54 protein-coding genes, 2 tRNA genes, 1 other RNA gene and 2 other annotated features (2 of these 59 running past the window's edge) are annotated in these 57,671 nt (G+C 31.7%); of the genes, 15 read left to right on the top strand and 42 right to left on the bottom strand.

What is annotated here, in order from left to right; all coding sequences use genetic code 11:
• Both B5D15_RS04840 and B5D15_RS04835 read right to left on the bottom strand, forming a co-directional pair.
• Nucleotides 1-892, bottom strand: partial view of an amidase domain-containing protein gene (locus tag B5D15_RS04840; protein ID WP_179122197.1) — the 5' portion only. Its footprint begins 284 nt before the window's first position; only the first 892 of its 1,176 coding nucleotides appear in the window; it begins with the start codon at nt 890-892; its stop codon lies beyond the left edge, outside the window.
• Between the two features lie 287 nt (nt 893-1,179).
• Nucleotides 1,180-1,611 (bottom strand): hypothetical protein, encoded by a 432-nt coding sequence (locus tag B5D15_RS04835; RefSeq protein ID WP_078695985.1) that lies wholly within the window; start codon nt 1,609-1,611, stop codon nt 1,180-1,182.
• A gap of 266 nt (nt 1,612-1,877) precedes the next feature.
• Here B5D15_RS04835 and B5D15_RS04830 point away from each other — a divergent pair, with 266 nt between their 5' ends.
• The 5 genes from B5D15_RS04830 to B5D15_RS04815 all read left to right on the top strand — a co-directional run bounded on the left by B5D15_RS04830 (nt 1,878) and on the right by B5D15_RS04815 (nt 5,337).
• Entirely contained in the window at nt 1,878-2,174 is a 297-nt protein-coding gene (locus B5D15_RS04830) for a transposase (protein WP_078695984.1), read from the top strand.
• An 8-nt stretch (nt 2,175-2,182) separates the two neighbouring features.
• On the top strand, nt 2,183-2,950 hold the full coding sequence (locus tag B5D15_RS04825; protein ID WP_078695983.1) for a DDE-type integrase/transposase/recombinase: 768 nt from the start codon (nt 2,183-2,185) through the stop codon (nt 2,948-2,950).
• A gap of 6 nt (nt 2,951-2,956) precedes the next feature.
• A complete protein-coding gene (locus tag B5D15_RS15855; protein WP_143287200.1) occupies nt 2,957-3,121 on the top strand; it encodes an integrase core domain-containing protein in 165 nt (54 codons plus the stop codon).
• Nucleotides 3,122-3,316: 195 nt separating this feature from the next.
• Complete coding sequence (locus B5D15_RS04820) at nt 3,317-3,781, top strand: site-specific integrase (protein ID WP_179122196.1); 465 nt, start codon at nt 3,317-3,319, stop codon at nt 3,779-3,781.
• A gap of 605 nt (nt 3,782-4,386) precedes the next feature.
• Complete coding sequence (locus B5D15_RS04815; protein ID WP_078695981.1) at nt 4,387-5,337, top strand: L-threonine 3-dehydrogenase; 951 nt, start codon at nt 4,387-4,389, stop codon at nt 5,335-5,337.
• A gap of 10 nt (nt 5,338-5,347) precedes the next feature.
• Here B5D15_RS04815 and B5D15_RS04810 read toward each other — a convergent pair whose 3' ends face one another.
• From B5D15_RS04810 to rnhA, 14 genes are all read right to left on the bottom strand, one after another.
• Nucleotides 5,348-6,757: an aminopeptidase gene (locus B5D15_RS04810; RefSeq protein WP_078695996.1), complete on the bottom strand. Its 1,410-nt coding sequence runs from the start codon at nt 6,755-6,757 to the stop codon at nt 5,348-5,350.
• A 19-nt stretch (nt 6,758-6,776) separates the two neighbouring features.
• Nucleotides 6,777-7,721 (bottom strand): magnesium transporter CorA family protein, encoded by a 945-nt coding sequence (locus B5D15_RS04805; protein WP_078695980.1) that lies wholly within the window; start codon nt 7,719-7,721, stop codon nt 6,777-6,779.
• Complete coding sequence (locus B5D15_RS04800) at nt 7,721-8,281, bottom strand: 5-formyltetrahydrofolate cyclo-ligase (RefSeq protein ID WP_078695979.1); 561 nt, start codon at nt 8,279-8,281, stop codon at nt 7,721-7,723. The genes B5D15_RS04805 and B5D15_RS04800 overlap by 1 nt, the downstream gene beginning before the upstream one ends.
• Before the next feature lie 15 nt (nt 8,282-8,296).
• The gene (locus B5D15_RS04795) at nt 8,297-8,527 is read right to left on the bottom strand and encodes a DUF896 domain-containing protein (RefSeq protein ID WP_078695978.1); all 231 of its coding nucleotides are present in this window, start codon (nt 8,525-8,527) and stop codon (nt 8,297-8,299) included.
• A gap of 6 nt (nt 8,528-8,533) precedes the next feature.
• Complete coding sequence (locus B5D15_RS04790; RefSeq protein ID WP_078695977.1) at nt 8,534-9,175, bottom strand: TVP38/TMEM64 family protein; 642 nt, start codon at nt 9,173-9,175, stop codon at nt 8,534-8,536.
• 47 nt (nt 9,176-9,222) lie between these two features.
• Nucleotides 9,223-9,774 (bottom strand): RNA 2',3'-cyclic phosphodiesterase, encoded by a 552-nt coding sequence (gene thpR, locus B5D15_RS04785; protein WP_078695976.1) that lies wholly within the window; start codon nt 9,772-9,774, stop codon nt 9,223-9,225.
• Between the two features lie 153 nt (nt 9,775-9,927).
• Nucleotides 9,928-10,926 carry a class II fructose-bisphosphatase gene (gene glpX / locus B5D15_RS04780; RefSeq protein ID WP_078695975.1) on the bottom strand — a complete coding sequence of 333 codons (999 nt, stop codon included), beginning with the start codon at nt 10,924-10,926 and terminating at the stop codon, nt 9,928-9,930.
• A 121-nt stretch (nt 10,927-11,047) separates the two neighbouring features.
• Entirely contained in the window at nt 11,048-11,407 is a 360-nt protein-coding gene (locus tag B5D15_RS04775) for a phage holin family protein (protein WP_078695974.1), read from the bottom strand.
• A 99-nt stretch (nt 11,408-11,506) separates the two neighbouring features.
• Nucleotides 11,507-11,581 (bottom strand) — tRNA-Glu (locus tag B5D15_RS04770).
• A 9-nt stretch (nt 11,582-11,590) separates the two neighbouring features.
• Nucleotides 11,591-11,665 (bottom strand) — tRNA-Glu (locus B5D15_RS04765).
• A gap of 55 nt (nt 11,666-11,720) precedes the next feature.
• Nucleotides 11,721-11,896, bottom strand: a non-coding RNA gene (gene ssrS, locus B5D15_RS04760) — 6S RNA.
• An 88-nt stretch (nt 11,897-11,984) separates the two neighbouring features.
• A complete protein-coding gene (locus B5D15_RS04755) occupies nt 11,985-12,416 on the bottom strand; it encodes a YaaR family protein (RefSeq protein WP_078695973.1) in 432 nt (143 codons plus the stop codon).
• Nucleotides 12,417-12,498: 82 nt separating this feature from the next.
• The gene (pckA, locus tag B5D15_RS04750; RefSeq protein WP_078695972.1) at nt 12,499-14,073 is read right to left on the bottom strand and encodes a phosphoenolpyruvate carboxykinase (ATP); all 1,575 of its coding nucleotides are present in this window, start codon (nt 14,071-14,073) and stop codon (nt 12,499-12,501) included.
• A gap of 95 nt (nt 14,074-14,168) precedes the next feature.
• The gene (rnhA, locus tag B5D15_RS04745; RefSeq protein WP_078695971.1) at nt 14,169-14,630 is read right to left on the bottom strand and encodes a ribonuclease HI; all 462 of its coding nucleotides are present in this window, start codon (nt 14,628-14,630) and stop codon (nt 14,169-14,171) included.
• Between the two features lie 174 nt (nt 14,631-14,804).
• On the opposite strand from rnhA, the gene B5D15_RS04740 reads away from it, so the two are divergent.
• Nucleotides 14,805-16,550, top strand: a complete 1,746-nt coding sequence (locus tag B5D15_RS04740; RefSeq protein ID WP_078695970.1) for an ATP-dependent metallopeptidase FtsH/Yme1/Tma family protein — start codon at nt 14,805-14,807, stop codon at nt 16,548-16,550.
• Between the two features lie 18 nt (nt 16,551-16,568).
• Here B5D15_RS04740 and B5D15_RS04735 read toward each other — a convergent pair whose 3' ends face one another.
• Entirely contained in the window at nt 16,569-17,489 is a 921-nt protein-coding gene (locus B5D15_RS04735; RefSeq protein WP_179122195.1) for an RsmB/NOP family class I SAM-dependent RNA methyltransferase, read from the bottom strand.
• A gap of 157 nt (nt 17,490-17,646) precedes the next feature.
• Between B5D15_RS04735 and B5D15_RS04730 the strand changes: the two genes are divergently transcribed.
• A complete protein-coding gene (locus tag B5D15_RS04730; RefSeq protein ID WP_078695968.1) occupies nt 17,647-19,116 on the top strand; it encodes a nicotinate phosphoribosyltransferase in 1,470 nt (489 codons plus the stop codon).
• A 130-nt stretch (nt 19,117-19,246) separates the two neighbouring features.
• On the opposite strand, the gene B5D15_RS04725 is transcribed toward B5D15_RS04730, so the two are convergent.
• The 9 genes from B5D15_RS04725 to B5D15_RS04685 form a co-directional block, all read right to left on the bottom strand.
• A complete protein-coding gene (locus B5D15_RS04725; RefSeq protein WP_078695967.1) occupies nt 19,247-20,590 on the bottom strand; it encodes a hypothetical protein in 1,344 nt (447 codons plus the stop codon).
• A gap of 92 nt (nt 20,591-20,682) precedes the next feature.
• Nucleotides 20,683-21,387 (bottom strand): PHP domain-containing protein, encoded by a 705-nt coding sequence (locus tag B5D15_RS04720; RefSeq protein WP_078695966.1) that lies wholly within the window; start codon nt 21,385-21,387, stop codon nt 20,683-20,685.
• 1 nt (nt 21,388) lies between these two features.
• Nucleotides 21,389-21,721, bottom strand: a complete 333-nt coding sequence (locus tag B5D15_RS04715) for an AraC family transcriptional regulator (RefSeq protein ID WP_078695965.1) — start codon at nt 21,719-21,721, stop codon at nt 21,389-21,391.
• Nucleotide 21,722: 1 nt separating this feature from the next.
• On the bottom strand, nt 21,723-22,967 hold the full coding sequence (locus B5D15_RS15685) for a [Fe-Fe] hydrogenase large subunit C-terminal domain-containing protein (protein ID WP_078695964.1): 1,245 nt from the start codon (nt 22,965-22,967) through the stop codon (nt 21,723-21,725).
• A gap of 9 nt (nt 22,968-22,976) precedes the next feature.
• Nucleotides 22,977-23,405 carry an ATP-binding protein gene (locus tag B5D15_RS04705; RefSeq protein ID WP_078695963.1) on the bottom strand — a complete coding sequence of 143 codons (429 nt, stop codon included), beginning with the start codon at nt 23,403-23,405 and terminating at the stop codon, nt 22,977-22,979.
• Nucleotides 23,387-23,755, bottom strand: a complete 369-nt coding sequence (locus B5D15_RS04700) for a DRTGG domain-containing protein (RefSeq protein ID WP_078695962.1) — start codon at nt 23,753-23,755, stop codon at nt 23,387-23,389. Before B5D15_RS04700 ends, B5D15_RS04705 begins: the two co-directional genes overlap by 19 nt.
• Before the next feature lie 198 nt (nt 23,756-23,953).
• Nucleotides 23,954-24,976 carry an aspartate--ammonia ligase gene (gene asnA, locus B5D15_RS04695; RefSeq protein WP_078695961.1) on the bottom strand — a complete coding sequence of 341 codons (1,023 nt, stop codon included), beginning with the start codon at nt 24,974-24,976 and terminating at the stop codon, nt 23,954-23,956.
• Nucleotides 24,977-25,051: 75 nt separating this feature from the next.
• Nucleotides 25,052-25,299 (bottom strand) — a binding site (T-box leader).
• A 74-nt stretch (nt 25,300-25,373) separates the two neighbouring features.
• A complete protein-coding gene (locus B5D15_RS04690) occupies nt 25,374-26,321 on the bottom strand; it encodes a 2-hydroxyacid dehydrogenase (protein WP_078695960.1) in 948 nt (315 codons plus the stop codon).
• Between the two features lie 37 nt (nt 26,322-26,358).
• Nucleotides 26,359-27,081, bottom strand: a complete 723-nt coding sequence (locus tag B5D15_RS04685; protein WP_078695959.1) for a gamma-glutamyl-gamma-aminobutyrate hydrolase family protein — start codon at nt 27,079-27,081, stop codon at nt 26,359-26,361.
• Between the two features lie 151 nt (nt 27,082-27,232).
• Here B5D15_RS04685 and B5D15_RS04680 point away from each other — a divergent pair, with 151 nt between their 5' ends.
• Nucleotides 27,233-28,387, top strand: a complete 1,155-nt coding sequence (locus B5D15_RS04680; protein ID WP_078695958.1) for an aminotransferase class V-fold PLP-dependent enzyme — start codon at nt 27,233-27,235, stop codon at nt 28,385-28,387.
• Between the two features lie 17 nt (nt 28,388-28,404).
• Here B5D15_RS04680 and iadA read toward each other — a convergent pair whose 3' ends face one another.
• The 3 genes from iadA to B5D15_RS04665 all read right to left on the bottom strand — a co-directional run bounded on the left by iadA (nt 28,405) and on the right by B5D15_RS04665 (nt 33,372).
• Nucleotides 28,405-29,589, bottom strand: coding sequence for a beta-aspartyl-peptidase (iadA, locus tag B5D15_RS04675; RefSeq protein ID WP_078695957.1), 1,185 nt, complete (start codon nt 29,587-29,589; stop codon nt 28,405-28,407).
• Nucleotides 29,590-29,650: 61 nt separating this feature from the next.
• On the bottom strand, nt 29,651-31,198 hold the full coding sequence (yfcC, locus tag B5D15_RS04670) for a putative basic amino acid antiporter YfcC (protein WP_078695956.1): 1,548 nt from the start codon (nt 31,196-31,198) through the stop codon (nt 29,651-29,653).
• Between the two features lie 152 nt (nt 31,199-31,350).
• On the bottom strand, nt 31,351-33,372 hold the full coding sequence (locus B5D15_RS04665; RefSeq protein ID WP_078695955.1) for a sigma-54 interaction domain-containing protein: 2,022 nt from the start codon (nt 33,370-33,372) through the stop codon (nt 31,351-31,353).
• Between the two features lie 130 nt (nt 33,373-33,502).
• Nucleotides 33,503-33,709: a binding site (T-box leader), on the top strand.
• A 70-nt stretch (nt 33,710-33,779) separates the two neighbouring features.
• Here B5D15_RS04665 and argS point away from each other — a divergent pair.
• Entirely contained in the window at nt 33,780-35,471 is a 1,692-nt protein-coding gene (gene argS, locus B5D15_RS04660; protein WP_078695954.1) for an arginine--tRNA ligase, read from the top strand.
• Nucleotides 35,472-35,494: 23 nt separating this feature from the next.
• Here the strand turns inward: argS and B5D15_RS04655 are convergent, their stop codons facing one another.
• The 5 genes from B5D15_RS04655 to B5D15_RS04635 all read right to left on the bottom strand — a co-directional run bounded on the left by B5D15_RS04655 (nt 35,495) and on the right by B5D15_RS04635 (nt 40,168).
• Entirely contained in the window at nt 35,495-36,208 is a 714-nt protein-coding gene (locus tag B5D15_RS04655; protein ID WP_078695953.1) for an ABC transporter ATP-binding protein, read from the bottom strand.
• A complete protein-coding gene (locus B5D15_RS04650; protein ID WP_078695952.1) occupies nt 36,201-36,971 on the bottom strand; it encodes an ABC transporter ATP-binding protein in 771 nt (256 codons plus the stop codon). Before B5D15_RS04650 ends, B5D15_RS04655 begins: the two co-directional genes overlap by 8 nt.
• Nucleotides 36,968-38,029 carry a branched-chain amino acid ABC transporter permease gene (locus B5D15_RS04645; RefSeq protein WP_078695951.1) on the bottom strand — a complete coding sequence of 354 codons (1,062 nt, stop codon included), beginning with the start codon at nt 38,027-38,029 and terminating at the stop codon, nt 36,968-36,970. The genes B5D15_RS04650 and B5D15_RS04645 overlap by 4 nt, the downstream gene beginning before the upstream one ends.
• 2 nt (nt 38,030-38,031) lie before the next feature.
• On the bottom strand, nt 38,032-38,925 hold the full coding sequence (locus B5D15_RS04640; protein WP_078695950.1) for a branched-chain amino acid ABC transporter permease: 894 nt from the start codon (nt 38,923-38,925) through the stop codon (nt 38,032-38,034).
• Between the two features lie 73 nt (nt 38,926-38,998).
• Nucleotides 38,999-40,168 carry an ABC transporter substrate-binding protein gene (locus tag B5D15_RS04635; protein WP_078695949.1) on the bottom strand — a complete coding sequence of 390 codons (1,170 nt, stop codon included), beginning with the start codon at nt 40,166-40,168 and terminating at the stop codon, nt 38,999-39,001.
• A gap of 453 nt (nt 40,169-40,621) precedes the next feature.
• On the opposite strand from B5D15_RS04635, the gene yjbM reads away from it, so the two are divergent.
• Nucleotides 40,622-41,437 carry a GTP diphosphokinase gene (gene yjbM, locus B5D15_RS04630; protein ID WP_078695948.1) on the top strand — a complete coding sequence of 272 codons (816 nt, stop codon included), beginning with the start codon at nt 40,622-40,624 and terminating at the stop codon, nt 41,435-41,437.
• An 87-nt stretch (nt 41,438-41,524) separates the two neighbouring features.
• Nucleotides 41,525-41,941: a transcriptional regulator PerR gene (perR, locus tag B5D15_RS04625; RefSeq protein ID WP_078695947.1), complete on the top strand. Its 417-nt coding sequence runs from the start codon at nt 41,525-41,527 to the stop codon at nt 41,939-41,941.
• Nucleotides 41,942-41,953: 12 nt separating this feature from the next.
• Here the strand turns inward: perR and B5D15_RS04620 are convergent, their stop codons facing one another.
• Complete coding sequence (locus B5D15_RS04620) at nt 41,954-43,216, bottom strand: ABC transporter substrate-binding protein (RefSeq protein WP_078695946.1); 1,263 nt, start codon at nt 43,214-43,216, stop codon at nt 41,954-41,956.
• A 175-nt stretch (nt 43,217-43,391) separates the two neighbouring features.
• Here B5D15_RS04620 and B5D15_RS04615 point away from each other — a divergent pair, with 175 nt between their 5' ends.
• Nucleotides 43,392-44,291, top strand: coding sequence for a hypothetical protein (locus B5D15_RS04615; RefSeq protein ID WP_078695945.1), 900 nt, complete (start codon nt 43,392-43,394; stop codon nt 44,289-44,291).
• A gap of 259 nt (nt 44,292-44,550) precedes the next feature.
• Here the strand turns inward: B5D15_RS04615 and pepF are convergent, their stop codons facing one another.
• Complete coding sequence (gene pepF / locus B5D15_RS04610) at nt 44,551-46,332, bottom strand: oligoendopeptidase F (RefSeq protein ID WP_078695944.1); 1,782 nt, start codon at nt 46,330-46,332, stop codon at nt 44,551-44,553.
• A 154-nt stretch (nt 46,333-46,486) separates the two neighbouring features.
• Here pepF and B5D15_RS04605 point away from each other — a divergent pair, with 154 nt between their 5' ends.
• The 3 genes from B5D15_RS04605 to B5D15_RS04595 are packed head-to-tail and all read left to right on the top strand — an operon-like array spanning nt 46,487 to nt 53,678.
• Nucleotides 46,487-51,388 (top strand): nucleotidyl transferase family protein, encoded by a 4,902-nt coding sequence (locus B5D15_RS04605; RefSeq protein ID WP_078695943.1) that lies wholly within the window; start codon nt 46,487-46,489, stop codon nt 51,386-51,388.
• A gap of 9 nt (nt 51,389-51,397) precedes the next feature.
• A complete protein-coding gene (locus B5D15_RS04600) occupies nt 51,398-52,636 on the top strand; it encodes a lactate/malate family dehydrogenase (RefSeq protein ID WP_078695942.1) in 1,239 nt (412 codons plus the stop codon).
• On the top strand, nt 52,629-53,678 hold the full coding sequence (locus B5D15_RS04595; RefSeq protein ID WP_078695941.1) for a flavodoxin family protein: 1,050 nt from the start codon (nt 52,629-52,631) through the stop codon (nt 53,676-53,678). The genes B5D15_RS04600 and B5D15_RS04595 overlap by 8 nt, the downstream gene beginning before the upstream one ends.
• A 70-nt stretch (nt 53,679-53,748) precedes the next feature.
• Here B5D15_RS04595 and pyrR read toward each other — a convergent pair whose 3' ends face one another.
• From pyrR to aroA, 6 genes are all read right to left on the bottom strand, one after another.
• The gene (pyrR, locus tag B5D15_RS04590) at nt 53,749-54,288 is read right to left on the bottom strand and encodes a bifunctional pyr operon transcriptional regulator/uracil phosphoribosyltransferase PyrR (RefSeq protein WP_078695940.1); all 540 of its coding nucleotides are present in this window, start codon (nt 54,286-54,288) and stop codon (nt 53,749-53,751) included.
• Between the two features lie 154 nt (nt 54,289-54,442).
• Nucleotides 54,443-55,360: an RluA family pseudouridine synthase gene (locus B5D15_RS04585; protein ID WP_078695939.1), complete on the bottom strand. Its 918-nt coding sequence runs from the start codon at nt 55,358-55,360 to the stop codon at nt 54,443-54,445.
• 13 nt (nt 55,361-55,373) lie between these two features.
• Entirely contained in the window at nt 55,374-55,820 is a 447-nt protein-coding gene (lspA, locus tag B5D15_RS04580; RefSeq protein WP_078695938.1) for a signal peptidase II, read from the bottom strand.
• Nucleotides 55,821-55,896: 76 nt separating this feature from the next.
• A complete protein-coding gene (locus B5D15_RS04575) occupies nt 55,897-56,544 on the bottom strand; it encodes a TraR/DksA C4-type zinc finger protein (protein WP_078695937.1) in 648 nt (215 codons plus the stop codon).
• A gap of 12 nt (nt 56,545-56,556) precedes the next feature.
• Nucleotides 56,557-56,850, bottom strand: a complete 294-nt coding sequence (locus B5D15_RS04570) for a DUF5665 domain-containing protein (RefSeq protein ID WP_143287196.1) — start codon at nt 56,848-56,850, stop codon at nt 56,557-56,559.
• 88 nt (nt 56,851-56,938) lie between these two features.
• On the bottom strand, nt 56,939-57,671 hold the 3' portion of the coding sequence (aroA, locus tag B5D15_RS04565) for a 3-phosphoshikimate 1-carboxyvinyltransferase (RefSeq protein ID WP_078695935.1). The gene runs 572 nt beyond the window's last position; only the last 733 of its 1,305 coding nucleotides appear in the window; its start codon lies off the right edge, out of view — the gene reads right to left on this strand; it ends in the stop codon at nt 56,939-56,941.

Here is a 57,671-nt window from a genome sequence, read left to right as displayed (position 1 = left end):
TAGGACCGTTACCAGTATTTGAAGTGGCATAATTCCAAAGATTTGCTACGCTACAAAAGTTTGTTATAGGGTCACCATATGGTGAATCATAATTCCTACCATACCATTGACTTGTTTGCCTATAATTATTAGCCACCCTTGCTCTTAACGCTTGTGCAGTTGAATTATTATAATAACTTGAATCATATCCAATGTCAGAAATATCATAACCACTGCAACCGCCATATCCGCTCCAAATACATTGTGAAGCAAAATTAGTACAATCAAGGCTTGCTCTTTTGAATATGTAGTTCTCGTAATGATCTCCAAACCACCAACCATAATAACGGGAATCTGATGCTGTATAACTTACATTAACCGATGTTGTACTTAGAGAGGAACTGTTTACAACAACATTTCCTATATTCAAAGATGTATTTAGCTTGGCAGCATTATCAGCTTTTTGCTTTTCTTCCGGTAATTTTTCATTTCGCTTGCTATATAAATCATCAACAATCTTGAGTTCTTCTAAATTACCATTGATGCTGTTATTAATACTGGACATTTTAGCCTTTATAGTATCTTTAACTATTTGGATGTCAATACTTGTAGTATCCATTCCAATAACAGCAGAATCGTCGTTTCCTTTCTTTAATTTAACTTTATATAGAGCACCCATTGAACTATTTTCATTTTTATTAAACACATAAGATACATTAACATAAACAATAACGTCAATATCATCAGTGTTTTCCTTAACTTCTTTAATAATAAATTGATCTACTGATATATCTTTAATGCCATTATGGAATATCTTGTACAGATTACTTTTGTACTCTAAGTCTTTAAGAATTATATAAGTATTGCTATCAGATGAAGATTGCTTGAAATTTGATATATCCCCAGTCTCCAATATTTTATACAGATTATTGAAGTAGTTATAGAGATAATCGCCAATTTCTTTATACTGACCAATATTATAAATCTTTTCTATATTTTTTGTTTTACTTATGTCTTGCTTTAGATCTTTTGTTTCTGTGTTTTCAATTGCGTAAGTTGCTGATGAAAGAAATGAAATCACCAAAAAGCTTACTAATAAAAGTAATGATACTTTCTTAAAAATATTTTTCATGGTAATATCTCCTCTCTAATTTTTATTTAATTAGATTTAAATTTTATCAACAAAACGATATCATTGTTCTAATAAGTTACAGTCTTACTGTAAATCGTGCCAGACTCATATCCGCCGTCGCCGGATACATAGTAATATGTCTCAACCCTGTAAGTCCCACTGCTCACTTGATATGTTTCCAGTACGGATGCCGACGAAGATGTTGAAGATTTAGACCAGCTTTTCACGTTTGACCATGTGCCGTTAGAATAACGCTGCAAAGTAGATGTAAGATAAATGTTCTTTCCGGCCGGTGTTTTTTGCACATACCCATACACAGTGGCCGTTCCGCTTGATGAAATAGTGAGCGAGGTGCTTGCCTGATTGATGTAAACATACTGAATGGACACCACTGACTCCGGCGCTGCGCTTGTTTCTCCTGCGGCCAATGCTGTCGGTGCTGACACGTTCAGAAGAAGTAGCATGCCCAATGCTGCGGATAAAAACCTTTTCTTTAACATAGAAAAAACCTCCTCGTATTTTTGTTCTCATTAAATAAAACAAATCAAAAGAGGCTTTTGTGACAGAAAATAAAAAATTTTTTAGAAAAATTTTCTGAACTTTATGGACCTAAGTCTGTGCCTGTAATTTCAACGCTTTCTGCAATCTTTATTCCAGTGTTTCTATGCAGAGTTGGCAGTAATTTGCTCTTAATCCCCTTAATCATTTTGGACAATCTACGAACTTTTAGGTAGAATAAAAATAACAAGTTTAAGGGGAGTCTAAGATGAAAGGAAAAGCTCATTCAGAAGAATTAAAGCAGCAAATTTTAAAAGAAGTTGAAGAAACAGGTAATATATCATTAGTCGCAAGAAATCATGGCATTGCTCCAACAACAATAAGTGGTTGGATGAAAAACAAGCGTGCAGCAGGGACAAGAGGACCAAAATCAAGTGATTTTAATTCACCAAACTATATGAAAGAAGTTGAGAAGGAGAATGATAAATTAAAGAAAATCCTGGGTGAAAAGGATCTTGAAATAGCAATACTAAAGGACCTTTTAAAAAAAACGAACCGTCTATAGCTGATAAGGTGGAAATAGCCAGGAAATATATAGATGAAGGCTATAACGCTTCTTTGGTTCTTAAAATAGTAGGTCTGAACAGATCGACCTATTACTATCATGTCTCAATGCAATTTCATGTCGCAAAAAAATCCTTCAGTAGCGGCCGGCCTATTGCAGGCTACTCTTTGGATGCTGCCGGAAAGAAAATATGTGATGAACAAATTAAAGAATATATTATGGAAGCCGTACAAGATGAAGATGAAGCTCTCTTTTATGGATACCGTAAGATTACTCAATACCTGAGGGATAACCACAGCTTAACTATTAATCATAAGAAAGTTTACAGGCTGTGCAGGGAGCTTGGTATATTAAGAAAACAGAGAGTTATTAAACCTAAGGTAACAAGCAAAATATCTGTAAACAGAATAATAAAAAGATCAAATGAACTTTGGGAAGCTGATATAAAGTATGGATATATAACAGGGGAAAACAAGTTTTTCTTTGTACTGTCTGTCATTGATGTTTTTGACAGATCAATAATAGGTTATCACATAGGTTACAGGTGCGAAAGCACAGATGCTGTAAGCCTTTTAAAGCGCTGCCTTTTAAAAAGGGAACTGTATGATGCTGAGGTAAAACCAGTAATAAGAACTGATAATGGGCCTCAGTTTACAAGTAACCTTTTTGAAGAAATCTGCAATGAAATAAATATATACCATGAAAGAATTCCTTGCAGGACTCCTAATAAAAATGCACATATAGAAGCATTTCACAGGATCTTTGAGGATGAGTGATTAGGAATCCATGAGTTTTGCAGTTTTGGACATGCATATGCTGAAGTTGCAAGGTTTATGAAGCGCTACAATACAAAAAGGCTTCACTCCAGCTTAAAGTATAAAGCACCAGAAATATTTTATGCGCTAAATAAAGGTAAAGAAATTGAAAGCATGGCTATACATCTTTAATCTATAGTAAGGTTGACAAAGCGTAACCTTTACATTGAGGGCAGGCATGGCAGCCTTGGTTTTGGCTGGCCTTATATGGTTCCCTGCAAGGTAACAGAACATAGCCCTTTAAGGCTCAATGTAAAGGGCAACCGGTTAATATATGCAATGTAATGAAAAATGATATTTTAAGATATTCGTAGATTTAGAGAGATTTTGTCCAAACTTCGGGGGGTAATCCGGAATGATGTAGATAAGACTAATCAGACAATTAAAATAGACCAATCATTGTGTATATCTACTGAAGGTTATATTGAAAAAAACACAAAAAGTAAAAATGGCATTCGTACAATAGTTGCTCCGAAAGAAGTATTTGATTTATTTGAAAAAAGGCGAAAAGGGCAAAAAATTTTAAGCGATAGAATATTTAATTTCAGGCCGGATACATTTTCAAAACAATTTGCTAAAGATATGAAAAAGATTGGTTTAGAAGATATAAGATTCCATGATTTAAGACACTACCATGCCACTTGGTTATATAAAAATGGAATTCCTGATTTATTTGCTGCTCAAAGACTTGGTGATGATTTGCAAACAATTAAAAGAATATATCAACATATAAGTGATGACTTTAAAGATAAACTTAATAAAGAAATATTGGATAAGATTAGTTTTTTATGATAATTTATACCGCACTTTTTACCGCACAAAACATTTAGAAATTAAAAAAAATCATTTCCAAATATGATAATATTTCTTTAAAAGAAATATTATCATTGTTTATACAGTTTTGTTAAACCATTTAAAATTCTAATATCAACAAATATTTCTTATTAAGAAATATTTCGGACTCAAAATCCGGTGGAGTAAAATCCGTGCGGGTTCGACCCCCGCCTTCGGCACCATTGAAACCATATTTTATGTATGGTTTTTTTATTTTTTTGAATAAATTTAATATTAGTGGAAAAAATAATGATAGGCATAAATAAATACCTCTACTTATTAAAACAATATTTCGACAAGGTGAAAATTATAATTTTCACCTTGTTAAAAGGGATCCTGCTCGGATCCCTTTTAATTATTTAATGCTTTAAAATATAAACAATTAATATTAAAAATTATATAATAGTATATTATAATATTTTATTTTTTCCCCATTATGATTTATAATTAAAATATAAGAATATAGAATATTTTTTTAATTGGAAAATAATTAATTATTGTTAAATACTGTCTATAATTTGTTTTTTTAATATAAATTATATATCTTAGGGGGTAATACTATTATGAAAAAAGTACTTGTAACAGGAGCTTTAGGGCAAATCGGAACCGAACTTGTCATGTACCTTAGGAACATTTACGGAAATAACAATGTTATAGCAAGCGATATTGCTAAAAAAGGCTCTGAAAAAGTAATTGAAGCAGGACCTTTTGAAATTATCGACGTTCTTGATGTTAGAAAAATAGATGAGGCTGTTGAAAAATATAATCCCGATGTTATTATACATCTGGCTGCAATATTATCAGCAGTTGGCGAATCTAATCCATCGTTAGCTTGGAACGTAAATATGTATGGACTTTTTAATATTCTTGAAGTAGCAAGGTCAAAAGGCTGTGCAGTTTTCACTCCAAGTTCCATTGCAGCCTTTGGTCCTTCAACTCCAAAGGATAACACTCCTCAAGATACAATTCAAAGACCCACTACTATGTATGGTGTTACAAAGGTTGCAGGAGAACTATTATGTGATTACTATTTCAGCAAATATGGTGTAGATACAAGAGGAGTTAGATTTCCCGGGCTTATATCCTACGAAGCACTTCCAGGCGGTGGAACTACTGACTATGCAGTGCATATATATTATGAAGCTGTAAAGAACAAAAAATATACCTGCTATATAAAAGAAGGAACTTATATGGATATGATGTATATGCCTGATGCTCTCAATGCTATAGTAAGCCTTATTGAAGCAAATCCTGATAAGCTGATTCATAGAAACGCTTTTAATATTACTGCTATGAGTTTTGCACCGGAACACATTTATTCAGAAATAAAAAAGATTATTCCTGAGTTTATTATGGACTACAACGTAGATCCAATAAGACAGGCAATTGCTGATTCCTGGCCTAATTCTCTTGATGATAGCGCTGCAAGAGAAGAATGGGGCTGGAATCCCAAATATAATCTTACCCTTATGACTAAAGATATGATAGAAAAGTTAAGTGTAAAATTAAAGTAGGACAAATGTCCTACTTTTTGCTTTGAAAAAACGCTTTACATGCTCTGTAAAGTTCATATATATCCGCTTTGCTGCTGACTTCTAAAGGTGAATGCATACTAAGCAGAGGAAAAGAAATATCAGCAGCCTGTGCTCCGTATTGTCCAAGTATATAGGATATGGTTTCGCTGCCTCCTGCATCTACTTTTCCAAATTCAGCATGCTGCCAAACAATATCGTTTTCATCAAAAATTTTTCTTAAGTATGAAAGAAACTCAATATCTGCATCATTAGTTTCGCATTTGCCCTTAACTCCATTATACTTATTTAATACAACACCGCATCCAAGGAAGGCAGAGTTATTTATATCGAAGGCAAAACTATAATTTGGATCATATGCACATATCGCATCAATAGATAACATTTTAGAATTTCTTAAGGTTTCAAGAAGTTTGAATTCATTATAACCTGATGTAAGCTCTAAAATCTCAAATAATGCATATTCAAAAAATTTAGATTTTGCACCTGTACTTCCGAAATTGCCCGTCTCTTCTTTATCAACTAAAAGCAGAGCTTTTGTTTTTTCTTCATTATTTGAATCAAGTAATGCTCTAAAGGCTGAGTATACACCTAACCTGTCATCCTGTCCATAAGATGCAATCATGCTTCTATCAAGTCCAGCATCCCTTGCAGTACCTGCCGGAACTGCTTCAATTTCTGCAAATATCAGGTCTTCTTCGATTATTCCATATTTTTCATATAAAATATTTAAGATATTATATTTTACCCTATCATCAAAATTGCAATCACCAAATGGCATATTACCTAAGATTATATTCAAGTCTTCCCCTTCAATTCCTTTGAATAAAGGCTTTTGCATCTGTTCTTCCGCCAAATGTATTAATAAATCGCTTATATAAAAAACTGGTTCATTGACATCTTCTCCAATGTTAATATCTACTAAACTGCCATCCTTTTTTATAACAATTCCATGAAGGGATAAAGGTATAGTTGTCCACTGATATTTTTTAATAGAACCATAATAATGGGTATCAAGCATCGCTAATCCATTATCTTCGTACAAAGGTCTCGGCTTTAAATCAAGTCTTGGAGTATCGGTATGCGCTGCAATAACTTTTATACCAAAATTAAAAGGTTCACTCCCAATAAAGAAAAAAGCTGCACCCTTGCCTCTATTTAATTTATAAACTTTATCTCCTTTTTTTAGTTTTTTACCTGACAATATAACTTCATCTATATCAACAAAACCTTTTTGCTTAGCAGTTTTTACGCAGCAATCAATAGTCCTTCTTTCAGTCTTTGCAATGCTTATAAAATTTTTATATTCTTCAGCAAATATATTTAACTTTTTATCGTTTTTCCTATACTCCCATACTGACTTTTTATCTATATTTAAAATATAACCATTACTATTTTCCATTTTTTTCTCCTTATTAAATTTATAACCATTTTTTTCTCTTGAAATAAACAAACAACCCTGCGGATATAAAAGCCATAAGAAAAAGTGAATAAAAATATCCATACTTCCAACTATATTCGGGTATTTTAAAATTCATTCCATATATACCCGTTATAAGAGTAAGCGGCGAAAAGAACATAGCTATAATCGTAAAAAGTTTCATCAATCCGTTGGTTTTATTTGCTATTTCCGCTTCAAAAGCTTCCCTAACAAGGACAATATACTGAATAAGGCTCTCAAGGGAAAACATTAGCTTATCTATTTTCAGGTTTATTTGATTAAAATACCTGATACACTCTTTTTCAATTATGTTGTTTTCATTACAGAGCAAATTATCTCCTATATATCTTAAAGGAGCAACACATCTCCTTAAGGTATGTACTTGATGCCTTAAGTGTAAAAGCGCCTGCAGAAACTGCCCATCAGGGTTTTTCATCATCTGTATTTCAAGAGCATCCGCAGTATTTTCAAGCTTGTTTATAATTTCGTAATCGTTAAGTATAAGTCTATCTAAAATGTAGTATAAAAATTTTGATGGAGATTTTTCCTTTGAAAAAAATATGCTGTTCTTATAATTTATTATTTCATCCTGAAGTTCATTTAATATTTTAACGGTATTTTTTGATACTGTAACTATATAGTTTTTCCCTAAAAATATATTAAATTCATCGGGCTTTACAACCCCATTTTCATGTTTAAGGGAATTTAAAACAAGAAAGGTATAATTATCATAAAAATCTACCTTTGCAAACTGGCTTACGCTTTCGCATTCACTTAATGTATCGTATTCGAAGTTAAATAGATTCTTGTTATTTTTTTTAAGCTCCTCCGGATTCATATCAATCCAATAAAAACATTTACTATTAAAATCTATTTCATAATGTTCAATTTTATTTACTTCATTATCTATAGAATACACATTCATTAAATATCACCAGTTTTAATTATTCCCTTTTCAGTTATCAAATAATCCATATTTATATCATATAAATCATGAAATACATCATCAATAACTTGAAAACTATAGCATACACCTGCTTTTATTCCTTTATAATCCTTCAAAAATCTATCATAATATCCCGCTCCATAGCCAATTCTAAAACCATTATAATCATATGCAACCCCTGGGACAAAGATAATATCAATGCTGTTTTTATCTAAAACTTTACTACCCATAGGCTCAAGTATTCCATAATTTCCAATATGAAGTTCCTTTATATCCTCAACAATGCAGGGCAAAAGCTCTCTGTTGTCTTTTAAAGTCTTAGGCAGTATTATTGTTTTTTTATCCTCTATGCCTTTTTTTAATAAATCGTTAATTCTAACTTCGCTTTTTATGCTGCTATAAAGCATTATAGCAGTAGAATTTTTATAAAATGACCAGTTTATAATGTTTTTAATGATTTGGCTGCTTAGTTTGTCCAATTCTTCTTTATGAAAACTATCTCTCAAAAAAATCATCTTTTTTCTAATTTCTTTTTTCATACTTTCACCTTAAATTTAATGTTTATGATTATGACAACTGCATTTACCATCATTATTCATCATTTTATTTTCCTTTTCATCTACTATCTTAATTTTTTCAAGCTGTGATCTTAAATTTTCCTTAACAGATTCTACATAAAGTCTTCTCAATTCATATTGTTCTTTTTTTTCTTCTTCTGTCAGACCTCCTTCAGTCTGCTTTTTATATAATTCGTTAATTCTTTGTATTTGTTCTTTTGTTACCATATAATATCATCCTCTCTTTAATACATACTTATATAATAATGGTATCAACGAAATTATTATAACTAAACATAAAGATAAAATAAACTGCTTTGAATGTATATTTACAATATTACTGCCAAGGTATGTATAAACAAAGGCTCCAGGTACACTTCCTATAAATGTTCCAAATATAAAACTCGTCAATTTTATATTGGAAAAACCGGAAACATAACTTATTGCATCAAAAGGAAATATGGGCACCATTCTAAGTGCAGCGATATATAACGCTCCCTTGTTTTTAATTTTGTTTTCAACAGTTTTTATTTTATCTCCAAATAATTTTACAGCAAAACTTTTCCCTGCAATTCTTGAAATAAAAAAAGCTAATATTCCGCTTAAAGTCACTCCTATACAGGTTAAAATTGAGCCCAAAAATACACCAAAAGTAATTCCTGATGCTATTGCAAATACACCTGCAGGGAGAAGAAAAACCGAACGTATTGAACTTAATAGCAAATATATTGGAATAGCAAAATTTCCATAAGATTTTATAAAATCTCTAAATAGTTGAGGATTTTTTGTAACTGCTGCAATATCTCTTCTAAAATATATTACTACTCCTATCAGAATGATTAAAAAAAGTAATGCAGGAATGCGACTTTTTTTCATTAAATCATCCCCATCAATTTCTATAAATATATTATGCTATATTTAGATTATTTATCAAACAGAATTGTTTTTAATGGGGAGTATATCCTTTTACCTGATTTTTGTTCACTTTTCATAATAACTAATTTATCAAAAAATATTTCTTTATTAAATAAGCTCTCAGATTTATCAGCTATTTCATTAAAGGGTATTTTTAGTTCAACATCCTGAGCAATAGTAACATGAGGTACATATTTATTCTCTAATTTAAAACCATATAATGCCGTAGCTTCATCAACAATATTAAAAAGGTGATTAATTCTATCCAAAGGGTTTTTTACTTTTAAATATATAGTTCTTGTTGTTCTACCCACACCAAAGGCTCCAATGCCAGAAAAATTAAGTTTAAAACATTTAAAACCCTTTAATTTTTTATTCAGTTCATCATTTATCATGTCAATTGTTATCAAATCTGTTTCACCTAAGAATTTAAGAGTAAGATGAAAATTATCAATATACTTGAATCTTCCTGAATAACTGTTCTCTCTAATCATTTTTTGAATCTCTATAATTTCTTCCTTCGTCTTTTTATCAAATTCAAGAGTAATAAAGGTTCTCAAATTATCTTCCCCTTTTTAGTTTAGTATTTTCTTATGTTTTAAAGTACCAGAAAAATTTATAATTAGCAACCACTAATAGCTTTGCAAAAAAGAACTATTTTCTTATATGTAATAAAGAAAATAGTTCTATATATATCTTTTTATAAAAATTATTCAAACTTTTTTATATAATTTAAAGTCTTCTCTTATGTTTAAAAGGCTGCTATCAAGTTTATGAGTCGCATCAACAAAGCGAACAACCCCTGTTTCATATCTCATAACTACTGAATGGGTTTTAACTATATCCTGTTTATAGGTTATTCCTTTCAAAATATCACAGTCAGTAATCGCTGTTGCAGCAAAATATACATCATCTTCAGTTATAAGATCCTCAATTTCTAAAACTCGGCTTATATCCTCTATACCTGCCCTTTTACACATTTCAATCTGTCTTTCATTTTCCGGAAGAAGTTTTACTTGAATTTCTCCCCTAAGGCATTTTAAAGCTGCAGCTGCAAGAACACCCTCTGGTGCGCCGCCTATACCTATAAGCATATCAACTCCTGTATCTTCAAAAGCTGTTGCAAGGGCAGCCGCAACATCTCCTTCTTTAAAAAGTTTAACCCTAACTCCTATTTCCCTTGCTTCTTTTATTAGTTTTTCATGTCTTTGCCTATCCTGTATCATAACTGTAATTTCTTTAACATCCTTATTTAATGAATCTGCTATATTATAAATATTTTCTTTTAATGATAAATTGATATCTATTGAACCTTTAGCTTTAGGTCCTACTGCAATCTTTTGCATATATATCTGAGGTGCTCTGAAAATTCCGCCTTTTTTTGAAACAGCAATGGCTGAAATAGCATTAGGACTTCCCTTTGCAACAAGTATCGAGCCGTCTAATGGATCTGCAGCAATATCAAATTCCTCCTGACCATCCTCCCACATACCTACTTTTTCTCCTATGTAAAGAATAGGGCATTTATCAAGTTCGCATTCTCCAATAACTACTCTTCCTTTAATAGGCAGCAATTCAAATGCATGTCTTACACCATCAACTGCAGCCTTTTCTATAAGCTCAACACTTCCCCGTCCAAGAAGCTTAGAGCAAGAGAGAGCAGCTGCTTCTGTAACCCTTACAATACCCATGGCAATATCATACCGTTCCATACAAAAACCTCCAAATATAATTCTGATAAATATTATATCATATATTATTTGTATTTCAAATATATTGCACATAATTTAAGCAAGTAGAGTAATCTACTTGCTTAAATACAATTATATATATTTACATTAATCTAACAGGTATAATAATATCAAGCACGCCTATGACAAATGCAGCTAAAATGGCACCCCATATGCTAACAACGACTCCGCCAACTATGAACTGCGTTAGATAAATTATTAATGCCGATACTAAAAAACCTACCACTCCTCTTCCAAAAGGAGAAGCATTAAAATTAAATGCTGCAGATATTAAATAATCAATTGCTGCAATAACAATGGCCGCTAAAAAAGCCGTCCAAAAACCTGCAACAAAAAATCCGGGGACTATATAGCTTGTAGCCACTAACACGATTGCAGCTATAAAGAATCTAATAATTGCTCCTAAAAAGCTTGGTCTTGATTTTTCGACGTAGTGTGACATATATAAATTTCACCTCCGAAAATAGTATTTACTAATATATAAAAAATATACTATTTTTATGTATATGAAAAAAATCTATCCTATAGAGGATAGATTTTTTGGTAGTCCTAAGGGGACTCGAACCCCTGTTACCGCCGTGAGAGGGCGGCGTCCTAACCGCTAGACCATAGGACCATATTAAATTGGTAGTCCTAAGGGGATTCGAACCCCTGTTACCGCCGTGAGAGGGCGGCGTCCTAACCACTAGACCATAGGACCGCTGACAAAATATAGTTTATCATATTTTATAATAATGTCAATAGTTAAGCATAAAAAAACTCCCAACATGCCGCTGCCTGTTAATTTCATACCCGCACTCTCTGCAGGTGGGTGTTTTGCGGAATATATCTGCGATTCTAATAAATAGACACGGCATCCATATACCGACGCAAACTCCCTTACTTTATCTGTCGGTTGAAATTACAGGCTCGACGAACATCTCAGGATTTCGTATACTCATTATATCAAAAATGCTACGCAATGTTAAGAGAAATATATATCCATTATTACCATTAACTAACTTTACCATACAATCCTATTATTTATATACATCAACAAGCAATCCTTTTATCTCTTCAATCTTATCAGCAAACTCAATAGTACTTTTTTGATTTTCAATAAGTTCCTTTGTTATTTCATCAAGCTTTTTATTTATTATTTCAATTCTTACTCTTATTCCATAATTAAAAGGAGAGGATTCCTTCTTCAATATATATACATTCTTAACGACAAAGGATAAATATTCCTGTATCTTTGATTTGTACTCTTTTGCATCTTCTAAACTTCTTGTTGAGATAAGCTTTTTTCCTATATTTTCTATATTCCTTAGCATTCTCATCAGCTTCTGCTCTGTTTGATCCTTGTTTGCCATATCGAGAGATAGAGAGAAGGATTCTGATTTTATATTTTTATTTACGATGTTATTGTTATTAGTTACTTTTGATGTATTCACTGCTCTATTTATTCTCATAGAAATCCCTCCAAAATCAATTCTATATATATATCGTATATAAAGCGATTTTCTTAACAAAAAAGAGCAGAAATTCTGCTCTTTATCTTAATGCACTTGCTGCTTCTTTCATAAACTCCGGTATGTGAAACTTTTTATAATTGTTATTGAATTTCTCTAATAGTTTATAGGCAGTATCATAATATTTCTGCTTATCATTCCAAGTATTTACTTGATTAAGAATTTCCTCTGGAACGTTGCTGCATTTTTTGGGCATAAGCACATTGAAAATAGGATGCAGCTCATACTCAGCATTGTCAAGTTCTCCAGTTATAGCAGCCCTTACCATACTTCTTGTATAAGAAAGGCTAATCCTCTCCCCTACACCATAAGGTCCTTTTATCCATCCTGTGTTTACAAGATAAACATTGACATTATATTTTTCAATCTTTTCTCCAAGCATCTTAGCATAAAATAATGGGTTTAAAAGCATGAATGGTTCTCCATAGCATGCTGAAAAAGTAGCCACAGGCTCCTTTATTCCTCTTTCTGTTCCTGCAATTTTACTTGTATAACCAGATACAAAATGATACATCGCCTGTTCCTTTGAGAGTTTAGAAATAGGAGGCAACACTCCAAAGGCATCGGCAGTTAAAAACAATATAGTTTTAGGATGACTTCCTATTCCTTCAGTAGCAGCATTAGGTATATATTCTATTGGATATGCCGCCCTTGTATTTTCAGTATACTTAGAATCAGCATAATCCTCCCTGCCTTCTCCATCAATAACTACATTCTCAATCAAAGTTCCAAATCGAATTGCATTCCAAATTTGCGGCTCATTTTCCTTTGAAAGATTAATGCATTTAGCATAACATCCTCCTTCAAAGTTAAATATTCCATCTTCAGACCATCCATGCTCATCATCTCCTATAAGTCTTCTTTCAGGATCTGCTGACAGCGTTGTTTTACCCGTTCCAGAAAGTCCGAAGAAAAGAGCTGTATCATTTTCTTTTCCAATATTTGCAGAACAGTGCATAGATAATATACCATACTTTGGCATAAAGTAATTCATAACAGAAAAAATAGACTTCTTAAGCTCTCCGCAGTACATAGTACCGCCAATTATAATTAATTTTCTTTCAATATTTATAATTACAAATGCTTCCGAATTTGTTCCATCTGTTTCAGGATTTGCTTTAAATCCTGGAGCACATATAACCGTAAAATCAGGGTAAAAATCCTCAAGCTGTTTTTTCGTTGGTCTAATAAAAAGCTGATGAACAAATAAATTTTGTGAGGAAAGTTCATTAATAAACCTTACTGACATAGAATATCTTTTGTCAGCACCAACAAAACCATCAAACACATATATGTCTTTGTTTTGAAAATATGCCAGCAATCTTGCATATAGTCTTTCAAAATTCTCCTCACTAATCGCAATATTCGTATCTCCCCAATTTATATCATTGTGTATTTCTTTCGAATCAACAATGTATCTATCCTTTGGTGAACGTCCTGTATATTTCCCTGTATTAATGTTTAAAGCCCCTGATAATGTCAGGTTCCCTTCTCCTCTCAATATTGAATTTTCAACAAGTTTGCATACTGAGAGATTTCTATAAACATTTTTAAAATTAATTAATCCCAGATTATTTAATTCTTTTTCTATTTCCATAAGACCTCATCCCTTCATCTATATCTAATTCTATTATAAAATAATGAAGGGATAATTGCAAATTTGATTTATTTTAACATATTTCTTGCATTTTTCTATTTATTAATGTTATTTTCCATTTCATCCATCGCTTTATTTGCAAGTTCATCACATCTATTATTCAATTCATTATCAGAATGTCCTTCAACCTTTATAAATTCTACTTTATGATACTTAGTAAGTTCAATCAGCTTTTGCCATAGCTCTTTGTTTTTTACAGGTTTTTTAGCACTTGTAACCCAGCCGTTTTTCTGCCATTTTTGTATCCATCCTTTATTAAATGCATTTACAACATAAGCGGAATCACTGTATAATTCAACAAAGCATGGTTCTTTAAGCAGCAAAAGGGCATCTATAACTGCTGTAAGTTCCATTATATTGTTCGTAGTATTTTTAAAACCTTTTTTGACTTCTTTAACAACATCTTTGTATTTTAAAACTATTCCATATCCTCCTATAGTATTCTCCTTTCCGTTCCCCCTGCATCCTCCATCAGCATAGATTATAACCTTCTTCATAATTATATCTCCTCAACATAATCTATTTTTTATATTATATCAATTTTTTCGTTTAATACCTATTGTTAATTATAACATTAAATAACAAGGAAATATTTATGTAAATAATTTTACAATTTTCATAAAACAAGTATAATCTATATTATGTAAACTAAATTATCAAGGGGTGATTTCATGAAAAATATAAAAAAGAAAAGAATATTGATTCCCTTGGCTATTTTTATATTGATTGCTGGAATTTTCTTTAACTATAAATCCTCTTTAAAAAGCAAAAATATAATTCAGTACAATCAATTTTTAAAAGAAGTAGAAATGGGCAGCATAACCGATGTATATATCTCTAATAATGAAATGATAAAGATAAAATTTAAAAACAGCAAAATATTTTACACACAGAATCCAAGAACTGACACATTCAAAGAATTTCTACTTCTCAAAGGAATTAATGTACATGAAGGTAAAGGACCTATAAGCAGTGACATTATTCCCCTTTCACTCTTTTCATTCTTTATTATATCTGCAACTGTTTATCTAATTTCTTCCCGAGGCAAAAGTGTTTCAGGTGCATTCAAACTTTCAACAATAGATGCTGAAATAGAAAAAACTTCAGGTATTTCTTTTAATAATATTGCAGGAAACGATGAAGCAAAGGAAAGTATAAAAGAACTTGTTGATTTTATAGTTTCTCCTGAAAAATTTTCTAAATACAACGCAAGAATGCCAAGAGGAGTTATATTATATGGTCCTCCTGGAACAGGTAAGACTCTTATGGCAAAAGCTCTTGCAAGCGAAGCCAGTGTACCATTTTTTGCAGTAAACGGCTCTGATTTTGTACAGATATATGTAGGTGTCGGTGCAGGAAGAATTAGAGATTTATTTAAAAAAGCAAGAGAAAAGGGTAAGGCAGTTATTTTTATTGACGAAATCGATGCAATAGGTAAAAAAAGAGATTCAAGAGCCGATGGAGGTTCAGACGAAAGAGATCAAACCTTAAATGCTCTTCTTGCAGAAATGTCTGGTTTTAAAGACAGCGATGGGATTATTGTAATGGCTGCAACAAATCGTCTCGATACTTTAGACGATGCCCTTCTTCGTCCAGGAAGATTTGACAGGCACATAGAAGTTGGACTTCCTGATGTAAACGCAAGATACGAAATATTAAAGCTTCATAGCAGGAATAAACCTTTAGATGGAAACGTAGACCTATACTCAATAGCGCAAATGACTGTTTATTTTTCAGGTGCAAAACTTGAAAGTCTTATCAATGAAGCTGCAATACTTGCTGCAAAAGAAAACTCAGATTATATAACTATGGAACATATAGATAAAGCCTATGGAGTAGTTATTGCAGGTGCAGAAAAAAAGGATAGAAGCTTTTTAAAAGAAGAGGATAAAAAAATAACAGCCTATCATGAAGCAGGACATGCACTCATCACAAAACTCGTCTGTCCTGAAAACATCATAAAAAAGGTTACAATAATTCCAAGCACAAAGGGTGCTGGAGGATATACTCTAAATATTTCTCCTGACAGAATGTATCAAACAAAAAATAATCTTTTAAATAATATAAAAATAGCTCTTGGCGGAAGAGCCGCAGAGGAAATAATATTCGGAAAAGAAAACATCACAACTGGAGCCTATAAAGATATTGAAAATGCTACTAAAACACTGATTTTAATGTCCAAATACTACGGCATGTTTGACGCCACAGGTCTTTTAAATTACGAACTCCTTGAGAGAGAAGGCGTAAATAATTCACAGGAAATATTAAAAATATGCAACGAAAGCATTATAAAGCTATACGATGAAGTTGTTGCTCTTTTAAAGCAAAATAAGGATAAGCTCGATAAAATAGCCTTTGAACTTTTAAGCAAAGAAACTATTTACAATGATACAATTGATGAAATAGTAACTTCATGAAAAGCTGTAAGATTATTCTTACAGCTTTTTTAATTTACAAAGGAAAAATCCTTCCATGTCCTTTGAAGGTAAAATTTTAAGCATACCACCATTATTGTTAATATTATTAATTTTAAAATCAATCTCTATTTTATCTATTTTAAGTCCTAAGTTGGAGCATGCATATTCGACTATATTTTCATTTTCTTCCAAATTCAAAGTACAAGTAGAATAAACAAGTGTTCCACCTTTTTTAAGCACCTTAAAGCCGCTTTCAATCAACTTTTTCTGCAGATTGGAAAGCCTGTTTACTTCCTTTAATGACCAGCTTTTATATGTTATAGGCTCATTAAAAATAAATCTTCCTTCACCGCTGCATGGAGTATCAAGAAGCACCCTGTCAAATTCTTCCTTATACTCTTCCTTTATTTTTTCTCCTCTTCCCAATCTTACATCAGCGATTTTTACTCCCTGAAGAGATAAGTTGTATTTTAGTCTTTCAGCTCTTATTTTATCCACTTCATTTGCAATTATTTTGCCCTGATTTTCCATAAGCGCTGCTATTTGAGTGGTTTTGCTTCCAGGAGATGCAGCCATATCGAGTATTTTTTCACCCTTTTTAGGATTTAAAAGGATTGGCGGAATCATACTAGATAAGCTCTGCAGATATATATATCCATTTTTATAAATATCAAGTTGGCTTATTTCCTTTTCATGCATATTTTTTATGATAAAAGCATCCTCATACCACATAACTCTATCAAATTTAATATTTAAACGTCTAAAATCATTCATTAAACTCTGCCTGTCATACTTTAATGTATTTACTCTAAGGGTAGTAAGTCTCTCACTGCCCATTCCGTATAGAATTTTATCGGCAGTTATAGGTGTAAATTGTTTATAAAGCCTATCTATAAATTCTTTAGGTAATCTTTTCTTAACCTCTCCAATCGAAGCCACTTTTCTGCCTCCTTTTATTAAGTTAATCTTTTTATATTATAAGAAATTATAGTTAAACTTTAAAGTTTTTCAATTATAATATATTTTCTTGAATTTAAGTTTTTATAATACTAAAATATATTGTGATACATTATTTTGTTTAAAAGGAGAAAAAAACATGGCTTTTACATTTGATTGGAAAGAAGATAGAAATTTAACTCTTCTTGTTGATTTTTATGAAATTACAATGGCTAACGGATATTTACGAAACGGTGTTGAAAATAAAACAGCCTATTTTGATATGTTTTTCAGAAAAGTTCCTGATGATGGTGGATTTTGTATTATGGCTGGACTTCAGCAATTGATAGAATACATGAAGAATTTAAAATTCACAAAAGAAGATATTGAATTTTTAAAAAGTAAAAATGAATTTGATGATACATTTATAAACTATCTTGAGAATTTCGAGTTTACCTGCGATGTCTGGGCAATTCCAGAGGGTACACCTATTTTCCCTGGGGAACCTCTTGTTATAGTAAAAGGTCCTATAATGCAGGCACAATTTGTAGAAACGATGATTCTTCTAACAATTAACCATCAAACCCTAATAGCAACAAAAGCAAACAGAATCGTAAGAGCTGCTCAGGGTAAACCAGTTCTCGAATTTGGTTCAAGAAGGGCTCAAGGATATGACGGTGCTATTTTTGGTGCAAGAGCAGCATATATTGGAGGATGCACTTCTACAGCATGTACTATCGCTGAAAAATTGTTTGGAATACCTGCTGTTGGTACAATGGCTCATAGCTGGGTACAATTGTTTGATAATGAAATCGATGCTTTTAGAGCATGGGCAAGAGCTTATCCAGATAATTGCCTTCTCTTAGTTGATACATATAACGTTTTAAAATCAGGGATTCCAAATGCAATAAAGGTTTTCAATGAAGAACTTGTGCCAAAGGGTATAAGGCCAAAAGGCATAAGAATTGACAGCGGTGATATAAAATATCTTACAGAAAAGGCAAGAAAAATGCTTGATGATGCTGGTTTTAACGATTGCAGTATAGTAATTTCAAACTCACTTGATGAATATATAATAAGGGATGTTTTATCTCAAGGTGCAAAAATCGATTCCTTTGGGGTTGGTGAAAGGCTTATAACAGCAAAGTCAGAACCAGTATTTGGAGGAGTATATAAATTAGTTGCTGTTGAAGAAAACGGGAAAATAGTCCCCAAAATAAAAATAAGTGAAAATGCAGAAAAAATAACAAATCCCGGTTTTAAACAAATATACAGACTTTTTGATAAATCAACTAATAAAGCCATAGCTGACCTTATAACTTTTGCTGGTGAGGTTATTGATGAATCAAAACCTCTAAAAATATTTGATCCTATTTATACATGGAAGAAAAAAACTATTACAAACTTCTATGCTAAAAAGCTATTAATAAAAATATTTGATAAGGGCAAATGTATATATAATAGCCCATCAGTTAAAGAAATAAGAGATTTTTCTATAAGTCAAATGGATACTTTATGGGATGAAGTATTAAGATTCGAAAACCCTCACAATTTTTATGTAGATTTATCGCTTAAATTATGGACTGCAAAACAAAAATTACTTAAAAAATTTACTCTATCGGAAGAATAAAGGCAAAAACTCTTTAAGCATCCCTAAAATTTAAGCCCATGTTACAGCTTATATGTGAAATGCCCCCACTTACAGAAGTGGAGGCTTCCTCTGATTAGTTAAAATGCGTAACATGGGTTTTACTAACTCTTTAAGCTTTCTGCAGGCTTTGCAGTTTTTTCTCATATATTTCTACATCCTCGTCAAGTTTTAATTTCCTGCAGCAAAGAATTAAATGATATAAAATGGATTTTGAAACCTTGCTCCTTTTATTACAATTTTCATAAGCATATTTTAGCACTGTATAAGCCGATTCAAAGTTTTTCTTTAAAAGAAGTATTTGCCCAAAATAATCCCATATTATGCTGTTCGCACCATATGTCATAATAAATTTAATTATCCTTTTTTCTATGCTCTCATAATCTTTTCTATTTCTAATCTCAAGTCCTATTATATCAAGCTTTATTTTTATGTCATAAATACACTCTTCATACATTATTTTAAAAATTTTTTGTCCAAAGTCATTGGTTGAATAAATAAAATTGCCATCTTCTGTCTCAGCTATATCTATTAATCCCATGCCCTTCAAACAAATATCAATAAAATATTTGCTGTATGGAATGGATTCTGCTCTTGCAATTCTAAATCTATCGCTCGATATCTCAATCAGCACTTCATCCTCTTTTATATTAAGCATTTCACTTATATCAACTGTAAGTTCTTTTTTATCTTTGAAAATTGAAGAAAAAATTGGGATAATCTCTTTTATATCATTATCAGTATCAAAACTTTTAGAATCTGCAATATTCCAGCCTGCACTGTAAAAAAGTAGATATAAAATAGCAGCATATCTTTCTTCTGCTGATAATCTTGAGAGGCATCTTCCTTTTTTTGTAGCTTCAAAACCATTGTTCTTTTCTTCAAGAAGCTTTAAACTGCATAATATAGATTTTAAAACCGATATATTTTCACTACCATTTTCCTTTCCTAAAGGAACATCATTTAGTATTCTGTCGATTAAATCCATTGTTTCAATATCATATACATTTATATCCTCAACAGCTTTGATTACTAAAGATGCAAACCTGTTTGTTGTTATATCTTTTATAAATTCCTTAGAATCATCCTTTCTTCCTGTCATTCTGTCATACTTATCAAGATAATAATCTATATCTGAAAACATTCTTTTATAATAGGCTATTTTACCGCCTTTTATGAATTTATTTATTTTCAGAAATTCTGTTAATGTCATCATGGCGTCAAGCATTTTAGGTATTCCATCTCTTCCTCCAAGCTCAGCATCAATTAGTGTAATCATATCTGTGAATTCTTCAAAGCAATAACTATCTATTGTCTCGAGAGTTTCTTGAAAGAAAAACAAAACATTATTTATCAAAAGCCTGACGACATTAATATTATAATTTATTGTTTCATCATCGTATCCAATATCTCTCATATATTTTTCAAAGGAAATCAGTTTTTCTTTATCTGTCATATTATACACCACCTATATATTTTCTATTTTAAATTATTAACATTAAAAGTTATTTTTAATCATGGTGTATAAAAAAACAGCCAAAAGGCTGTTTATAAAACATCTATAATATTAGATACTGTAAACTCATCTACATCAATAAAGCTCTCTCTTTCAAGTATATCCCATAAATAATGAGCATCAGAGGATTTTATAAATCTGTAGTCAGGTTTTATAATTTTAGAATCCTTCAATCTCTTTAAATCTTCATATTTACTGTATTCTACTGTCTTAATAGGGAGATTATCTGGAATAAAACCAAGATTGTAAATGACACTGAAAGAATTTCTATCTATATGCGCAGGAATAAATGCACCATTTAATTTTTTAACCAAATTACAAGCCTCATTAAAAGATATATTTGAAGATGTTAAAAGAAGTCTATCGTTTATACCAATTACATTATCTCTGCAGTCAAATAATATTTGTTCTCCAAAAACATTTGGTCTGTTTTTCAACTGCGGCAATGAATTATATACTAAATCTTGAAAAGTCATAGCCGATTCAATATTTCTAAAAAGGCATAGTGCATGTACATCTTCTCTTGTCTGTATTTCCATGCCAGGAATCACCAAAATTCCTGCAGTTTTACCCGCTTCAATACAAGATTTTGCATTTTCACAGCTGTTATGATCTGTTATAGCTATTGCATCAAGACCTTTTAATTTAGCCATATTTACAATATTATTTGGTGTCATATCGCTATCCCCGCAGGGGGATAGTGCTGTATGAATATGAAAGTCAATATATATATGCATATCAAACTCCTATTTGGCTTAATTTTAAACACAATTCATAGGAATTCATGCTCGACTTAATTACAGGTATTGCTTCCTGATTTGATTTTTCTAAGGTTACATCTTCAATTTCTATATCTTCCGGTATTATGATACATGATAATTCAAGCAAAGATGCAACAGCAATTATATTAGGATGAACCTGAACAGTAATCCAGGCATTTCCTTTAACTGCATGGGACATTACCCAGCTTAAAAGGTCGCAGGTATATACTCCTTTAACCTCTTTTTCTATACCACCAAATCCTGAAACTACCTTTAAATTTAATTTTTCTACCAAATCACTAACTTTCATTTTACTTCTCTCCTTTTTTCAGCATAATACATTCATCAAGAGTTGAAAATCCTCTAACGACATCTTCAGCAAAAGCTTTGCATGAAGGTGAACCGCATTGTCCGCAATCTATACCTGGTAGTAAATTTATTATTTCATTCATATACTTCATTTTTTTTACTGCGCTTTCAAAATCATCGGCAAGCCTGAGGCCTTTTGAGGCTTTTGTATAAACATCGCTTAAAAAATCCTTTTGATATTTTTCATTTATTCTATTAAATCGATTTGTAAAATTTAATTGTACGCAATATTTCTTGATAATCCTTTTAGCATTAAAAGGATTATCTACAAGAAGTATGCCCCCAAGGCATCCCCCTGTACATGCATGGGCTTCAATAAAATCAACATCATCAAACTTTCCTTTTTCTATGTCATCAAGCACTCTTATAACGTTTTTAACCCCATCTACTTCTATATGCTCTTTAATATGCATAGAAAAGCTTTGTCCCCCAGTCGTTGCCCATCTTAATCCTGTACAGGACATAGATGCAGATTCATTCGCATCAATATTCTTATTATTTTTATTAATAAACTTTATAATTTTTGAATAAACATCGCTTATTGCAATAGAGCCATTTATTTGAGACTTAGAATCAAGCTGAGTATTTTTTATTTTCGTTATCCACCCGACACATGGAGTCAAAAATATAACTCCTACCTCTTCATCATTATAGCCTAACTTTCTATATTTATCTCTAATTAAATAAGCAGCAACTTCTATTGGAGTTAAAACCTTTACTACATGTTCCATAAGCTCAGGGTAACTTTCATTTATTAATCTCACTATGCTTGGACAAAATGGTGAAATTGCTGGTTTAGGAACCTTTGATATTTCCTTTCTTGTTATTTCAGATACTATATCACATGCATAGGTTATATCATAAACCTCATCAAACCCAAGGCTTTTTACAGCTTCATTGATAATCACTGGATTAATATAATCTCCAAATTGAGTATATAACGTTACCGAAGGAATTGCTATTTTAACTTTAAAATTTTCAATATTAAAAGTTTCATCCTTCTCAGCAACATGAGCATTATATGGGCAGACTCTTATACATTCTCCGCAGTCAATGCATCTATCAGTATAAATAACAGCTTTAGAATTTTTTACTCTTACAGCCTCCACAGGGCAATTTATCATACATTTCGTACAGCCCTTGCAATTTTCTTCTATCAACTTTACTGAATGAAATATATCTTTCATTATATCACCTTAATCAATATTAATTATCATTTTTATAAGTGTATATTCCCCTAAAACTGACTCTATATAAAAATTATTACTGCTCCTTTTCATATTAGGAAGACCCATTCCTCCTCCAAATCCCATCTCTCTTGCTTCCTCTGACGCTGTTGAATAGCCTTCCTGCATTGCAAGATTGATGTTTTCTATTCCAGGTCCCCTATCCTTTGCAGTAATCTCAATTTTATCTTTATATATAACGGCTTCTATTTCTCCTCCTAAACTATGAATGACAATATTCATTTCTGCTTCATAACATCCCACGCAGGCTCGCCTTATTACACTATTATTAATCCCAAGCTGCATTAAAGCTTTTTTTAAGCTGCTCGAGGCCTCACCACCCCTTATATAATCACCGCTTAAAACGTCATAGTGAAGCTTTATATATTCATCGTGCATTTATTAATTTCAGCTCCTTTTAAACCATTAACATATAATATACCACATGTATTAAACAATATATGTTTAGTTGAAATAAGGCATATATCCTTTTCCTGCGCAAGTTTTATAACCTGCTCATCCGGTCTTTTTCCTCGAACATAAATTATACATTTTATATCCATCATTTCTGCTGTTCTTACAGCTTGTATATTTGTAAGCCCTGTCAAAAGTATTGTATCTTTGTTTACAAGAGATAACACATCACTCATAAGATCGCTTCCAAATGCAAAATTTACTTCATAATCAAGTTTTTCTCTTCCGCATAATACCTCTGCATCCAACAAATTTACTATTTCCTTAAGTTTCATCATTTATCCCCCGACTTTTAAATTTATTTTTATAATTATTATAATAATCTTTATATACTGTCAATTCAAGTTAAAATTTTTCAAAATATTATTAAAATAGAAAGTAATTTATTCCAATTTTTATTACTTTATTAAAATTAGTTATTGATTATGAAGAAAAATGCCTGCACTAATAATAAATGTGCAGACATTTTTTAACTATAGTAAAAATATATTGTTCTTCTCGCATTCTTCAATCATTTTATCCGGCCATACAGCAGCTTGCACTTCACCTATATGTGCTTTTCTTAAAAAGTACATGCAAATTCTTGACTGACCGATTCCACCTCCAACTGTATAAGGTAGCTGACCTTCAAGAAGCATTCTATGGAATTCAAGTTCTTTTCTTTCTTCGCAGCCGCTCATTTTAAGCTGCCTTTTTAGAGCGTCCTCATCTACTCTTATACCCATCGATGATAATTCATAAGCGATTTCAAGTACAGGGTTCCAAAATATTATATCTCCGTTTAATGTCCAATCATCGTAATCCGGAGACCTTCCATCATGCTTTTCTCCAGACTTTAACTCTGCGCCAATCTGCATAATAAATACTGCACCTTTTTCTTTTGCAATAATGTTTTCTCTTTCTTTTGGTGAAAATTCCGGATATAAATCTTCAAGCTCTTGAGTAGTTATAAAGCTTATTTTTTCTGGAAGTATTTTTGTAAATTGAGGATAAAGTTTTGCTACATAATCCTCAGTTGCTTTAAATACGCTGTAAATGGCCTCAACTATCTCCCTTAATTTATCCACAGTTCTATCTTCTTTTCTTATTACCTTTTCCCAGTCCCACTGATCAACATAAACCGAATGAAGATTATCAAGATCTTCGTCTCTTCTTATTGCATTCATATCAGTGTAAAGTCCTTCTCCTACGCTAAATCCATATCTTTTTAAAGCCATCCTTTTCCATTTTGCAAGGGATTGAACTATTTCAACATCTTTGCTATCTATTGCCTTAACATCAAAGGATACAGGCCTTTCATATCCATTTAGATTGTCGTTTATACCTGTCTCAGGTCTTACAAATAAAGGTGCTGATACTCTTGTAAGGTTTAATTTTTTAGATAGTTCAGCCTGAAAAAAATCTTTAATTTTCTTTATAGCTATTTCTGTCTCTCTTATATCAAGAAATGGTTTATATCCTTCTGGTATTATTAAACTTTTTACAATATCACTCATTTTATAAATCCTCCTATAATTTTATATTTATACAATTGCACGGCCATGCATTTTTTATAAAAAAAAACCTTCCATCCAAGGGACGAAAGGTTTGTTTCCGCGGTACCACCCAAATTAGCATAAGGCTCACTCTATCAGTACGGAATATAAAATATTCGATACTGTCCACTCTATAACGGTATGGCTCCGTCTAAGCCTACTCTCAAAAAGATTTCGGTTAGATACTCTGGGATGTTCTTCGGTACAGCCCTCATGTTGATCTTCCACCGTCATCAACTCGCTATAACTACCTCTGTACTTACTCTTCCCTTCAATGTATTTGCCTTTATTAATTATTTATAATTATACATACCTTCAATATACTTGTCAAGCAAAAATTATTTTTTCTGCAAAAATTTTATACAGGATTAATTGGAGCTCTTCCATTTAATACTTCAACTATGTTTTGTGCTGCCATCATTGCCATCTTTCCTCTTGTTTCTATTGTAGCACTTCCAATATGCGGAAGTAAAATAACATTGCTCAGCTTTATAAGTTCCTTATTAATTTCTGGTTCTTTTTCAAATACATCAAGTCCAGCTCCCCATATTCTTCTTGACTTTAATGCATAGGCGAGCGCTTCTTCATCAACGACAGGTCCCCTCGATGTATTTATAAGTATTGCGCTTTTCTTCATGAGGCTTAGCTCTCTTTCCCCTATTAAATGATATGTTCCCTTATTTAAAGGAACATGTATTGATATAAAGTCTGATTCCTTAAGCAAAGTATCTAAATCAACGAATTTGGCAGAAGTATCATTTTCAAAGGTTTCATCTCTGTTTCTCTTAGTATATAATATTTTCATATTAAATCCTATAGCTCTTTTTGCAACTGCTTTTCCTATACGTCCTGCCCCGATTATTCCAAGAGTCTTATTTGCAACGTCCTGTCCTAAAAACAGCGTCGGTCCCCATTCTTTAAAAAGTCCTGCTCTTGTATAGCTGTCAGCTTCTACAATACGCCTTGAAACGCCTAATATAAGAGAGAAAGCTAAATCCGCAGTTGTATCCGTTAAAACATCTGGAGTATTTGTTACAACTATTCCATGTTTTTTTGCTTCTTCAACATCTATGTTGTTATAACCTACGGCACAATTAGCAATAATTTTTGTCCTGCCTGCCTTTTTAATAATATCTTTATCTATTATATCCGTTAAAAGACACATAATTGCATCACAATCAGATACATTCTCTAATAATTCTTCTTTTGAAAGGGTTTTTTCCTTTTCATTTATTTTAACATTAAAATACTGTTTTAAATATTCTATAGATTCCTTTGACATTACTCTTGTAACAAATACATTCATTTTTACCCTCCACACAAACATTAATTATATCAATAATTTATTTACACCAGTTTATAAACTCCTCAAATATTCTAAGCATTATAGGATGCTTTTTAATCATTATCTCAGGATGCCACTGAACTGCCATTATAGGCTTTGTCTTATGTTCAATTGCTTCTATAATGCCATCTGAAGATGTAGCAGATACAATAAAATTATTTGGCACCGTCTTTGCTGCTTGGTGATGAAAACTATTAACAAGAAGCCTTTCGTTTTCAAATATTTTAAATAATCTCGTATTAGGAAGAATATCTACATAGTGTCCTATATCGTTTATGCTTGCCCTTTGCATATGGTTAATATATGAAGACTCATTTTCACTCAAATCCTGAAAGAGCTTTCCTCCAAAAGCAACTGTCATAATCTGCTGTCCCCTGCTTATTCCAAGAATAGGCATATCCTTTTCAATTGCCGCCTTTACAATAAAAAGCTCGCATAAATCCCTCGGAGTATATGTAAATCCCACATATTTGCTTGGCTCCTCTCCATAATAAATAGGATTAACATCAAATCCTCCGGATAAAATTATTCCATCAAGGGAGTCCATTATTTTAAGTATATCCTCCTCCTTATTGATTATTGGAATAATTACGGGGACTCCGCCAGCTTCTATAACCGCATCAATAAATTCCTTTGAAACAAAGTATCTCTCCTGCCCTAAGGACATACCCTTTTCAGATATCATGTAATCGCTGGTTATTCCAATAAAAGGTTTTCCCATAAAACCGCCTCCAAATACTTCTTTTTAAATAAAGCAAATGATAAAATATATATATAATAATATATTTCCATATATTATTAAAATTAATTATAAGGTTTTTGATTTAATCATACAATAATTTAATTAATAAAAAATTAAAGGAAGTGATAAATTGAAAAGGGTGTATCTTGATAACAGCGCTACCTCTTACCCTAAAGCACCTGATGTATCAAAATTCATATGCGATTATATAGATAATATAGGTGGAAATGTTGGAAGGGGAACATATCAAACATCTTATACTTCTGGACATGTGGTTTATGAAACAAGGGAGCTAATCTGCGATTTATTTAAGTTCAGCAATCCTCTAAATGTAGTATTCACTATGAACATAACCCAAAGCATTAATATGCTCCTTCGCGGAATTTTAAAAAAGGGAGACCACGTTATCGTATCTTCAATGGAGCATAATGCAGTTATGCGCCCATTAACTTCCCTTTCAAAATCAGGGATTTTTTTTGATAAGGTACAATGCGATATATATGGAAGATTAAATCCCTCTAATATAGAAAAACACATAAAACCAAACACTAAACTTATAGTTATGACTCATGCCTCAAATGTATGCGGAACGATAATGCCTATTGAAGAAATTGGAAATATATGCAGGAAGCATGGCCTTTATTTTTTCCTCGATTCTGCTCAAAGCGCAGGGGTTCTCAACATAGATTTTGATAAATTAAATCTTACGGCTTTAGCCTTTACAGGCCACAAAGGCTTATTAGGTCCCCAGGGCGTTGGAGGATTTATTATAAAAGATGATATTGTAAATGAAATAAACCCGATTATAGAGGGGGGAACAGGCAGTTTATCCGAATCTGAAGAGCAGCCTGACTATATGCCGGATAAGTTTGAATCAGGAACCTTAAACATACCTAATATATTTGGTTTAAACGCTTCATTAAAATTTATAAAATCAATAGGAATAGATTCAATTCACCAAAAAGAAATGGAACTTACAAAACGTTTTTTAGATGGTATTCAAAACATAGATGGAATTAAGCTTTCTGGTTTAAACAGCGTTGAAGGCAGGACTGCCGCTATATCTCTCGATTTTGTAAATTTAGATAATTCCGAAGTGGCTTTTACGCTTGATAGGGAATTTGGAATAATGACAAGAGTGGGACTTCACTGTGCACCTTCAGCACATAAAACCCTCGGTACATTTCCAAAGGGCACAGTAAGATTTTCCCCTGGATATTTTACAACCTTTGAAGAAATAGACTATACTATAGAGAGCATAAATAAAGTCATTAAAATGTTATAAGGCAGGTTTCTCCTGCCTTAAATTTTATTTTCAAAGGTTCCTCTAACTTTAATTTCCTTATCCTTCATCATAATCTGCCCCTTTGATATTACTGTATCAATTTCAAGGCTGTTTTTGTCTAAAAGCACAATGTCTGCATCAAGCCCCTTATCTATCCTGCCCTTATTTTTAAGCTTCAAAATAGCTGCTATATTTGAAGTTATAACCTTTATAGCTTTTTCAAAGGGTACCTTTTCTTCAATCACCGCATCCCTGATTTCATAATAAAGAGATGTTACCTTTCCTATTCCAAGACCAATAAACTCTTTTTTATCGTTGAACATAGGAAGGCTTCCCTGGCCGTCAGAAGTAAAGGTTATATGGCTAATATCTACTCCCTCATCTAAGCATATTCTAAGGGCTTTACTTGCTTTTACTTCTCCTTCTTCCCAAAATACAGGGTCAGAACTTGTTGTAAAATCTATATACCCTCCTGCCTTTGCATATTTAATTCCCTCATTAAACAGTTTAATATTTCTGTTCATATGAGTCGGTAAAAATTGAGAAAATGGAATTTCAGTCTTCTCAACGATTTCATATAAGTATCTTAGCATTCTGCCTCCATCTCCAAGGTGGAAATTTACAACTCCAGCCTTTCCAGATAATACTCCTCCAACCCTAACATCTGCAGCAAGCTGCGTAACAGCATCAATGCTCGGCTGCGATGAGCGGTGGTCGGAAAGTGCTATTTCACCTGCCCCAATTACTTTGTCAATCAATATAATATCCTTCATTAAACTTCCTGTAATAGTTGTTACTGGTACTCTATAAGAGCCTGTATAAATGTATGTAGTTATTCCTTCCTCCTCAAGCCCTCTTGCCTTTGCAAGAAGCCCTTCCATGCTTCTTGTTACTCCATCAGTACCAAGGCATCCAACAACTGTTGTTATACCTCCTCTTATGATATCAGAGAGCATTATTTCAGGAGTTCTTGTTTTATATCCTCCTTCTCCTCCTCCGCCGAGAATATGAACATGGGAATCAATAAATCCTGGTGCAGCAATCTTGTCTTCTCCGTTTATTTGTTCAAATTCAATAAAAGGGATTTTTTCAATATTAATATTTTCAAAAACCGCTCCAATTTTATCGCCTATAATTAGTATATCGCCTTTTCCTATATATTCAGGTGTATAGATTTCTGCTCCTTTTATAAGTTTTATCATTTTATCCCTTCCTCGCCGTTTTATTTTGTATGGGCAAGTTAAAAACCTGCCCATACATTAACTAAAATCTTATTATTACACCAATTATTATAAAAACAGTTCCGAGAGCAAATAAAAATCCCTGCATCTTAATCTGCCACTTTGCCCACTTAGCCCAATTTATTTTAGCTACACCTAAAACCCCCATAAGACACGCTGATGTTGGTACGATGAGATTAGTAAAGCCATCTCCAAGCTGGAACGCAAGACATGCAACCTGTCTTGAAACTCCAACAAGGTCAGATAAAGGAGCCATTATCGGCATTGTAATTGCAGCCTGCCCTGATCCCGATACAACAAAGAAATTGAATACAGATTGAAATACATACATTACCCATGCACAAAGAACCCCTGGGAGTCCTCTCAGCGCACTTCCCATTCCATGCAGTATAGTATTTAATATTGTGGAATCAGTTGGACTTGTTCCTCCAATAACAACAAGTATCCCCTTTGCCATACCAACTACAAGAGCTGCACCAACTAAATCAGATGCTCCATTTTGAAAGGCTTTTGCCATATCAGTAACAGTCATATTGTTAAGCTTAAATATAACGCCTATAATACCAGCTACAAGGCCCATTACAAAGAATTGAGATGCAATTTCCGGTATATAATAACCTTTCTTTGTTACTCCCCAAATTATCCATACTATTCCAATACCTACTGTCAAAAGCACTAATTTATGACCTAATTTAAATTCAGAGTTGATATCTTCCTTTGATTTAAATTCATCTCTAAAATACTTATCTGTTTCATAGGAAAGAGATTTTGTAGGATCCTTTTTTATTTTCTTTGCATACATCATAGTATATATTAGTCCTGCGGATGTACATATTATCCACATAACTATTCTAAAACCTGCACCTGACATTACTGGAACTCCAGAAATGCCCTGTGCTACAGCAATGCTGAAGGGATTCATCCAAGAAGTTGCAAAACCTATTTGACTCGCTACATAGGTTATACATACTCCTACTACTGCATCGTATCCTAAGGCTATAACAAGAGGTATGACTATCATAGCAAAGGGTATGGTTTCCTCAGACATACCAAATACTGCACCGCCAAGAGAAAATAGTACAAATAATATAGGAATTATTGCAGCAGCATTTGTCTTTGTTCTTTTAATCATTGATAAAATTCCTGAATCCACAGCTCCAGTTTTTAAAATGATACCAAAAGCTCCTCCAATAACAAGTATAAAAGCTACAACTCCAACTGCAGAACCCCATTTGTCACCGCTTACTAATCCTTCAAACATATAGTTTAACATTCCATATCCGCCAAAATCTTCAGTTCCCCAAAGTCTTGCAGGTTTTCTGACTGCATTTCCTTGTTTGTCTACCTCATATTGAAACGAATCTGCTATAACAACTGTCTTAGTTTTTTCCTGACCTTTATAGTTATATTTAACCTTTGTAGTCTCAAATTTTCCTACAGGTACAATAAATGTTAAAAGCCAGCAGATAAGTACTATAAAAAATATTATGGTATAGGTATGCGGCACTTTTACCTCCTTATTTTTAACTGTCTGTGCCGAAGGTGATTTTTTTACTGTCGGTTCACTCATTATTATTCCCCCTCTAATAAAATTTACTTATATTAATAGCAAATCCCATGCCAAAATATGATTATTTAAAATTATCAAAATAACACCAATTTAGATGCATATTATATTAAAATTGGGTTATATTGGCTTTTATAAAGCCCAATATAACCCAATTAAAGCATTTGTTTTACCTTTTCAATTCCCAAGCAGGTTAAAGTCGTTCCTCCTTTACCTTTTGTTTTACTAATTAATCCAAGTTTCTCAAGTTCATCTAAACGATTTCTTATCATTTGTTCTGTCAGATTAAAACCTTTTTCCTTTGCAGATTTGGATAGAGATAGTCTTGTTGCTCTTTGACCCTTCTTCATTACTTCATAGATATTCTCTAATATAAATTTATAATCTCCTCTTACTTCAATATCAGAATATTCCTTATCTTCTACGGCTTCTAAACCATTAAAGAAACTATCCTGAGGCAAATCATTTATACATATATTTTTTTTATCACATACTGCAATAATATAATCTATTGTATTTCTAAGTTCTCTTACATTTCCGGTCCATTGCATGCTGCAAAGCTTTTTTAAAACTTCATCATCAATTTCAATATCCTCTAATCCTCTTTCACATAAAAAATATTTAATTAAAGCTATAACATCTTCAGGACGTTTCCTTAAAGGAGGAATATTTATATAAAGTACCTTAAGCCTATGATATAAGTCCATTCTAAACAAACCTTTTTTAACAAGTTCAGTTAAATTTTGATTTGTTGCAGCTATTACTCGTACATCTATAGGGATAATTCTGTTTCCTCCTATCCTCATTACTTCCTTTTCCTGCAGAACTCTAAGAAGCCTCGATTGAACTTTTAGGGATACATCTCCAATTTCGTCAAGAAAAATCGTACCTCCATTAGCTTGTTCAAAAAAACCCATTTTCCCACCTTTTAAAGCACCAGTAAAGGCTCCTTCTTCATAGCCAAAAAGCTCACTTTCAACAAGACTTTCTGGAAGAGAAGAAAAATTTACAGCAACAAAGGGCTTGTTTTTTCTTGCAGAATAATTATGTACCGCAGATGCAAATAATTCTTTCCCTGTACCGCTCTCTCCTTCTATAAGAATAGACAAATCTGATAACGAAAGCTTTTTCGCAATATCTTTTATGTTATTTATTTCTTTACTTACACCAACTATATCATCAAATGTATATTTCGCATAATATCCCCTTGAATAAAGTTCATATCTATATTTCTTTTCTAACTCAATAGTATCCTTTACGCTTTTGAAAGTAATTACGGTTATTCTATCTTCTTTTAATGAAAATTTAGTTAAAACAAACTCGCTTTCCTTAATTTTTATAATTTTTGATGTATCTTCCTTGCCGTTAAGTATAAATTCTCTTAAATTAAAATCATTAATTATTTGTCTTATATTTTTGCCTATGATATTTCCATGCCTTATTCCAAGAAGACATTTTAAATTTTCATTAAAAGCTGTAATTATTCCCTCATTATCAATTGCAAGAATCCCATCTCTAACTCCGTCCATAACAGATACTATATGATTATATGCTTTGGTCATTTCATTCGATATTAAAGCAAGCTTTTTAGCAAGCTCTATTATTTTACTCATATATTTTGAAGATATGCTTTCCCATTTGTCATCAAGAAGGTTGAATTCTTTCAATATTTCTGCAATTGTTGTCATATCTATTAGCCTTGGTCCTATATCGATTACATTTTCAATTCCCTTTGGTACTATATTTTTCTCTCCAGGGGTTATGGCATATTTTACTTTTTTGCTAAGCTTGCACCCCGGATAAAAAGGAATATAATTAATATGATTAAGTCCTAATTTTTCAAAGCATTCTATACAATCATAAGCAGTTTCCATACAATCATTAACAAAAAGTACATCCTCTTTATACGGTATAGATAAAATCTTTTCTATCTTGCTATAATTTAAAACTCTTCTTCCTATAATTACTTTTGAGGTTTTGCCTACATGTTTTATTGCCTCTTCATAAATAAGAGAAGTAGAAATTATAACAAGATCTGCATTAATAGTTTCATTAATTCCTTCATCCGTTGCAAATGCCTTTATGCTCAAAATGTCTCCTATATAATTCTCAAGCTGTTCCTTTAGTGTAACAAGTGTATTATCTGTTCCTGTAATTAATGCAAGGGTTTTTTTCATACTATCACCTGCTGAAAATAATTTTATTATTATAATTCTCCTATTTTTTCTTTAATCCTTTTTATTCATTAAATATAATTCATAATTGAATTATTTTTTAAGTTATTGTATAATATAAAAAAATTAATAGAAAAAGTCGATGATAAGGGAAAGTACCTTAGTGATAACTTTAAGCGAGCAGAGGATGGTGGAAGCTCTGTAGTTTTAGCTTTGGGAATAGAGCCTTTAAGACGCTGCCGGAAAGTGCAAAGCATTAGTATGGTAAGTCCCTGATAGGGTTAAAAAATGAGTGGGCAACTGCCAATTAGAGTGGTACCGCGGTCAAACCGTCTCTTTGCTGAGACGGTTTTTATTTTTATTAAAAGGATAATTAAGAATTTCATCTATATACAAAAGGAGGTAAAATAATGAATTACAAAAAAATAATCGCAGAAAAAATCAATGAAAAAACAAATATGGGAATAGAGAACATAGAAAAGCTTCTTGAAATTCCTCCAAAGCCAGAAATGGGAGATTATGCTTTTCCATGTTTTCAACTTGCTAAAACTATGAGAAAGGCTCCAAACTTAATATCTCAGGAACTAAAAGAAAGCATAAGCAAAGACTATCTTGAAAAAGTAGAAAGCATGGGAGGATATCTTAACTTTTTTATAGACAAAAACTCCTATACTAAACATGTACTTGAGATGGCTCTATCGCAAAATGAAAAATATGGTTCATCGGATATAGGAAGCGGCAAAAACGTAGTAGTTGAATATTCCTCTCCAAACATTGCAAAGCCTTTCCATGTAGGTCATCTATATTCAACTGCAGTTGGAAATGCATTATATAAAATGATGAAATCTCAGGGGTATAACACTATAGGGGTAAATCATCTCGGAGATTGGGGAACACAATTCGGTAAACTTATAGTTGCATATAAAAGATGGGTTGATGAAGAAGCACTTGAAAAAGAACCTATAAATGAACTTTTAAGAATCTATGTAAAATTTCACGATGAGGCAGAAAAGGATCCATCGCTCGAGGATCTTGCAAGAATGCATTTTAAGAATCTTGAAGATGGCTGTAAAGAAGAAACTGAGCTTTGGCAGAGAATGAAGGATTTAAGTCTTAAGGAATTTAATAAAATTTACGATATGCTCAACATTAAATTCGATTCTTTAGCTGGAGAAAGTTTTTACAGCGATAAAATGGATGCTGTAGTGGATGAAATAGAGATTAAAGGACTTCTTACAGAAAGCAACGGAGCACTCGTTGTTAACCTTGATGAATACAATATACCTCCATGCATAATTAAAAAATCTGATGGCGCTACAATATACGCAACAAGAGACCTTGCGGCAGCAATATATAGAAAAAACACCTATGATTTTTACAAAAACATTTATGTAGTCGGCTCTCCTCAAGCCCTCCATTTTAAGCAGATATTTACAACTCTAAAGCTAATGGGACATGATTGGGCAAACGACTGCGTACATGTAGGTTTTGGGCTTGTTAAATTTGCAGATAAAAAGCTCTCTACAAGAAAAGGTGATGTAATATTCCTTGAAGATTTATTAAACGAAGCAGTATCAAGAACATTAGAGCTTATAGAACAAAAAAATACTAATCTTGAAAACAAAGAAGATGTTGCAAAGAAAGTTGGTATAGGCGCTGTAGTATTTGCATACTTAAAAAACAACCGCGAAAGGGATATAATGTTCAGCTTTGATGATATGTTAAACTTCGATGGAGAAACCGGTCCTTATGTTCAATATACCTATGCTCGCGGAAAGAGCATTTTAAGGAAGGCAGAAGGTTTCAAATCACAGGCAGATTTTAGCAAACTAAACTCAACAGAAGAGTTTGAACTTGTTAAATTAATTGCTGCATTTAATGAAGCCATTCTATCAGCAATAAGCAAATATGAACCTTCAATGCTTACTCGATATATTATAGACGTTGCAAAAGCATTTAACAAATTTTATAACCAATATTCAATTATATCCTGTGAAGATGAGGGCCTTAAGGCAGCAAGATTAAAACTTGTAGAAGCTACTACAATAGTCCTTAAAAACGGACTTTCACTTCTTGGAATCGATGTTGTTGAAAAGATGTAAAAAAGAGCCATTATTTGGCTCTTTTATTTTGTGTTTTGTCCAAGATATGCCTTTTTTACATTCTCGTCTTCTAAAAGTTCTTTTCCTTTTCCCTGCATTGTGATTTTTCCCGTTTCAAGAACATATGCATAATCAGCAATATGAAGTGCTGCATTAGCATTCTGTTCAATAAGCAGTATTGTTACTCCCTGTTTATTTATTTCCTTTATTATTTCAAATATCTCCTTAACGATTAAAGGAGCAAGTCCAAGAGAAGGTTCATCCATCATCATAAGTTTAGGCCTTGCCATTAGTGCTCTTCCAACAGCAAGCATCTGCTGTTCTCCTCCGGAGAGCGTTCCTGCAAGCTGCCAGGTTCTTTCTTTGAGCCTTGGAAACAGACTATAAACCCACTCTAAATCTTCTTTAATTTTGTTTTCATCTTTTCTCACAAAAGCACCTATTTTAAGATTTTCTAAAACAGTGAGATCAGGAAATACTCTTCTTCCTTCTGGAACGAGTACTATACCTTCCTTTACCATGTTTTTTGTTTCAACATTTAATAAATTTTTATTCAAATAACTAATTTTACCGTTTTTAGGTTTTACAAGACCTACAATAGATTTCAAAGTAGTACTTTTCCCAGCTCCGTTAGCTCCTATCAGAGTAACTATTTTGCCTTCCTCAACATTAAAATCTATTCCCTTTAAAGCCTCAATTCCTCCATAGCATACTACAAGATTTTCAACATTAAGCATCTTCACTCACCCCCAAGTAAGCCTCGATTACCTTAGGATTGTTTTGTATTTCATTTGGATTTCCTTCGGCTATAGTTACACCATAATCGAGCACATAAATTCTATCGGATATTCCCATTACAACCTGCATGTGATGTTCAATCATAAAGATAGTTAAATCAAATTCATCTCTTATTTCCTTAATAAATTCTGTTAAGTCTTCTGTCTCTTTAGGATTCATGCCTGCTGCAGGTTCATCAAGGAGCAGTATGCTCGGATTAGTTGCAAGAGCTCTTGCAATTTCAAGCCTTCTCTGCTTACCATAGGGAAGAGAAGAAGATTTCTCATGAATTACATCCAAAAGCCCCACCCTTTTAATAAGTTCTATAGATTTTTCATGCATTTCTCTTTCTTCTCTATTATATTTAGGCAGCCTAACAATAGCTTCAATAAAATTAGATTTTATTCTTAAATGATTTGCAATAAGAACATTATCAAGAACGCTAAGCTCTTTAAAAAGCCTTATATTCTGAAATGTCCTTGCTATTCCAAAGGAAGTTATTTTATCAGGTCTATATCCTGTTATATCCTTATCCTTTAAAAATATTTTACCGCTTGTTGGCTTATATACTCCCGTTATCATATTAAAAACAGTTGTTTTTCCAGCGCCATTAGGTCCAATAAGAGCTACTATTTCACCTTTATCAATGTTTAAACTAAAATCCTTTACTGCGGTTACTCCTCCGAATTTCATGGTTATATTTTCGGTCCTTAACATATTCATCGCTTAACACCTCCTTTGGTAAGAGGCTTCTTCGATAATTTATTTGCTAAAATATCTAAGGTAATTTCTTTATTTCCCATAAGTCCATTCCTAAAAAACAAAATAACCATCATTAAAAGCACTGAAAATACAACCATTCTAAGCCCCGGAATTCCTCTAATCGTAAAAAATCCAAGGTTTATACTTTCATCAAGAAATCTTAAAGCTTCCATGGAAATCGTTATTATGAAAGCTGAAATAACAGTTCCTGTTATACTTCCCATACCTCCAAGAACAATTATAAGAAGGATGTTATATGTTAGAAAAAATCTAAACATTAGAGGGTCAATTGCACCTATTAAATTTCCAAGAAGCCCTCCTCCTATTCCTGCAAAAAAGGCACCTATAGTAAAGGCAAGAATTTTATGTTTAAAAAGGTTTATTCCCATATTTTCTGCCGCAATTTCATCCTCCCTTATAGCTTTAAAGGCCCTTCCGTAACTGCTGTTAATAAGCAAAATCATAACAATCAAAGTTATAACAGCTATTCCAAAACTCCAAAATAAATTAGTCGTATTAGGTATCCCTTTTAATCCCAAAGCTCCATTAGTAAGTCTTTGAGTATTAGTGAAAATAACTCTTATTATTTCAGAAAAACCCAATGTGGCAATCGCAAGGTAATCTCCTTTAAGCCTTAAAACTGGAGCACCTATTAAAAAAGCTACAAAGGCAGCCAATATACCTCCTAAAATAAGTGAGGGTAAAAAGGGCCAAACTATCTTGTCAAGTGGAGATATTAAAGGTGCCATAAAAAAGTTTTGCTCCTTTATAGGAATTGGCATAGTTAAAAGTGCCGTAGTATAAGCCCCTATTGCCATGAAACCAGCATGTCCTAAAGAAAACAATCCAGTAAAACCGTTAATAAGGTTTAAACTAAGTCCCAAGATAGTATATATAGCACAAAGATTTAATATTCTTGATTTATAATCATCGAGATATAATTTCGCAAAATATAAAATTACAAACAAAAGAATAATTAAAATAACAGAAAATATTATATTATACTTTTTTCTTTTCATAGTTACACCTTCTCCGCAATTTTTTCTCCCATTATGCCTGTAGGCTTAAAAAGAAGGATTAGAATAAGAAGTATAAAAGCAAAGGCATCCCTATAGCCTGATAAACTTGGAAGAAAAGCAACGAGCAAAATCTCACCTATACCAAGCAAGAATCCTCCTATAACTGCTCCTTTTATATTACCAATTCCTCCTATAACCGCAGCAATAAAACATTTAAGTCCTGGCATAACTCCCATAAGAGGCTGAATCTGAGGGAATTTCAATGCCCACATAAGTCCTCCTATTGCCGCAAGCATAGAACCTATACCAAAGGTAAAAGATATCGTGCTGTTAACATCAACTCCCATCAGCTGTGCAGTTTCCTGATCCTTTGATACAGCTCTCATGGCCATACCACTTTTAGTATTATTAACAAGGAATAGCAGCAAAAATAAAAGTATTATAGTTACAACAGGTATAATAAAAGTTAATCTCTGGATTGATATATTCCCAATATTTATAACATCAGCAAATATATTAGGGGTTGGAAAGGGTTTGGGTCTTCCATCGAATAGAACAATAGATAAATTTTCAAGCAGATAGGAAACTCCTATTGCTGAAATAAGAATTGATATTTTAGGTGAATTCCTCAAAGGTCTGTATGCTGCCTTTTCAACGCCAATACCTAAAAGTCCCGTTAATATTATTGCAACTATAAAGGAAATATACCATGGCATATTAAATGTTAAAACTCCAAAGAATGCAAAATAGGTTGCCATCATAAATATATCTCCATGAGCAAAGTTGATTAATCTTAAAATCCCGTATACCATGGTATAACCTATTGCTATAAGAGCATATAAACTTCCAAGGGATATACCATTAGCAAAATGCTGTAGGAAAAGTTCTAAAGTCATAAGCTCACCACCTGAATATTTTATTTAAAAATACGCTTCCTCCCTTTAAGAGGAAGCGTATTTTTTGTTAATTTTACTTTTTAGGTTCAATTGTATCAAGATAAGTAAATTTACCTTCTTTAACAGTTTTTATAACTGCATTCTTTACAGCATCACCATTCTCATCGAGGGATATCTTTCCTGCTGCACCTTCAAAATCCTTTGTCTTTGCTATTTCATCTCTAACCTTTACGGAATCTGTTGTTCCAGCTCTTTTAATAGCATCAAGAGCAAGGATATACGCATCATATCCAAGAGCTGCAACAGCAGCTGGTTCGTGATTATATTTCTTTCTAAAAGCTTCAAGGAACTTTTCTGATTCCTTAGTTATTGGTTTCTCAGAGGTAAAGAATGTTGAGAATGTAGCCCCTTCAACAGCTTCCTTTCCTATTGTTACAAATTCAGGTGTTTCCCATGTGTCTCCACCTATAAATGGAGCCTTTATACCAAGCTGTCTTGCCTGCTTAATTAAAAGTGCAGATTCTGTAAAATTACCAGGTGCAAATATAACATCTGGATTTGCAGATTTTATATTTGTAAGCTGAGCTGAAAAATCCTGGTCGCCTGTATTGTAGTTAGAAACTGCAACAATGCAGTTTGGATCTCCTGTAAGCTCTTTAAAAGAATCAGTAAAGAATTTTGCAAGGCCTACAGCATAATCGTTTGAAACCTCTTGAACTATTGCAGCTTTTTTAGCTCCAAGTTTTGAATAAGCATAGTTTGCCATAACAGTTCCTTGGAATGGATCTATAAAACATACTCTGAAATAATAATCATTTCCTTTTGTAACAAGGGGGTTTGTACAAGAAGTACCTATTGCAGGAATCTGAGCCTTTCTTACGATATCACCAGCAGCCATAGAAAGAGAGCTTCCCCAGCTTCCAAGTATTACTGTAACTTTTTCCTTTTGTGTCAACCTTGCTGCAGCATTTGCAGCTTCAACCTTGTCCGATTTATTATCAACAAGAACAAGCTCTACCTTTTTGCCAAGAACTTCTGGATATAATTCGTTTGCAAGTTTAATTCCTTCAATTTCAAGAGCTCCTCCAGCAGCATTTGCACCAGTCATAGGTTCAAAAACTCCTATTTTAATAACGTCGGAATTAGAATTGCTGCTTGAAGTCTGTTGTTCTTTTTTGCTGCATCCAGCAAATAATGTTGAAATAGTCAAAATAATGGCCAATAGAGTCGCAATTTTTTTCAATTTCCATTCCTCCTTAAAAATGTTTTTATTTTACGGACATAACATCAATAATGTTTTCCGTAACAATAACAATTCTATGTATTTTTAAAAATTATACTATGCATCAAAACTATTATCAATAGCTATTTTTATTTTTTAACATGTCTTAATATTCTGTATTTTGAAATGTTTATTATGTTTTTTTTCTATTTTTTTTGTTATTTATACTTATATATTCTTATTCTGAATATCATATTCTTATTTAGTTGCATATCATTTCGCAGATAAGAAGCTCTCATTATTTGCACAAAACGCAATATTATTCATTTATTTTTATATTTATTAATATATTTGTTTCTCAATGTTTTTGTACAGCATACATATTGCTCTCATAAAGAAAAAAGTTTAAACATTTGATATTTAAAAAAGCTATTTTATTTGATAAAATTGAATTTGGAAAGGAGCGTGGGGGAAATGCTAGTTAAAGATTGGAAGGAATTTTTAATCCCTTACGAACAGGCTGTTGAAGAACTAAAAGTAAAATTTAAAAGTATACGAAAGCAATACAGAAGCAAGAGTGAATACTCACCTATAGAATTCGTTACAGGAAGGGTAAAAGAAATATCAAGCATATTAGAAAAAGCAAAAAAATTAGATATACCTTTAAATAGGATATCAGAGGAAATGGAGGACATAGCAGGTATTAGAATTATGTGCCAGTTCGTTGAAGATATCTATAAGGTAGTACAAATTATACATCAAAGGGATGGGAAGGATTTAAGAATTGTATATGAAAAGGATTACGTTAAAAATAAAAAGGAAAGCGGATACAGAAGTTATCATATTATAATTAAATATCCCCTTCAAACAACGGAAGGAGAAGTTGAAATACTTGCCGAGATACAGATACGTACTCTTGCTATGAATTTTTGGGCTACTGCAGAACACTCTTTAAATTATAAATATAAACAAAGTATACCTGAAAATATTAAAGAACGTTTAAAAAAATCTGCTGAATTGGCATTTTTATTAGACCAAGAAATGTCGGCAATTAAAGAAGAAATAATAGAAGCTCAAAAGATGTTTGAAATAAAATCAAGCATAATTTCCGATATACTCGATAATATAATTACTCTTTACTCTTTAGGAAAGGTTTCTGAATCTACAGATTTGCAGGATAAATTTAATAAACTTTTAGAGGACGGAGACATGGCTGAACTTAAAGCTCTATTAGACGAATCTAATGAAAAAGTACAATTTTGCAGACTTAATCTTTTTCAATTAGATTAAGAATCAATAAAAATATAATCTTTGACAATAATGATTTATTGCTGTAAACTATTTAATAATAAAAATTATAAATTAGGATGGTTGTATATGAATAAAATAAATGATATATTTAAAGATAAAAATTTAAAACTTACACCTCAAAGATATGCTATATATAAATTTTTAAAATCTGTAAAAACTCATCCTTCAGCAGAAATGATTTATAACGAATTGAAGCAAGATTATCCTACCATGAGTCTTGCTACTGTATATAAAACATTAAAAACCCTTATAGAATTGAATTTAGTACAAGAGCTTAATGTTGGTGAAGATAATTTTAGATATGATGCAAATGTTGATATCCATCCTCACATAATATGCCTTAACTGCGGTAAAGTAGATGATATAGAAAACACTAACTTTGATAATTTAAAAAAGGATGTTTTAAGTTATACTGATTATGATGTTTTAAGCTATAAACTTTATTTTTATGGTATATGTTCTGAATGTAAAAAGGGAAGGTAAAATCCTTCCCTTTTATTGTTTAAAAGCTGTTTTTAAAGCTCTTTTCCAAGCCTCTACAGGCTGAATTCTATCTTCGATTATGTCTTGAAGTACATTTGTTACAGCTTCTGATATCTTAGGTTCCATATTATCGATTATTAGTATTGAATTATCATCAGATTCATCAAGATGCATTAATATGCGTCTTTTTACTGAATCTTCACTTGAATTTACTGATTTTAATGATGCTATATATCCTTTATTTACAAATATTTTTTGTGCATCTTCGCTGAATAAAAACTCCATGAATTTTTTTGCTGCTTCAGCATTCTTGCTTTTTGAAGGAATTACCAAAACCTGACCCGCAGAGGCACTGTATTTTGATACTGCCTGCTGAGTCATATTTACTGGTTTTTCGAAAACCTGATATGTAAAGCCTGCCGGTTTTAACTGCTCAATCGCTTCTAATGCCCACGAACCAGCAGGAAGTATAGCAGACTTGCCAGTTACAAATTCTTCAATACTTTTTTTATAATTTATATCAATGCTGTCTTTAGGTATACAATAATAAGCTATCTTGCCAAAAATGCTGAATGCATTGCTTATATTGGGTGTTTTTTCATAGGATTTTACATCAGAACCATAATTTGATGTCAATGTCTCTATACCTGTTGTTTGAGCTGATATGTATCCAAACAAAAGCGAAAGTGTCCAGCCATCCATTGCCCCAATTCCTATTGGTGTAATTTTTTTAGATTTTAGTTTATTTGATATATCAATTAACTGTTTAATATCTTCCGGTTCATTTAAGTTATATTTTTTAAACATGCTGTCATTGTAGAACCATTCAATAGACATTGGCATATCGCCAATTCCATAATATTTGCCATTATATTTACCATAGGATACACAAATCTTATATAGCTTTTTACTTAATTCCTTTTCATCTATAAAATCTGTAATATCTAAAAGCTGTCCTGATTTTGCAAATTCTATAACCTCATTTCTTTTAATGCCGACTATGTCTATATCCCCTTTTTCGAATATTGTTTCTCTCACTTTATTTTCATCATTAAAATCATAAACTATTTCTACTTTAGTATCCTCATTATTCTTCTCAAATTCCTTTGCTATTTCTTCATAGGCCCCTCCCTGATTTTTTTTGTCATACATAACAGCAACCTTTATAGTCTTTTTTTCACCCTTATCTTTCTCTTTATTTTCTTTAGAACAGCCAGAGAAGATAAAGCAGCTAAAAAGTATAACAGCTGTAATTACTGAAACGTATTTTTTCATAATATTCCTCCATATTTTTCATTAATTTAGATTATTAACTATTATATAACATTTTTAAACCAAATTCACTTTTATTTTTATTTTTTAAGTATCTTCTTTTAACAGATTTAAGTAATTTTATTTTTCCACAAATATTTTTTTATAATCAATCATATAATTTAATGGAGGTGAAATAATGAAATTAAAAGTATATATATTCAAGAAGAAGCAACTCATATCAGCTGCAATAATACTAATAATTTTAATAATAGCTGCTGTACTTTTGATAAGTTATAAAACAAGGCAAACTTTAAACACTCTAAATCCTTCAAAAAATACAATATATGCAGATGTCAATAATGATGGAAAAAACGACTCTATTATTGTTAATGTTGATGAAAAAACAGGTAAATATGTTGTTGATGTTATATCAAGCGATGGAAATGGGTACAGCCTTGAACCTGACTCTACTATAAAATCCTTAGGATATTATTCAAACTACTGGCCTATGAAGGTATCCATTTTAGACGTTAATAGCGATAAGAATTCAGAAATAATTCTGCAATCATCCGACGAAAAAGGGCCTATAATTCATATTTTCAGATGTATTGATGGAAAGGCTGAAAAGCTTGCATCAGGCAGATACTCAATTTTTGGATTGATAAAATCTCCTGAGGATAAATCAAACATAATCGCTTTAGGAAATAATAAAAATAGCAGTATCGAATTTAAATTCCTTGCCGCAAAATCTGGAAAACTATCGCCACAAATAGTTCCAACAGCTTTTACATTAGGAAGGGATACTCTATCCTCATTAATAACTTTTATTCAAAAGGAAGAAATCGAAACCTGCAATGTAAATATTGAAAATAAACTAATATCAAAAATTACTAAGGGTTCATTTCTCGATGCTCGGCTGATTGAGGCAAAGTATACTAAATACAATATACCTTCAGAATGCATTTATGTAATAAGAACAGCAAATTCTTTAAATGGTGAAAAAGAAACATTAACTTATAAGGCAAGATTCTCTCTTATGAAATATGATAATAAAAATCCTGAATACAGAATTACTCAGCTTGATAAAATAAAGTAAGTTTAGAAACTGCAAATATTAAATTAATTGATATTTGCAGTTTTATTAGTAAACAAAAGTGGGCCGGATAACCGGCCCTTAAGGGGGATGGGGGGTTCTGTTAATGGAAACTTTCGTTTCCGCCTCAAGGTGGGTTCCTTGAGCTTCCATTATTTAATATTGCCATTCTTAAATTTTCTATACAGTATTAATAAATTTTTTTATAAAAAAATTTCGACATATTTTCCCAAATAAAATTAAATAGAGAGGAACTTCCTCTCTATTTTTGTATTTCTTCAAGAAGATATTTAAACATATTAGCTGTATCTTCAATAGGCTTTTTAGAAAACATATCTACACCTGCATCATTTAAAAGAGTAAGAGAATACTTGCTCCCTCCAGATTTTAGGAAATTTAAATACCTTTCTATATTTTTTCTATCTTCAATAATACTCTTTGCAATGCTTATCCCTGCTGAAAGCCCTGTAACATATTTGTAAACATAAAAGGCATCATAAAAATGAGGTATCCTTGCCCATTCCATTTGAATCCCCTCATCTATTATACATTCCCTGCCATAGTATTTTTCATAAAGTCTCATCCAAATACTGCACAGTTTGTCACCATTTAATGGCTCTCCTTTTTCTGCAAAGTCATGCGCTATAAGTTCATATTCTGCAAACATTGTTTGTCTATAATATGTGGTTCTAATAGTTTCAAGAAAACTGTTTATAATAAATCGCCTATAATCACCTTTTAACTTGTTCATAAGATAAAGATACATTAGGCATTCATTTGTTGTTGAAGCAACTTCAGCACAAAAGATTGTATAATTAGAATAAATATAGGGCTGGTTCTTTCTCGATAAATACGAATGTACAGAATGTCCAAGCTCATGGGCAAGTGTTAAAACATCGGTTATTTTGTTTTTATAGTTTAATAATATGTATGGCTTTGTATCATGGGAACCAGAAGAATATGCTCCTGAATATTTGCCTGCATTTTCGTAAATATCTATCCATCTATTCTCAAAGGCCTCTTTTAAAATCAAAGAATACTCCTCTCCGAGAATGGATAAACCTTCTAAAACCATTTCCTTTGCGTTATCAAATTCAACTTCCATATCAACGTTTTCTACATTAGGAGTATATAAATCATAAAGATGCAAATCTTCGATGTTTAAAAGCTGCTTTTTCATTTTGCAATACTCATCAAGAAGATTAATGTTTTCACTAACCGTATCTATCACATTATGATAAATATTTTTTGGAACGTTATCTGAAAATAAAGAAGCTTCAAGTGAGGATTCGAAACTCCTGATTCTTGAATAAAATATATCCTTTTTTACCGAACTTGAATAAAGAGCTCCATATGTATTTTTAAATCCCTTGTAACTGTTATATAAGGCATCGAAGGAATTTTTTCTAAGTACCCTGTCCTTAGACTGCTGATATTTTATAAAATTTGAAGTGGTTAGTTCATATTCATTGCCTAAGCTGTCATTTATTTTAGGGAATTTTAAATCCACAAAATTTAACATTTTAAATATATTTTCAAACCCAAAAGCCATTTCCCCGCTTTGCATAACTATTTTTTCTTCATTTGAAGACAATAAGTGTTCTTCCTGTCTTAGTATATCATCGATATAGTGTTTGTAAATTTCAAGTTTCGGAAATTGGTTTATAAGTTCCTTTATTTTATCAGAACCCGCCATTACGATTTCAGGAGATATAAAAGATGTTGCAGATTTGAATTCTACATAAATTTTGTTTCCTATATCGCTTAGCTCCTGTCCTAAAGGATTTGAATTATCCTCATCCCTTTTCATTGAAGTATATACATATACCCTGTCACATACTATTCCAGTTTCATCTGTTAATGAAAGACAATTATAAAGATTCTCCGCACTTTCAGTTAAATTCCCTTTAAACATTATAATTTTTTCAAGCTTTTCTCTAATAGATTCAATCTCTTTTAAAACATCTTCCTTATTCTTATAGATGGTGTCAATATCCCATTTAAATTTTTCTGGTATGTCCTTTCTTTCCATTATTTTATCCATAATATTATCACCCCCTCAATATTATGCCACATTATTTTTATTATTTCTATAAATTACTATTTTAATTTTATAAAAATTCTCTACTGCATTTATATAGAAACAAAACGAAAAAAAATATATAATATCTCATATATATTATTGTGTAGGTGATAAAATGATAAAGCAAATCGATAAAGCTGTTGAATTTAATAAAAAGCTGTCAAAAGAACTCTTAAACAAAAAATGGATAGAAAAATTAGCTATTAATGAAAAAACTATAAAAGGAATAATTCAAAGCTCAGGATTTAAAAAAACTACAGCATACATTTTTGATAAGAATGATTTCAGCTGTCATGCTGCATTTGCACTGTGTAAAGATTTGTTTTTTAAAATTAACTATGATTATTCAGAGGATGAATGGCTTAAAATTATATATCAATATTCCCTTTCAAAGGCATTTCCTAAAGTAGTTGACTTAGAAATCTCAAACGAAATTAAGAAGGTTTGTGAAATATATTTAAAAATACTAAAAAATATTTCTGAATTTCAGAAATATTCTAATGACAATACATGGCAAAGCAAGTATCCTCTTATATTTCTCTCCCGTGATGAGATAAGCTTTTTAGAAAATCCTTTTGAATACAATAAATTTATTAAAGCTTTCAATAATGACTGCATATATGAAACCATGAAGCTAAATCAGGAAATATTAGGATATAACACTCTCGACCATATATGCGGAGTTCATTATATTGCCGTAAACCTTGCAAGACAGCTTATAAATTTAAACCTTCCTGTAGATTTAGGAAGGGTTTCAGGAAGTGCGGCAGGACATGATATAGGAAAATATGGATGCAGAGAATGGGAATCAAAAAGGGTACCCTATCTTCACTATTATTATACAGATTTGTGGTTTAAAAAACATGATATACAATATATAGGTCATATTGCTGTTAATCATTCAACTTGGGACCTTGAACTTGAAAATCTTCCTATTGAATCATTGCTGTTAATTTATGCTGATTTTCGTGTAAAAAACTATTCAGAAGACAGCAAAAAGCCTCAAATGCATATTTTTTCTTTAAAAGAATCCTTTGACATAATATTAAACAAACTCGATAACCTCGATGAAGCTAAAATAAAAAGATATAAAAAAGTTTATTTAAAGTTAAAAGACTTTGAAGATTATATAATAAGTTTAGGTGTTGACGTTAATAATTTTACAAATATTGAGAATAACAAACAAATTTTAAATAATAATTACTCTTTAATGCATGGAAAAGAAATAATAGATAGTTTTAAAAATCTATCTATAAAGCACAATATTAACCTTATGTATTTACTAAGAGACGAATCATCTTTGAATAAAATACTTGAACTTGCAAGAAGCCAAGACAACTGGAAAAACCTTAGAAAATACATTACTGCCCTTGAAGAATATTCAACTTATCTTACTCAAAAGCAAAAACTAATTACTCTTAAGTTCTTATACGATGAACTTACTCACCCTGAAGATGATATTAGAAAACAGTGTGCTGAATTGATTGGAAAATTAATAGGTACCTTCGATGAAGAATATAGAAAGGAAATTCCTGAAGATGCAATTTTTAAATCTGAAAGTATAACTGGTTATGAACTTTTTAACAAATATCTTGAAATATTAATTAATCCAAGCCACAAAATTATTCCTCTTCATAGAGAATGGATAGGTTACAGCATAATTACAATAGTAATGTCAATTTTCTCTAACTGCAAGCAGAATCAAACTTTTGGATACAGAAAAATACTTCTAAGCTATTATGCTAAATATATAAATAAGAATGATAATGTTCAGCTTTATCTTTTAGAAGCAGCCAAGTATATCCCTATATCTGATGAAGATGAAAATCTTAATATACTTTTTGAATATATTGCAAAAATGATAAAAAGCAGCAATCTTTCTTTAAGATTATCAGCCTTTGAAATCTCCTATAATATAATACCCTATTTATCTTTGGAAAGCAGACAAAAGTTTACTTCATCAATGAAGGATAATATTAGTGAAATAATAGATACAATCTCTGCACCTTCAGAAAAATACTTAATCTATAAACTTTCAAAGCTTATTGATATTGAACTTATTTTTAAAAATCCTATTTCTCTTCTTCAAGAAAATTTACTTAATACATCTGATATATTTCTAAGCAATTTAAAAACAGCGACAAATTGGATTGTAAAAAGAGTTCAAATTGAAATGCAGCTAAAATATGCATTAAAAAATTATGAAAGTATTGGGCTATATACTGCTCTTCACTTTTGCAATATTCTAAAAGTAAGCGCTTTTGAATGTGTAAGAAATCGTGCTGGTGAATCCTTAATTAAAATAATTCCCTATCTTAAGCCAGAACAAAGAAATGACGTTGCAATTGAGCTTTTAAGAGCTCTCGAACTTGAAGGGTATCAGTTTACAGAATATATACCAAAATATCTCGGGATAATAATACTTCACCTTGAGCCAGTTGAACTTGATGAATTAATAGATGACCTTCAGGAAAAAATTAAGCAGTCGAGTCCTGAACTATGCTCTCTGCTTTTAAAAACAATAGGTATAGCTATTGCAAATTACTCAAAGTATAAAGATCTTTCAAGGGAAACAGAAATTAGATATAATAATAGACTCATAAAACTTTTAGGAATACTTTTAAATGGGCTTGTAAATTACAACATAGAAGTTAAGCAATATGCTTTCAGCGTTATTGGAAGGGATATATTTGGAAACTCTTCTTTAAATTACGACGAAAAAGTTAATATTTTTAAACTTATAGCAAAAAAAGTTCTAACCTTAATAACCGATGATTTAGGAGATGAGCTTCAATTATTAACAAATGCAGCCGGTTTAAATCATATTTATAGATTTATATCAGACTATGTATTTTTAAAGGGAAATTTCGAGCTTATATATCCACAAAAAGTAGCTTTCTTCCCAGGTACTTTTGATCCATTTTCATTAAGTCATAAAGAAATTGCAAAATCCATAAGAGATTTAGGATTTGAAGTATACCTTCAAATTGATGAATTTTCATGGTCTAAGCAGACTCTGCCGAATCTTTTAAGAAAAAATATTGCAAATATGTCTGTTGCTGATGAGCTTAATATTTTTCTATATCCCGAGGATATTCCAATAAACATAGGAAATCCTGAAGATATAGAAAAGCTTAAATTAAGTTTTCCCTTTTCAAAGGTTTATTTGGTTGCAGGAAGTGATGTTTTATTAAATGCCTCAAGCTATAAAATGCCAGATGTTAGAAATTCTATCTTTGAACTTTCACATATAGTTTTTGATAGAAAAAATCAGCATGTTTCTTCTGAAAGCGATATTAAATTTTTAAATACAATAAATAAAATTAAAGGAGATGTTATAAGGCTCTCTCTTCCTCCTAAATATGAAGATATAAGTTCATCCCAAATTAGAAATAATATAGATGAAAATCGCGATATATCGAGCCTCCTTGATCCTCTTGTACAAAACTATATTTACGAAAACGGCTTTTACAAAAGAGAGCCTCAATATAAATCTATAATTAAAACAGTTTCAATTGAATTTGAAGTTCTTGAAAACATAAATGATGAAATCTTAAAGATGCTTTGCCAATTATTTGAAAATAATTTTGCAATTGCTTATAAAAGATTTTCGGATTTTAAATTAAAGGATTCTGCAAGGCTGATTATTGCAAAGGATGTTAAAAGCAATAAGATATTAGGATTTTCTGCCTTTCATTGGGTAAGATTCAGTTCTCTTTTCCATGAGATTAAAAATCCCTACGCAACTGAATACATCAGAAATAATGCAGCAGGAAGAATCATATTTATAGATGGTATATTTGTATTGGGAAATTTTAATCATGAAAATCTTGAGCAGATAATTTTAACTGAAACATTAACCTATTGTCTTGCAAAGGACTATGACTATGCCGTTTTCAAAAATATATTAGATTTTTATGTATCAAAAACTCTTTTTGATACATTAGAAAATCAAGGATTTATAAAAATTTTTACAGATGAATCAATATCGCCTATATTTGCTGTAAACATGAGCAACCCTATTACTTTAAACCTCGATGCCGAAACAATGCTTAAAGACCCTTTTAAAAATAATTACTCTATCAAACAGGCAATATTAAAATCAAGAAAAAAGCTTCAAAAATCTCTATCTTTGCTTTATCCTGGAAACTTAGTTCTATCCTTTGATATAAATATTTTACATGAAAACATCGTTAAAAAAATATGTACCGAAAACGGTGTACCCACTCAAGTATCTCAGCCAAAAAGCTTAGGACCTTTTATGTGCGTTCCTTTTGGAAATATACTTAGCCGTTATATAGTTCCAAACACAATAACTAAAGCTCTTCATACTGAAAAACTTTTTGCACCGGATATGAAAAGTTTTACTATAGGAGCATATCCCTACTATCTTCAGCTTGAAAATCAAGTAAAAATGCTTCGTTCTTTTAACAGACCTGTAATACTCGTTGATGATCTTTTAAATAAAGGTTATAGAATTAAAGCTCTCGACCCGCTTTTAAATAGCGAAAAAATAGAAGTAAAAAAAATTATTGTAGGTATTCTTTCAGGAAGAGGTAAAGAGCTTATGGATATTCAAAATAGAGAGGTGGACTGTGCATATTTTCTGCCAAAACTAAGACACTGGTTTAATGAAAGCGCATTATATCCCTTTATTGGAGGCGATACTTTATGGAGAGGAGTTTTCCCAAAGAGAAACCTTGTACCATCAATAAACTTGATTCTTCCATACACTTCTCCAGCATTTATTAGGGAGGCAAGCAAAGAATCAATATATAATTTATCATTGTCATGCATTGAAAACTCCCTCGATATTCTATTAGCAATAGAAAAGGAATATCAATTAACAAATGAAAGAACATTAACATTATCATCCTTAGGAGAAGTTTTTATATCGCCAAGATGTCCAGATCATGGTACAAATATGATTTATAACCTAAGTTTAAGTCCTTCTAATTATCTTTTAAATGACCTTGAACTTCTAAAAAGAATGGAAAATATTATAAACAGATTATAGAGGTGAGTTATGCATTTTTATAAATATAATAATCAAATCTTTATTTCTGATAAAGAGCTAAATTTTGAAAAAGCATCCGAAAAAGAAGTAATGTCTTCTGATAAAATATATGCAGCTTCATTTATGCCTCCTTCACAATCAAAACGAACCTTTTCGATAAGCGCTGAAGATTTATTGTTTCAGTCTAATGAAGGAATAGAGATTATAAAACAAAACATAAATCCTAACTCTACTATACCTGACTGGTTACGCGAAAAAATACAAAGCCGAAAGGTTATAGGTGTTAATCTGAATTATATAACATGGGAAGATGTTTTAAAATATAAACCGCCCGTAAAATGGAATATTAACATTGCAGGACTCGGGGACGTAGGAGGAATACTTTTATCAGGTCTTAAACTCTTAGGAGCTGATATAATAAATAGTATAGGAATTTTTGATATAGATTACAATAAAGTTATGCGATGGCTGTATGAAAGTAATCAAATATTATCTGCAAATTCTTCTGATTTTCTTCCTCAAATAAAATCCATAAAATCTGATGAAATTTTTGAATGCGATATGTTTGTCTTCTGTGTTACTGCTGGAGTGCCTAAAATTGATGATAACACCGAAGATGTCAGGATGGCTCAGTTTAATAAAAATTCCGAAATTATAAAATTCTATGCAAAAAAAGCTCGTGATATGAAGTTTAAAGGAATATTTGCTGTAGTTTCTGATCCTGTTGATTTATTGTGTAGAACTGCCTTTATATGGAGCAATATGAATGAAAATGGAGAATTTGACTTTAATGGTCTTGCACCTGAACAAATAAGAGGTTACGGCTTAGGAGTTATGTACTCAAGGGCAGCCTATTTTGCAAAGGAACTTGGATTTGGAAAACAATATTTAAGCGAAGGAAGGGTTTTTGGCCCCCACGGCGAAGGATTAATTGTTGCAAACAGCATCAAAGATTATGATGATGATATATCAAAAGAGCTCACAGAAAAAACTATAAGAGCTAATTTATTCGTGCGTGAAACAGGATATAAACCCTTTATCGCTCCTGCTCTATCCTCTGGTGCCCTCTCTATACTATCGACGCTTAAAGGCGAATGGCACTATAGCAGCATTTTTATTGACGGAACATATATGGGGCTTAAAAACAGGATGTTACCAACCGGTATTGAGATTGAAAGAATAAATCTTCCTGAAATTTTATTTAATAGAATAAAAAAGACCTTTGAGGTGTTAAAAAATCATGAATGATATATGTGTTATTTCCCCAAAAGAAATATCATCAGAACTAAGTATTATGATAAATTCTGCTTTAGGAGATAACAAAGCAATATTTATAAAGGATTGTTCTGATCTTATAGATTTAAAATCTAAAAAAATAATTGTTGCATTAGAGCTAAACAGCGCTGGATACTGCTTTCCTGTTTCTGAAATATTATCAAGGCTGTATCAAACTGATACTCACGCCTTAAAAGGCTCTATTGCAGCCCTTCTTATACACAGTAGCAGCGAACTATACACAAAAAGCGCAGCACAAAATATTATATTTTTGATGAACCAGTTAGGTTGCAGATTTATAGGTCATCCTGCTGTAGAAGCCACTGTTTCTCTTTCAAATTTTCTCACATGGCAGAAATCATTAAAAATGAATCTTATGGATATTTGCATTATGATGTGCCGTCAGCTTGGGAAAAGGATAGCAGACGATGATATGAAACATAAGGAAACTCCTAAAATACTTGCGCTCCATTCAAGTTCTCATAAAACTTCTAATACACTAACTCTTTGGAATATGGTAAAAAGCAATTTAAAAAATTCAAATATAAATATTAAAGAACTTCATGTTGAAAATGGCACTATACTCGATTGCAAAGGGTGTTCCTTTAAAACATGTCTTCATTACAGCAAACAAAGCAGCTGTTTCTATGGAGGTTTTATGGTGGAAGAAGTTTATCCTGCTATTGAAAACTCTGATGCTGTTGTATGGATATGTCCAAATTACAATGATTCAATATCTGCTAATCTTATGGCTATTATAAATAGAATAACTGCTCTTTATAGAAAAAGGAATTTCTACGACAAGAGCATATTTTCAGTTATTGTATCAGGCAATTCTGGAAGTGATTCCGTTGCAAAGCAGCTAATCGGTGCATTAAACATTAATAAGGGTTTCCGCCTCCCTCCAAATTTTTGTTTAATGGAAACCGCCAATGACCCAGGCGCAATAAAAAATGTTCAAAATATTGAAAAGAAAGCTGAAGAGTTTGCAAAAAATATAAAGAATAATTTATAGCCCATAATTTTATACTATTCTGAGCAGTATTATGGGCTATACTTTAATCTTTTTTGAAAGTAATTACATTTTACTCTTTTTCGCTAATTATGACCTTATTTTCCCCATCGGTTTCTAAAAGCTTTACATGTACTATCTCAGATAGAGAAGTTGGAACATTTTTACCTACATAATCAGGGCGTATAGGAAGCTCCCTGTGACCTCTGTCAATTAGCACTGCAAGCTGTATAGATTTTGGCCTTCCTGCCCTTATTATTGCATCCATGGCAGCTCGCACTGTTCTGCCAGTAAAAAGTACATCATCTACAAGTATTATTGTTTTCCCTTTAATTTCAAAATCCATAGATGTATTGTTTATACTTGGCTGTTCATATTTCTCTGAAAGATCATCTCTATAAAGGGTTATATCGAGGGTTCCAACGGGTATGCTTACACCTTCAAAATTCTCAATATACTTAGAAATCCTTTCAGCTATAGGCACTCCTCTTGTCTTAATTCCAACAAGCACTATATTTTCAGTACCCTTATTCTTTTCAATTATTTCATGAGATATCCTTATTAGTGATCTATCAATTCCTTTTTCATCAAGAAGCTGAGCTTTTATTTTCAATCTTTCATCTCCCCTCTTTTAACTAATCTTAATATTTAATAAATCAATCAAAAAACATTTCTTTTTTTAAAGTTGAACTTTATAATTAACAGTGCTCTAAAAACCGGCTTAAGTAAAAATCTAATTGAAATATATCATATTAAGAAATAAAAAATCAACTATTTCTTAATTTTCTAATAAGCTCATTAAAATATTCCGGCAAAGGTGCAGTAAATTCCATATACACATTTTTTGTAGGATGAATAAATCCTAACGTCATGGCATGAAGTGCCTGCCCTTTAAGTTTATATTTCTGTTTTTTGTAGCCATAGACAGGATCTCCAACAAGAGGATGTCCGATATACGCCATATGAACCCTTATTTGATGCGTTCTCCCTGTTTCAAGTCTTGCTTCAATCAATGTGTTTTCTTTAAATCTTTCTATTACTTTAAAATGAGTAACTGCATTCCTTCCACCCCTGCTGACTACGGCCATTTTTTTTCTTTCCACAGGATGTCTGCCTATGGGAAGATTTATTACCCCCGAATCGTTTTTTATTATCCCTTCAACAAGGGCAATATATATTCTATTAACGCTGTGCTCTTTTATCTGGTTTGACAGGTTTTGATGGGCGATATCGTTCTTTGCTACTACTAAAACTCCCGATGTATCCTTATCAATCCTATGTACAATTCCTGGCCTTATTGCCCCGTTTATTCCCGACAAATTGCTGCACTTTGATAGGAGGGCATTTACTAATGTTCCTGTATAGTTGCCTGCAGCCGGATGAACGACCATACCCTGACTCTTATTAACTACTACAATATCCTCATCTTCATAAAGTATTTCTATGTCTATATCCTCAGGAGCTACATCTATTTTTACAGGGTCGGGAATTTCAATTGCTATTAAGTCCCCATCTTTTATTTTATAATTGCTTTTTATTTTTTTGTCATTAACAAATATTTTATCATCCTCTATAAGCTTTTGTACTTGAGATCTTGAAAGATTTTCTATTTTTTCACTTATAAAAACATCAACTCTTTTATTAGCTTCATTTATATCTACATTCAGATTTATAATTTTTGACATAAGACCACTCCAATTATTCCTTTGAAAGTAAAATGATTGCACCAAGAAGAATTGTACCGCACACCACAAATATATCTGCTACATTAAAAACAGGCCAGTCAAATATATTCTTAATATAAAAATGGATAAAATCTACAACATATCCCTTTGTTATTCTATCTATAAGGTTTCCAATGGCTCCTGAAATTATTAATATAAGACTTATTTTCATATATTTTGAAATATCCTTATTCTTTAAAAGGTAATAAATCATAAAAGCTATCACTATTGATGTCAAACCTATTAAAAAGAATTTTTTGTTCTTAAATATGCCAAAGGCAGCTCCCCTGTTTTCAAGATAAGTTAAAGAAAGATACCCCGAAATTAAATCTATATTAACATCAGGATATAAATTTATTTTTGCAATAAGTTTTGTTAATTGATCTGCCATTATCAGCAAAAAAATATACAATAGTTCCATAACTCTCCCCCTACCTAATGATTTAGCTGCTTCTTTTATCATAAAATAAGACTTGCAGATTTGCAAGTCAATAAATCTATGGAAGCTGTTTTTTATACTGCTCATTGGATATATTATCTGTAGGCTCAACAATTCCTCCATCTGCCTTAGTTTCACTTTTAGATGTAAACGCCCCCTTTAAATCATCAAAATTTCTTATTATGCCTGGTCTTTTTTCATACTGAGCCACATCCTGATAAGCATCTTCATCATCAAACATAATATCGTCTTCCATATCTGAACTTATATCTGTAAAGCTTCTTCCAAAGGGTTTTAGAACTTCCTCTTCAACTGGCCTGTCATATCTGTAGGTTTTATAATTTGCCTTTTTATTTTCGCATTCAACACAGGTAGTTGCATAGGGCATAAAATCAAGTCTTTCCTTTGGAATATCTTTTCCGCAGAATTCACATTTTCCATAACTTTTATCTTCTATTTTTTTTAATGCATTATCTATTCTATATATTATTTCCTTTTCGTTGTCAAGAAGTGCATATCTTCTTTCTTTTTCAAACATCTCTGATCCAAAATCTGCCGGATGGTTATCTACTAAAGATAATTCTTCTATTTCTTCCCTTTGATTTTCTGCCATCCCATTTTTTAATATATCATTAATAGTATCCGTAACTTTATTCTTTTCTTCTAAGAGTTTATTTTTATAATGCAAAAGCAATTTTTCATCCATATCTAAAACCTCCTATCGTACGCTTGATTGTACTAATTTAACAACTTCTGAAATGACTCCTCCTATAATAGGCAGATTAAGCATTACAAGTCTTTCTAATGAATATAAAACTATAGCACCTAATATGGTAAAGCCTATTGCAATTCCAAATCCTCTCGATATTCCCCCTAAAAAATTTAATACTATAAGCCTCGTTGGGTTCTGCATAAGATCTACATATTGACCAAATTTTGATTTTTCTAATTGTATACCGACATTTTTTATAAGTTCCTCATATTTTTCTATCTCACAGTTATCTTTCTCCATAGATGTACCTCCCATTTTAGTTTTCCTATAAAACAAACAAATTATTAATACAAAAAAATAAAACCCTTAGTGGGTTTTAGATTTTCATCTATTTTATTCTTATATCTGCTCCTATAGAACTCATAACCTTAAAAAATTCAGGAAAAGAAGTGTTAATGCAGCCGCAGTCTATAACTTCAGCTTCATCAAAAACTATTCCTGCAAGTGAAAAAGCCATTGCAATTCTATGATCATTAAAAGAATTAAAAAATACCTTTCTTTTTGTATTTTTAAAGGAGCACCCCTTTATTATCATACCGTCATCAAGTTCGTAAGCCTCAATATCCATCTGCTTCAAATTATAAATTATTGTTTTAATCCTGTCGCTTTCCTTTTTTCTAAGCTCCTTTGCTCCTTTAATAACCGTAGTCCCCTCAGCAAAGGATGAAAGCACAGCAATTAAAGGGAGCTCGTCAATAAGCCTTACAATTATATCTCCATTTATATTAACAGATTTAAGTCTGCTGCTTTTAATCCTTATATCTGCAGATTCTTCATTGTTTAAATTTCTAACTTCAACTATTTCAATATCTGCTCCCATATCCTTCAATACATCTAAATAGCCTGTTCTAGTTTTATTAAATAAAACATCTTTGATTATAATCTCAGAACTTTCAGCTAAAATACAGCCACCTATTATAAAAGCTGCTGATGAAATATCTCCCGGGATTATTATATCTCTTGAATATAAGCTACCTTTACATTCCATTTTTATAATATTATTATTAACATCGATATTATATCCAAGATACTTTAACATTCTTTCTGTATGATCTCTTGTT

It is taken from the genome of Caloramator quimbayensis (assembly GCF_900167605.1).
Lineage (GTDB): Bacteria > Bacillota > Clostridia > Clostridiales > Caloramatoraceae > Caloramator_B > Caloramator_B quimbayensis.
Note: the sequence above shows the minus strand (reverse complement) of the source record. Positions and strands in the feature narration are given on the sequence as shown.

What these genes read in the sequence shown, in the direction of transcription:
- B5D15_RS15685 (WP_078695964.1), bottom strand. Translation starts at nt 22,967, where the DNA reads ATGAAAGATATATTTCATTCAGTAAAGTTGATAGAAGAAAATTGCAAG.
- B5D15_RS04790 (WP_078695977.1), bottom strand. Translation starts at nt 9,175, where the DNA reads ATGAAAAAAAGTCGCATTCCTGCATTACTTTTTTTAATCATTCTGATA.
- B5D15_RS04715 (WP_078695965.1), bottom strand. Translation starts at nt 21,721, where the DNA reads ATGAAAGTTAGTGATTTGGTAGAAAAATTAAATTTAAAGGTAGTTTCA.
- B5D15_RS04640 (WP_078695950.1), bottom strand. Translation starts at nt 38,925, where the DNA reads ATGACTTTAGAACTTTTCCTACAGCATTTTGCTAATGGTATATCCCTT.
- B5D15_RS04620 (WP_078695946.1), bottom strand. Translation starts at nt 43,216, where the DNA reads ATGAAAAAATACGTTTCAGTAATTACAGCTGTTATACTTTTTAGCTGC.
- yjbM (WP_078695948.1), top strand. Translation starts at nt 40,622, where the DNA reads ATGCTAGTTAAAGATTGGAAGGAATTTTTAATCCCTTACGAACAGGCT.
- B5D15_RS04585 (WP_078695939.1), bottom strand. Translation starts at nt 55,360, where the DNA reads ATGTCAAAAATTATAAATCTGAATGTAGATATAAATGAAGCTAATAAA.
- B5D15_RS04795 (WP_078695978.1), bottom strand. Translation starts at nt 8,527, where the DNA reads ATGGTAACAAAAGAACAAATACAAAGAATTAACGAATTATATAAAAAG.
- B5D15_RS04665 (WP_078695955.1), bottom strand. Translation starts at nt 33,372, where the DNA reads ATGAAAAAAACCCTTGCATTAATTACAGGAACAGATAATACACTTGTT.
- B5D15_RS04775 (WP_078695974.1), bottom strand. Translation starts at nt 11,407, where the DNA reads ATGTCACACTACGTCGAAAAATCAAGACCAAGCTTTTTAGGAGCAATT.
- B5D15_RS04600 (WP_078695942.1), top strand. Translation starts at nt 51,398, where the DNA reads ATGCATTTTTATAAATATAATAATCAAATCTTTATTTCTGATAAAGAG.
- B5D15_RS04595 (WP_078695941.1), top strand. Translation starts at nt 52,629, where the DNA reads ATGAATGATATATGTGTTATTTCCCCAAAAGAAATATCATCAGAACTA.
- glpX (WP_078695975.1), bottom strand. Translation starts at nt 10,926, where the DNA reads ATGGAACGGTATGATATTGCCATGGGTATTGTAAGGGTTACAGAAGCA.
- B5D15_RS04650 (WP_078695952.1), bottom strand. Translation starts at nt 36,971, where the DNA reads ATGAATATGTTAAGGACCGAAAATATAACCATGAAATTCGGAGGAGTA.
- asnA (WP_078695961.1), bottom strand. Translation starts at nt 24,976, where the DNA reads ATGAGTGATATTGTAAAAAGTTTAATAATACCAGAAGGATATAAACCA.
- B5D15_RS04575 (WP_078695937.1), bottom strand. Translation starts at nt 56,544, where the DNA reads ATGGATGAAAAATTGCTTTTGCATTATAAAAATAAACTCTTAGAAGAA.
- argS (WP_078695954.1), top strand. Translation starts at nt 33,780, where the DNA reads ATGAATTACAAAAAAATAATCGCAGAAAAAATCAATGAAAAAACAAAT.
- B5D15_RS04655 (WP_078695953.1), bottom strand. Translation starts at nt 36,208, where the DNA reads ATGCTTAATGTTGAAAATCTTGTAGTATGCTATGGAGGAATTGAGGCT.
- B5D15_RS04690 (WP_078695960.1), bottom strand. Translation starts at nt 26,321, where the DNA reads ATGAATGTATTTGTTACAAGAGTAATGTCAAAGGAATCTATAGAATAT.
- yfcC (WP_078695956.1), bottom strand. Translation starts at nt 31,198, where the DNA reads ATGAGTGAACCGACAGTAAAAAAATCACCTTCGGCACAGACAGTTAAA.
- B5D15_RS04720 (WP_078695966.1), bottom strand. Translation starts at nt 21,387, where the DNA reads ATGCATATATATATTGACTTTCATATTCATACAGCACTATCCCCCTGC.
- B5D15_RS04730 (WP_078695968.1), top strand. Translation starts at nt 17,647, where the DNA reads ATGGCTTTTACATTTGATTGGAAAGAAGATAGAAATTTAACTCTTCTT.
- B5D15_RS04810 (WP_078695996.1), bottom strand. Translation starts at nt 6,757, where the DNA reads ATGGAAAATAGTAATGGTTATATTTTAAATATAGATAAAAAGTCAGTA.
- B5D15_RS04835 (WP_078695985.1), bottom strand. Translation starts at nt 1,611, where the DNA reads ATGTTAAAGAAAAGGTTTTTATCCGCAGCATTGGGCATGCTACTTCTT.
- B5D15_RS04830 (WP_078695984.1), top strand. Translation starts at nt 1,878, where the DNA reads ATGAAAGGAAAAGCTCATTCAGAAGAATTAAAGCAGCAAATTTTAAAA.
- iadA (WP_078695957.1), bottom strand. Translation starts at nt 29,589, where the DNA reads ATGATAAAACTTATAAAAGGAGCAGAAATCTATACACCTGAATATATA.
- pepF (WP_078695944.1), bottom strand. Translation starts at nt 46,332, where the DNA reads ATGGATAAAATAATGGAAAGAAAGGACATACCAGAAAAATTTAAATGG.
- pckA (WP_078695972.1), bottom strand. Translation starts at nt 14,073, where the DNA reads ATGGAAATAGAAAAAGAATTAAATAATCTGGGATTAATTAATTTTAAA.
- B5D15_RS04700 (WP_078695962.1), bottom strand. Translation starts at nt 23,755, where the DNA reads ATGAAACTTAAGGAAATAGTAAATTTGTTGGATGCAGAGGTATTATGC.
- B5D15_RS04740 (WP_078695970.1), top strand. Translation starts at nt 14,805, where the DNA reads ATGAAAAATATAAAAAAGAAAAGAATATTGATTCCCTTGGCTATTTTT.
- B5D15_RS04615 (WP_078695945.1), top strand. Translation starts at nt 43,392, where the DNA reads ATGAAATTAAAAGTATATATATTCAAGAAGAAGCAACTCATATCAGCT.
- B5D15_RS04815 (WP_078695981.1), top strand. Translation starts at nt 4,387, where the DNA reads ATGAAAAAAGTACTTGTAACAGGAGCTTTAGGGCAAATCGGAACCGAA.
- B5D15_RS04725 (WP_078695967.1), bottom strand. Translation starts at nt 20,590, where the DNA reads ATGACAGATAAAGAAAAACTGATTTCCTTTGAAAAATATATGAGAGAT.
- B5D15_RS04645 (WP_078695951.1), bottom strand. Translation starts at nt 38,029, where the DNA reads ATGAAAAGAAAAAAGTATAATATAATATTTTCTGTTATTTTAATTATT.
- B5D15_RS04685 (WP_078695959.1), bottom strand. Translation starts at nt 27,081, where the DNA reads ATGGGAAAACCTTTTATTGGAATAACCAGCGATTACATGATATCTGAA.
- rnhA (WP_078695971.1), bottom strand. Translation starts at nt 14,630, where the DNA reads ATGAAGAAGGTTATAATCTATGCTGATGGAGGATGCAGGGGGAACGGA.
- B5D15_RS04705 (WP_078695963.1), bottom strand. Translation starts at nt 23,405, where the DNA reads ATGCACGATGAATATATAAAGCTTCACTATGACGTTTTAAGCGGTGAT.
- B5D15_RS04800 (WP_078695979.1), bottom strand. Translation starts at nt 8,281, where the DNA reads ATGAAAAAAGAAATTAGAAAAAAGATGATTTTTTTGAGAGATAGTTTT.
- B5D15_RS04605 (WP_078695943.1), top strand. Translation starts at nt 46,487, where the DNA reads ATGATAAAGCAAATCGATAAAGCTGTTGAATTTAATAAAAAGCTGTCA.
- B5D15_RS04805 (WP_078695980.1), bottom strand. Translation starts at nt 7,721, where the DNA reads ATGAATGTGTATTCTATAGATAATGAAGTAAATAAAATTGAACATTAT.
- B5D15_RS04755 (WP_078695973.1), bottom strand. Translation starts at nt 12,416, where the DNA reads ATGAGAATAAATAGAGCAGTGAATACATCAAAAGTAACTAATAACAAT.
- lspA (WP_078695938.1), bottom strand. Translation starts at nt 55,820, where the DNA reads ATGGAACTATTGTATATTTTTTTGCTGATAATGGCAGATCAATTAACA.
- B5D15_RS04570 (WP_143287196.1), bottom strand. Translation starts at nt 56,850, where the DNA reads ATGGAGAAAGATAACTGTGAGATAGAAAAATATGAGGAACTTATAAAA.
- perR (WP_078695947.1), top strand. Translation starts at nt 41,525, where the DNA reads ATGAATAAAATAAATGATATATTTAAAGATAAAAATTTAAAACTTACA.